Below are 56976 nucleotides of genomic sequence, written 5' to 3' on the forward strand. Positions count from 1 at the left end.
CTACCGAGAGGGCGGTTTTTAAGATTAGATACTCTTTGAATACGCCACAAGACGCTGAGACATATGATTCACTTCATCGACTGAAGCATTCACTTGCTCTGTTAAAGCAGCCTGCGTTTGTGTAAGAGCTGTCATATTCGAGATGTTTTCAAGAATTTCATCAATTTGCGTTTTCATTTCAGTTAAACTAGATTCGATATTTTCCGTCGCATTGGCACTATGAAGCGCCAGCTTACGCACTTCATCTGCAACGACAGAGAATCCGCGGCCCTGTTCACCAGCTCTAGCGGCTTCGATCGCAGCATTCAAACCAAGCAGGTTCGTTTGATTCGCCACTTCTTTGATCAAGTCAGAAATGTTTTTCGTCTCATCTGCACTGTTTTTCGCTAGATTTGCGGCAGACGTTGACTGCTCTTGAGCAACAGCAAGTTCCTGCGCTTGGTTTGTCACAGAGCTAATCCCCGATACCATCTCACTAATAGAACTTGAAAGCTGTTCTACCTGGGAAGCCATTTCATTGGCTGTTTTCTCTTTATTCTTTTCTAAAGTGATGTCACGAATGGTGCCTGCCACACGAAGAGGTACACCCTTCTCATCACGAATGGTTTCACCACCCGCATGATACCAGCGATACTCCCCATTTTTGCTCTGCAATCTATAATCAATGTCAAATGGCGTACGTCCAGAGTGGTCATTTAAATGATCCGCAAAGGCTTGAAGAGCTATTTCTTGATCCTCAGGGTGCAAACGATCGCTCCAGCTACTCAACACGTTCGGAAAATCTTTTTCATCTGTAAAACCAAGCGTTTTTCTGAACTGTGGAGACCACCAGAATTCATTGTTTGGATTGACTGGATCGCCAGCCTCTACCACCATGTCCCAAGGAGCTTCTACAAGCGCACGATTGATCAGGTCATATCTTGTCACGAATGCTTGCAGCTCTTCTTCTTTCAATTTCTGATCATGAATATCAAAAAGAGCCCCTGCCACACGAAGAGGTACACCATTTCGATCACGAATAGTCGTTCCTGTTGCTTTGAACCAGCGATAATCTCCGTTTTTTAACTTCAAACGATATTCGATATCATATGGCGTACGCCCAGAATGATCCAATAAATGCGTAGAGAACGCATTCAAGGTGTATTCCTGTTCATCTGGATGAATGCGAGATGCCCAGCTGTCTAAGACATTCGGAAAATCTTGTTCATTTTGAAAGCCGAGCATTTTGCGGAAATCATCCGTCCATGTGAATTCATTTTTTGGATTCACCGGATCTCCTGCTACGACCGTCATATCCCATAAGCCAACATGAATCGCTTTTGTCACTAAATTCATGCGCATATGAATATTTTCATGCGATTCCTGCATTTTTTGTAAAGCTTCATTTATTTGAGCCACTGCTTCTATTGCTTGACTAGAAGAAAATGCAGCAGTATCCAGTCTTGCTGAAAAATCTCCCTTCTCGATTCGCTCGATTAATTGACCGCTTTCATTTAGAAGGGTACCCGCCGATGAATCACTTGCTTTTCTCATAAACATCTTTAATAACTCCTTTCAGCTCTTTATACAATTTTGAAATATTTTACAGTTATAAACAATTCTTTATTAGGTCTTTAGTAATACAAATGATATATCGACAAAAACAGAAAATTGTTTATGTCGTAAATAAGGCAAATGTCCATTTTTCACGAGGTTTAATATTTCGGATTTAGGTAAAGGTAGGAATTTATGGAGATTAGTGTCTCATTTGATAGAATCAACCTTCTTTTTTGTCTGAAAAATCTCTTTTTTTATATTGACACTAGCGTCTTGAAAAAAGAAAATGGAACATAAGCATTTTTAAAAAAGGAGAACGACATGAGCGCGAATCAGGAACAACAAGAATTAAAAAAGCTTTTATCACCGCGTCACATTCGCATGATTGCGCTGGGCGGGGTCATTGGTACAGGAATCTTTAAGGGAAGTGCCGATACAATCGGTTTAGCAGGTCCTGGGGTCATCTTTTCCTATGTATTTGCCGGATTACTACTTCTCATTGTGATGGCAGCCTTAGCTGAAATGGCCATTGTCTATCCGGGAAATAACCTTCGCGACCTTATACAGCTTGCGCTTGGTCAACGTTTTTCATTTGTAGTCGGCTGGGTTTACTGTTTTATGTGGCTCACTGTGTGTGTCATCGAGATCATTGCAGCAGGCAGTCTGCTCCAATATTGGATGCCGAACGTGCCGCTCTGGTCACTATGTTTACTTTGCTCGCTCTTAGTCATCGGAATTAACTTAAATAATGTAAAATACTTTGGTGAAATTGAGTTTTGGTTCGCTGGAATGAAAATTTTCGTTATTATTGTCTTTATTATTCTCGGTGCAGCATTATTATTTGGGATCATTCCGAACGAACAAAGCACACCTGCTCTCACCAATTATCAAAACTTCATCCCGAACGGATGGGGTGCGATCTTTGCATCATTATTAGTGGTTATTTTCTCTTATGGGGGCTCTGAATTGATCGGGCTGACCATTACAGAAACGAAAAATGCGGAGAAAGTCTTACCAGGTGTTGTCAAAAGTATGATGTGGCGTGTTATTTTATTTTACACATTGCCAATTTTGATCATCTGCGGACTCATTCCTTGGAATCAAATCGATCCAAATAACAGTCCTTTTGTCCAAGTCTTCTCTGCTGCTGGTATGCAAGGCGCCTCTCACTTCATTAATTTCGTATTGATTACAGCCGTTCTATCAGCGGCCAATTCTGGAATTTATGGGACGACGAGAATGATTCATTCTCTATCTAAATCAGACGGCGGTCCGAAAAAGCTAGCACAGGTCAATAAAAGAGGCGTACCCATTTTAAGTTTATGGGTAACCGTTCTGTTTCTTCTCATCGGAACGTTCTTTGCTTACTTATATCCAGAACAAATTTTCAGTTATATGCTGGCTATTCCTGGTTTTGCTGTTTCCCTTATTTGGATCAGCATTTGTCTGGCACATTTAAAACTGCGTCCACAATACCCCCAAGAGCCGTATTTCAAGGTTTGGCTATTTCCGTATTTGACGCTCTTTGCAGGTCTTGTACTAAGTGTGAGTTTTGTTTTGTTCCTATTCAGACAAGAGAACTTGCCTAGCTCGATTATAAGCATCGGTTTCTTAGTCGCTGCAATTATTGCTTCATTCTTAATGAAAAAGAAGGATTAAACACCAAAACCCGCCTCAGTGGCGGGTTTTTTCATGAGCTGCTTCGACTTCAAAGTCAATTGATGCTTTTGGGATGCCGTTGATGATGATCGTTAACGTATGGGTCCCCTCATAGTGCTTTCTCGTCGTCATATTTTGAAAAGACTGTGTCCTGACGAATTCTCTATGTAACGCTGAACCTGTTTCAAACTCTGTGATTTTAAATACCTTTTGATTGCGGGTACCCCGAGCTTTGACATAGTCGATGGCATACTCTACACGCAGCTTTAATGGTCTTTTCGCCTGAAGAGTAAAATGAAAGGTCATTTTCTCGCCAATACGAATAGAATCTTGCGCTATCCGCAAATCTGTTACTTGAACGGATGGATCGTCTCCATAGCCAAACAAAGCCATGATATCTGGATCACCCTTTTTTAGTAATGTACGGGATGCATGTTTGACAATCCAGTTCGTATGTTCATTGGTTCCATACCAGCTTCTGACCGTCTCCTTCATCAGATCAGGCTGAATCGCAGAGATATCGTTTAAATGATTCGCTACACTTTTTTGCACATACCTCGCCGGATCCGACTTCAAGTTTTCCAAAATAGGTAGTGTGACCGAGGGATCCTTTTTAAGTGCAGGAACAGATAAGCCCCATGGCAAACGTGGCCTGCATCCTTCACTAGCAAGCCTGCGGATATGCTCATTTTGATCCTGAGACCACGCTAGCATTTGCGCCAGCATGCTGGCTTGATCCTGAATTAGAAAAGGCCGAACAGCAAATTCAGATGTCGAAAAAGACGTAAAGAATTCGAGCGCCTTGATCGAGATATCCCAATGTGCCAGACCGTACGTCTCGACGTAGTCTGGAAATACGAGCGCACTAAGTCCTGAGAAATGCGGTGCTGCCTGACGCAGCACCTGAATCGCCTGCTCGTAATCCCCCGGCAGACAGGCATGCATTGATTCAGTGACTCTTCTCATTCGTCCTTTTAACTCAAGCTGTGGCCAATCCTCTTGAAGCACGAGCCGCTGGAATTCAGCCGTATCAAAATTAGTGGACGCTTGTTCAAGTTTCTCCGCTAATTCTTGAATAAATAATTCATGATAAACATGTTTTAATGGTTCGATCGTGTCCGCCTCCCACATCTCAATATTCTCATTTTACCCCAATCCGAAAAAAGTGGTATCGCAACAAGCAAAAACAGCCCAATTCTTTAGAACTAGGCTGTTGCGTTCGCTATATAAACATATTAATGATCATAATAAATGCAATAGCACTAACAGAAATGATCGTCTCCATAGCAGTCCAAGTCAAGAATGTCTCTTTAATGGTCATACCAAAATACTCTTTGATCAGCCAAAAACCAGAGTCATTGACATGAGATAAAATCAACGAACCTGCTCCTGTTGCTAACACAAGGAGCTCTCTGCTCACATCCGGCATCGACGCAGCAATTGGAGCTACAATACCAGCTGCCGTCATCATGGATACCGTAGCAGATCCTGTTGCCACACGAATAACCGCAGCAATCAGCCAGCTAAGCAAAATCGGTGAGATCGGCGAGTGTTTGGCTAAATCTGCAATATAATCCCCCACACCCGAATCAATGAGCACATTATTGAAAGCTCCGCCTGCTCCAATGACAAGGAGAATAGAAGCAATTGGACCTAAACACTCGTTGCTAAATGAAAGCACCCGATCACGGCTCATCCCTTGCATAAACCCAAGGCTGAAGAAAGAATACACCGTTGCAATCAGCAGTGCTGTAATTGGATCTCCAATATACTTGAATATCTGAAACCAAATACTGTCCTCCGGTAAAATAATGTCCGCCAGTGTGGCAAGAAGCATTAAAATCACCGGTACCAAAATGGTAAACATCGTATTCGCAAAGCCAGGAAGCTTTCGATCTTCATTTCGTTCAGTGAATTGCTTTCTCAGCATCTCTGGAACTGGCTTATGTATCCGTTTGCCAATCCACTTCCCATACAGCGGCCCAGCAATAATAGCTGTCGGCAATCCAACAATAATGGAAAAGAAAATGGTTTTCCCCACATTGGCATGATAGATGCCAACTGCTGCCATGGCAGCTGGATGAGGCGGCACAAGACCATGCACAACAGACAATCCAGCGATTAATGAAATCCCAATCGTCACGAGCGATATGCCCGTTTCAATCGCAATGGTAAAGAGTAAAGGAATGAGAAGAACGAATCCCACCTGGAAAAACACAGGTATTCCCACGATAAAGGCAACAAACATCATCGCCCAGTGCACATTTTTCGTCCCAAAACGGCCGATTAAAGTTTGAGCAATCCGCTCAGCTCCCCCTGATTCAGCCATCATTTTCCCAAGCATGGTTCCAAGCGCTAGAACAATCGCCAGCAATGATAACGTATTTCCTAATCCCGTTTTAATCGATTGAATGATTTCCTGTAAATCCATCCCTGTGGCAAAACCGACAAGCATAGAGGTGATAATTAAACTCACAAACGGATTCAACTTAGCGACTGTAATGAGAATGAGTAAAAGGACAATCGCCGCAATCACAATGAATAAAAGCATACTCTCCCACCTTTCCCCTGATGTTTAACGATTTTGTTTTAATTGCAGCGCACTAATGACATCAAATTCATCCTTCAGTTTGTCATAGAGGCGCTCATATAAATAAAACAGCTCTATGTAGGTTTCATTGTTCTCCATATTTGGTTCATGACGGGCAGAGATCCGAATCCACTCTTGAACCTCTTCTATCTCTTCCATATGACCTAAACTATGAAGTGCAAGGACAGCCGCACCAAGTGCTGATGCCTCGTAGCTTTCTGGAACAAGTACTTCTCTGCCCATCGTATCTGATAAAATTTGCCGCCATAACGGAGACCTTGCAAAACCACCCGAAGCCCTGACATCCTTTGCTGAACCAGTTAAATCTCTTAAGGCAACACCAATCGAGAAAACACTCATAATGACGCCTTCTAACACGGCTCTAATAAAATGCTCGCGCTTATGCTGAAGGCCAATTCCAAAGAAAGTACCTCTCGCATTTGGATTCCAATAAGGCGCACGCTCACCTGTTAAAAATGGTAGAAACAGCAATCCCTCTGAACCGGCTGGCACCTTTTCCGCAATATCAATCATCAGATCATAAGGGTCCACACCAAGGCGCTTTGCTACCTCCACCTCGGAAGATCCAAATTCATCCTTCAGCCATCTCAGCATAATCCCGCCGTTATTAGTCGGTCCTCCGACCACCCAATGCTTGTCCGTCAGTGCATAGCAAAATGTCCTTGAGTGCTCGTCTGTTACCGGCTTGTCCACGACGGTACGGACTGCACCGCTTGTCCCAATTGTGACAGCCACCTCTCCTTTGCCAATCGCACCAACACCTAAATTCGCTAGAACCCCATCATTCGCACCAACGATAAACGGTGTATCTTCCGCTATCCCCATTCGCAGCGCAATCTCTGGCTGAAGCCCTCTCAGCTGATGCGTCGTTGGAACAAGCTCCGACAGTTGATTGGCTTCAATTCCAGCAATGCGAAGTGCCTCCGCGTCCCATTGAAGCGTTTCCAAACGAAACATTCCTGTTGCGGATGCGATTGAATAATCGACCACATACTGACCGAAGAAATGATAGAGAATATATTCCTTTATGGAAATAAATTTTGCTGCCTGCTTGAAGACATCAGGTGTCATTTCCTTGATCCATCGTATTTTTGAAAGCGGTGACATTGGATGGATCGGTGTACCGGTTCTTTTATAAATTTGAAAGCCATCCATCTCCGTTATGATTCGTTTCGCTTGCTCTGCACTTCTGTTATCAGCCCAAATGATACTGTTTGTTAATGCTTTTCCATCCTCATCCATGACGATTAAGGAATGCATCGCCGTACTAATTCCGACGCCTATCAGATTTATTGCATCAAATGCTGCTTTCGTCAATGCGCCTCTTACACTCGCAATGACAGCATCTAAAATATGTTCAGGGTCCTGCTCAACCCATGCTGGCTGGGGGTGAATGAGGTCATAAGAAACTGAATGCTTTGATATGACTTTCCCCTGTGGTCCAAACAGAACCGCCTTTGTACTAGTTGTACCAATATCCAAACCAATTACCGCCTGGTTTCCCTTCATCTGTATCACGCCCAATCATTGATTTGAAATAATTTTATAGTTTTGATGTACCTGTTAAATCCCATTATAGGAATATTTTTTTCGACATTCAACGACCGAAAAGAAAATTATTTTCACTTAAAAGCTCACAATCGTTACCACAACAGTATTTTTCGCTATTAGAAAAATTTATTTTTGAAATGATCAAACCCTTTTTTGAGAAATCGTTTCTCTCATTTGCTTTAAGTTTGTTAATGTTTCCTGCTGCCTTAAATGCGCAAGCGCAAAATATAGGACGTCAATGACAGTGAGCTGAGCAAGCCTTGCAGACATCGCTTCCGTTCGAAAAGCCGTTTCTTGTGTTGATGTATACAATGTAACATCTGCAAGCTGACTCAATGGAGAGCGCTGATAGCTTGTAATGCCAATGGTTTTGGCTCCCTTTTTCTTTGCTGTTTTCATCGCATCGAGTAAATCTTTATTTCGACCAGAATGAGATATACCGATCACTGTACTCTGATGATCAAGGAGACCGGCAGACATCGCTTGAAAATGAGAGTCTGTATGGACAATACAGTTGATGCCTGTTCTCATAAATTTGTGAAAAGCATCTGTTGCAATGAGGCCGGACCCACCGCTCCCATAAAACTCTAAACGTTCAGCTTCATGAATGATTTGGATGGCTTTTTCTACATCCTCTGGATTCAACAATTGAAAACTATCCTTTAATGCAGATATATTCGCCTGAAATACCTTTTGCATAAATACCGCCGTATCATCATCAAGACTCATCTCTTCATCGACATACTCAGGCTTTGTTTGGTCTATTTCCTGGGCAATAGCAATCTTTAAATCTTGATAGCCCTCAAATCCAAGCCTTTTACAGAGTCGAAAAATCGTTGCCTCTGAACTCGCTGTCTTTTTGGCAAGCTCTACAATAGACAAATGGATGATGTCGCGGGGCTCATTCGTAATATGTTCTGCAATTGCTTTCAGCTTTGGCGGCAATCCTCTGCTTGCTGCCCGTATCTTTTCAATACTACTTAAACTGACAGAAGCCAATCGACTTCACTCCTTCTTCATTAATGTTAACGCATACATTTCCTCATGTTCCCATCTTATAAAAAAGAAGCCTGTTTGCACAGACTTCTTTTCTAAGAATTCATGACTTGGATCAATAAGTCAAAGAATGCTTCAGCATCTACATCCATACATACTTGGACGTTACGCTCTTTCTCCCATTGATGCTGAAAATCACATATCATCTGACCATCACAAAGCTCACTCTTCGTCTCCACTTCTACATGAAAAGCCTGTGTGCTCACAAGCTGCTTCTCAATCGCCAGACTCACAGCAAGCGGATCATGCATTGCACACGCCCACACACCATTCCGCTCAAAATAGCGCTGGCGATAAATCTTTGTACTCTCTCTGATATAACTTGCCAACGTTTCATTCTGAATAGCATCAATTCTCTCATCCGTTAACAAGACCTGTCTCGTGACATCTAATCCAACTTGAGTCAATGAAGGAAAGCCAGCCTCCAGCACTACTTTTGCCGCTTCTGGATCTGCATATGTATTAAATTCCGCAACCGGTGTGACGTTCCCCTGTCCCTGCACGACCCCACCCATAAAAATGACTTCTTTCACGTGATGAATCAGCTCAGGGCATTTTTTCACCGCAAGGGCTAAATTCGTTAAAGGTCCTGTCAACACAAGCGTCACCTGCTTTGAATACTTCAGCACTTGTTCAATGATAAAGTCAGGCGCAAAACCAGCATCTGAAGTCTTCTTAGGCCGGGCATCCTTTAAAGCGCCGCCAATTCCATCCTCCCCATGCACCCGATGTTCATAATGAGGAGCTCTCAAAAGAGGAGTCGCTGCACCTTTGATGACAAGGATTTCCTCTGCCTCAACCAACTCAAGCACTTTACACGTATTCAATGTAGCCGCATCAACAGACACATTCCCGCACACCGTTGTAATCCCCAACATATCAAACCGCTTACTTTTCACTGCCAGCAAAATCCCGATGGCGTCATCTATGCCAGTGTCTACATCCAAGATCAATTTCTTTGTATTTGCCATGGCTGAATCTCCCCCTTATTTGAAAGTGTTGTTAGGGGAATGATAGCATATCCCTCTGTCATCCATTTAGGGAATAAATATCTTTTTGACGTTTGTTTTACTCTTTTTCGCCGATGTCTTTTAGATACTGTTCTCGTTCTTTTTCAGAGAGTCTATTAAGGTAGTTTTCTTTTATCTCCTGCTCATCATTTATATAACCATCAACTGTTACATATCCCATTGGAATATTTTTGGCTTCATCTTCTCTGCGAACTCTTCTGCTTTTTCTTGATCGCTTTTTTCTTGCACCGCATCATTCGATTGACTTTGCTTATTGTGCTGAACGATTAATGAAGTCACTGAGAGAAGGATGATCACACCCCATACAGATACAAGTTTTATTGTATTTTTCATCTCTACCGCCTTGTTATTAATGAAAAATAAAAAACAGGTAGGTGATACCTGCTTTACTCTTTTTCTCCAATATCCTTAAGATACTGTTCACGTTCTTTTTTAGAGAGTCTTTTAAGATAGTTTTCCTTTAGTTCAGGCTCATCTTTAAATTTATCCCAGTCTTTAAATCGATAAGATAATTCAGAAGAAAAAGTCATTGTACCTACTTCCTTAGATCGATATTCTAATGATGCAGAGAAATCATACTTTTCTGGCTTACCATTAATATACCCTCTAATTATTATATAGCCCATTGGATTAACGTTTACTCCCTTATCGAACGTAATGGTTTTAATAAAGTTGTGAATATCTATTTTATGTAAACGTTCTTCTACTTTCGGTTTCATTTCTTCTGCGAATTCTTCTGCCTTTTCTAGATCGTTCTTCTCTTGCACGATTGTTTCACCTCCTGATTCATCCGATTTTTTTTCTTTATCTTTTGGAAAAATAAGTGATATTACTAGAATAACAACGGTACTAATCAAAACAATTAGTACAACTTTAAATGTGTTTTTCACAAAAAAATACCCCACCTTTTAAAGATTTAATCGATAGGTTTTTTATACCTCTTTTTTATAGATATTTACCATACAATATCTTATAATATACATGATAATTATTACAGGAGTGTAAATGTTGACCAAAAAAACTTCAATTAATCAACTTAGCGATAAAGAATATAATGAAATATCATCAGCATCTTATGATATCTTCAACTATGAAAATTCTAAAGATATACACTTGAAAAATGGTAAAATAATATATGTCGTTGACCACCAAGAAACAAAAAAAGGTCTTAACGCACTAACCCTTGTATCGGAAGAAGATTTCGAACGCTCCGATGGAGGAAGAGACCTCACCAAAATCAAAAACGCCGTCATCGCTTACCGCGGGTCAGAACCGATTGGCGCAGGCCAATATAAAGATACCATTAAAAAACATGGAAAAAAAGAGTCAGATGATCTTCTTTCTACCATTTTGACAAAGCTGCCTCCTTTTAGTCAGTCACAGACGTCAAAGGACGTCACGACGAAGGTGACGACAGGGACAACGACCTATACAAATGAGGTTGTACAGGATTGGTTGATTTCGGATACAAAGTATTTGATTAAAAATATCCCTTTTGAACACGGCGCAGAGAATCAAATGGTGCAGGCGGATCGATATGCGAAAGAGATCCATAAGAAAATGCCGAATGCGAAGATGTATGTGACAGGGCATTCACTTGGCGGGTCGAATGCGTCCTATGTTCTTGTTAAAAATGATTTTATTAAAGGCGGGGTTACCTTTGAGAATCCGAATATTTACCCTAATCTACCGGATGGCCTACAAGCCAAAGCCTTAAAAGGTGATTACCGCAGTAGATTAACAGAATATATCAATCTCAATGACGGGCTTTCTCTTTTAAATCGACATACGACAGAAATCGGTCGTGTGAAAGTGATGTATGATGCCGCTTTACCTGAAGGCGTCGATTACTCCGAGGACTCCTCAAAAGCCGTCCAATTTATGAAAAATCTCCTCAATCGGGCAATGAGTGTGAATCCTTCACTGGATGCCAATTTATTCCTTGAAGCCCTCGCTGGCAGCCATGGCTTAGATCGGTATTCATTTTCGTCAGATGGCTCCGTTCAAACCATTGATGATATGTTGAGAAAAAATCCTTCTCTCACCACGGCCATGTTGAATCAGTTGAGTCAGTCGAATGTTCACCCGCATAGTGTGGTGGCAATTTTAATCAAGTCGCATGTCCTCATGAACACAGGGCGTAAATTCTCGACATATGCCGAGCACCATATGCAGCAAATCATTCGTAAAATTGAAAAACTCGATGACAAAGTGGAGCAATCTGTAGAGCGGGTTCGCTCGAGATACAAACAAATTGTGGGCTTTGGTTCGTATGACGAGCTGACGGCTTCAGATGTGGATGCCGTGATTCGCCATTTAAAAACAGAGGGTCTTGAGAATGAGTTCTATTCAGTCAAAAAGTATGATACAGCGATTGATAGCGCGATGAATATAAAAAGGTGGATGGATTCACTATCAGATGATATGAGCCAGCTAGGAAAACAATACCACGATGCAGATACAGCCCTAGCCAAGAATATGGGTATTTCTTAAGGAGTACGACAAATGGAATTTTCAAAAAAACAACCAACAGATGCAGATCGTTTTTTGCAAAGAATGACAGATACGCATACATCAAGCTCCATCTTCTCAAAAGCAAACTTTAACACGGAAGACATGACACCAGCAGAGCTGGCTGTTTTGAAAGCAAAGATCAAAGAAGAACAGAAAACAGCGCTGATCAGAGCCATCCGGCATCAGCTTCAAAATGAATTTGCAGAAGACCGCCAAGAAGCGGAAGAAATGTTAGATCTGATCGATGAACTTCTGGTCAACGTGTATCAACATATAAGGGAGATCCAAACCCATATGTCAGGTGAAGCCATTGACGCCTTAATAGAAAAAATCGAACAAAGACTCACATTTTTTGAGCTAAAAGAAGATGTTCAATCCGCCATCGACTCGATCGGCATTTAAATGAACCTTCCATCCGGTGAATCTTTTCCCCGTCTCACTCGTATATACTAAAAGAGTGATTGATTTGAAAGGAGATCTGTTTGTGGGATATATTTTGTTATTTTCGGTTGTGATCGGTCTTGTCTTGACCCTTTTGCTCACACCGCTCAGGTTGATCGTTAGAAAGAAAGGGACAGAACAGCAGGTTCCGCTTATATGGATTGCAGGCCTTGCTTTGCTGTTCATGATCGGTGTTTTTGTTTTCTATTACATGACCAATTTAGACCGTAACCCTTCATCCCTATGGCTGATTGGACTTGTTGTGACAGCAGCAGGGGCCTTTTTATCAGTTGGATTGGAGCGGAAGATCAAAGGCTCGTTGTTCCTTATTCTATTGCTTCTAGGTGCTTACATGGCGACAGCTTTTCTATTCAATGCGAATGAGAAATACGATGTCTCCAAAATGGAGCAAAAAGTCGAAATCAAAGCGTTTGATGAGACGGAAACACCTGCAAGTGTGCCGCCTCAATTTGCTCGCAATAAAATGAAGAAATCGTTCGGACAGGTTCCAAACACAAGCTATTATGAGCTTGGTAGCTTGCAAATTCAGAAGGTCAACGGTGAATATGTGTACATCGCACCAGTGGAATTTTCGGATTTCTTTAAATGGATTCGTTCAGGCAGCACGCCGGGTTACTTTATATTAAGTGCGACCGACTCATCTGCTAATCCAAAGTTCGTGAAAACAGAAATGGTCTATACGCCGTCCTCCTATTTCAACAAAGAAATTGAGCGGCATATCCGTCTCCAGTACCCAGATTTGATTTTCTATGGAGACACACAGCTGGAAATCAACGATGACGGCAAGCCTTATTACATTCGAACGTATGGCGACTTTATCTCTGCCCGAAACGGCTTTAAAGCTTCAGGCGTGGTCGTTGTTGATGCCAAAACTGGCGCGACGAAGAAATATACGCTAGATCAAGTACCTGCCTTTATCGATGGTGCTGTTTCACCAGAGGCAGTCAGTCTGCAAAACAGTTATTTCGGAAATTATATTCACGGTTTTTGGAACAGTATGTTTGGAAAATCAGATGTGAAACTGCCTTCTGACGAAGGAACAGAAGCCAATGTAAGTCCAGTGTTTGATTCAAAAGGAGATATGTATTACTTCACAGATTTCACCAGTCCGAAAGAGGGCGTTGATTCCATGCTCGGGTATGCCCTGACAAATGCCCGGACAGGAAAAGCGACTTATTATACCGGGAATCTTGAAGAGTCCTACATGGATTCTCAAGGAGCATTGCAAATTATTGAGAAACGATTCATCGAGAAGAAATGGAAAGGGCGCATGCCGATTCTTTATAATTTCTATGGAGAAGCCAGCTGGCTCACACCCGTTCTCGATTCAAACGGGTTCCTGCAAAACTACTTTATTGTTTCTGCAGCCAATCCCGAAATCGCTGCGTACGCTTCAACACCAAATGAAGCACTAAGAGCCTATAAGACAGCCCTTCAAAAAGGCGGCGGCACCGTTAACAGTTCATCTAAGCAGGAAAAGAAAGAAGCTGCAGGAAAAGTCAAACGAGTCTATAAAGAAAAGACCGGTGATTATACAACCGTCACCTTCTTGCTCGATGATGGGAAAAACTACACCATGTCATCTGAAAAAGAGCCTCTTATAATTTATTTAAAAGAAGGGGATCAGGTCACGATCAAATACACAGATACAGGTGAAATTTTCCTTCCAGTTGATGAAATAAAAATCAAAGGGTTATAAAAAAAGACGCTTCTCCTACTGTGGAGAAGCGCCTTTTTTCTCTTTCCTTAACAACTCAACGAGTAATTCCTTATTTTTATTCCCGCCTGTCATCGGTGACTCGACATAGGAGAATTTTCGTTTGAAATCCATACCCCTCACAGAAATAACAGCCAATTCACCGCCAATGCTGCCTCGCTGGAGGACATATTTTGATAAAATGGAAAGACCCATTCCGTGGATCACAGCTTCTTTAATGGCTTGGTTACTGCTAAATGTCACAAAGGTCCGCGCTTTCAATCCATTTGATTTTAGGACGTGCTGTAAGTATTCTCCTGTACCTGAACCCTCTTCTCTCGTGATCCATGTTTCGTTTTGCAATTGATCAATCGTGACATCCTTCTTCTTGGCAAATGGGTGATCTAACGGCGCAACGATGTAAAGCTCGTCCTCTAGAAAGGTTTCTACAGAAAGTTCTTTGTCATTGGTCTGTCCCTCGATCAAACCGATGTCGACATGAAATAAGCGGACATGCCTGGCGATTGCTTCTGTATTATCAATGACCACCTCAATATCAACATGCGGATAGAGCTGATGAAACTCCGCTAATATTTGCGGTAGCACGTATTCACCAATTGTGAAACTTGCCCCAATGGTCAGCTTCCCTCTTGCCAAATGATGATGCTCATAAATATCCTGCTTCGCCTGTTCATATAAACGAATGATTTGTTTTGATCGATGGTACAACATATCCCCAGTTGGTGTAACAGTTAATTGCTTTGGCGAACGATTGAGCAGAACGGTCTGAAATTCCTGCTCCAAGTTCTTAATATGAAGACTGACACTCGGCTGAGATATCCGCAGCTTCTGGGCCGCTTTTGTAAAATTTTTCTCTTCCACAACTGTCACAAATGTCTTCAGTGCATCGTAATACATCTGTCCCTCTCCTATCAGAAATCTTAATCCAACACCTTCATTACATATATCTTACTAATTCCTTTCATTTGCGTAAAGAACCGTCTAAACAAAAACAATTTAATAAAAATATTTACTAATTTTTTTAAAGACTCTATACTGAGAGGAGATATTTTCTATAGGAGGTGCTGATTTGGCAGCAAAAATAAAGGACATTGCTGAAAAAGCTGGATTATCCATTGCGACTGTATCTCGCGTACTGAACCAAGATCCGAACCTTTCAGTCACGGATCAAACACGCGAAAAAGTATACGCGGCGGCGGAAGCTTTGTCCTATCAAAAAAAGACATTCAAACATTCATTAAAAAAAATCGCCTTTCTCTATTGGATGACCGAAAAGGAAGAGCTTGAAGATATTTATTTTAAATCCATTCGTTTGGGCATCGAGGAACTCAGCAAAACCCGGAGTTTAAATGTCACCGCTTACAATCCAACTGATGGTCTTCACTCCATTGATCCTTCTACAGAAGGGATTATTGCCATCGGTCGTTTTAAAAAGTCAGAGCTTGACCAATTATATGCGATCACCCAGCACATCGTCTTTATTGATACGTCGCCAGATGAAGACCGTTTTGATTCTGTAAAGCCTAACCTGAGACGAATTGTTGAAAAGATCATTGATTCCTTTATCGAAAAAAAGCACAAATCCGTTGGGTTCATTGGCGGGACAGACCTTGATCTGAATACGAATGTGCATATTCCAGATATTCGTGAAACGACTTTCCGTGAGTACATGACGGCACACAATCTGATGGATGAGCGATTGATTTATATCGGTCACCATTTCTCTGTAGATGAAGGCTATTCACTAATGATGAGGGCGATTGATGAGCTTGGTGATGATCTACCAACCGCCTTTTGTGTCGCAAGTGACCCTCTTGCCATCGGCTGTTTACAGGCATTAAATGAGCGTGGTTATGCTCTGCCAAATCGCGTCAGTGTCTTTAGTATCAACGATATCCACGTTTCTCAATATGTGTCACCACCGCTCACAACCTATCACATTCATACATCTTTACTTTGTGAGACAGCGGTCGATTTACTTTTAGAAAGACTTGTTGACGGCAGAACATTGCCCAAAACCGTGCTGATTGCCTCTGAACCTGTCTTTCGGAAAAGCACCATATAATTAGCTGGAAGCCCCGCCCAATGTGGAGGGCTTCTTTTCTCTCCACATTAGTAAAAAATTTTACTTAATAAATTTAATAAAATATGTTTACTTTTTTTACTCAAGTTGATATTCTCACATTAAGAAAGCGTTTTCTTATCATCTGTGAAAAAAGTACGAGAGGGGATTACCAATGAAAAAGGGAAAATGGGCGACATTATCAGCAGTCGTTGGTGCTGCTGTACTTCTGCTTTCAGCATGCGGACCAGGAGACGTCAATTCAAGCGGAACACAGCCCGCATCTACAGGTACAAAGACCTTGCTAGTGTGGGAGGATGTCAAAAAGTCTGATGGGATTCAAGACGCTGTAAAAGAATTCGAAAAGCAAAACGATGTGAAAATCAAAGTGGTCGAAAAAGCGTATGCCGACCAAATTGAAGCTCTCCGCCTTGATGGTGCAGCCGGCACTGGTCCAGATGTGATCACCATGCCTCACGATCAAATTGGTTCATCTGTAACAGAGGGACTATTACAGGAAATTAAGCCAGATCAAAAGGTGATTGACTCCTTCACAGACGAAGCCATTCAGTCACAAACGGTGAATGGCAAGCTATATGGTCTGCCAAAGTCCGTTGAAACAACGGTGCTTTTCTATAACAAAGACCTTGTCAAAAAGGCACCCACTACACTCGATGGCTGGTATGATCTTTCGAAAAAGCTGACAAAGGACGGGAAATACGGTTTTGTCGCAAAATGGGATGAAATTTACTACGCACAAAGTGTGTTAGGCGGCTCAGGGGGCTATATTTTCAAGCAGAAAAGCGATGGTTCTTATGACGTGAAAGATATTGGCTTGAACAACGATGGCGCCATCGAAGGCGGAAAATACATTCAAAAATTCTTTAGCGAAGGACTATTTCCAAAAGGCATTATTGGTGAACAAGGAATCAATGTCCTCAACTCCTTATTCACAGAGAAAAAGGCGGCGGCTGTGATTTCTGGTCCGTGGTCATTTGGTCCATATAAAGAAGCTGGTATTGACTATGGTGTAGCCGAACTGCCAACACTCCCTAATGGAAAACATATGAGCTCATTCCTAGGTGTAAAGAGCTATAACATTTCCTCTTATTCTAAAAATAAAGAACTTGCTGAGAAATTTGTTGAGTTTATCACGAACGAAAAAAATTCGAAAAAGCGCTTTGAAGTAACAGAGGAAATTCCACCAGTGAAAAAGCTGATGAAGGATCCAATCATTACAGAAAACGCAAATGCGGATGCTGTTTCCAAACAAACGAAATATGCCACGCTGACACCAAATAACCCAGAAATGGCGGAGGTGTGGAAGCCGATTGACAGCGCATTAGGTCTCATCGCAACCGGCCGTACAGATGTGAAAAAGGCATTTGATGATGCGGTCAATCAAATCGATTCTCAAATTAAAGCAAATCACTCAAAGTAAATATCAAGCGCGGGTAGCCTTGCGTCTATTAAGCTGCCCGCTCTTTGATCTAATTTCATATGAAGTAGGTGTTAGACGTGACGGGTAACCTTGAACTAGACCGCACACACACAGTGGAATCAAAGACACACCGGAGACGGGCGCTAATGTTCTCTCTTATACCCGGGATGGGGCAAATATACAACAAACAGTACGGCAAAGGGGCACTTTTTTTCTTTTTCGGCGTCTCTTTTTTGATTGTATTTTATGATTTATTCAATATTGGCTTTTGGGGATTGTTCACACTTGGTACGATGCTGCCTCGTGACAACTCTGTTTTTCTTTTAGCAAAGGGGATTATTGCGCTTTTAACAGCTGGTTTTGGTATCGGCTTTTACGTTCTCATGATGCGTGATGCCTTTATGAACGGAAAGAAACGTGATCAAGGAGTTCCGCTTCATTCCATCCGTGCTCAATATCATCAGCTCATCGACCAAGGCTTTCCTTACTTAATGAGCACTCCTGCTTTCTTTTTACTTCTCTTTTCTGTTGTCTTTCCTATTATGTTCAGCTTTGCGCTGGCCTTTACAAACTATGATTTATACCACTCGCCTCCTGCCAATCTCATTGATTGGGTAGGCATCAAAAACTTTCAAAATATCTTTTCAATTGATATTTGGAGAGATACCTTTATTGATGTACTTGGCTGGACTGTCGTATGGACATTGGCTGCTTCGACCCTTCAATGTGCCCTTGGCATCTTTCTCGCTGTTTTGCTTCATCAGAAGGATTTAAAAGGAAAGCGGTTTTTTAGAACGATTTTGATTCTGCCTTGGGCTGTTCCGGGCTTTGTGACCATTTTGGTATTTGCCGGACTGTTCAATGACACGTTTGGTGCCATCAACAATACGCTTTTTGCATCCATTGGGATTGATCCAAAGCCGTGGCTGACAGATCCATTTTGGAGCAAAATTGCCCTCATTGCGATGCAGACTTGGCTTGGTTTTCCTTTTGTTTTCATTATGACAACCGGTGTTTTGCAGGCCATTCCTGAAGATTTATATGAGGCTGCGACCATTGATGGGGCAAACATCTTTCAGAAATTTCGGTCCATCACATTACCGCTTGTCCTCTATTCAATTGCACCTATATTAATCACGCAATATACCTTTAACTTTAACAACTTTAATATTATCTACTTATTTAATGGCGGTGGACCGCCTGTGGCCGGGTCAACAGCTGGGGGTACGGATATATTGGTTTCTTGGATTTACAAACTCACGATGCAGTCATCTCAATATGCACTCGCTGCCGCTGTCACGATCTTACTGTCGATCTTTGTGATCGCCATTGCACTCTGGCAGTTTAAGAGAACGAATTCATTCAAAGAGGAGGACATGATGTGATATGGGATCAAAACAAAACAAGCTCATTCGCCTGAGCATCACTTATTTTATCCTTTTCATTGCCTCCACTTGTATTCTATATCCACTGCTTTGGACGATCGGTGCTTCCTTTAATCCTGGGAACAGCCTCATGAGTACAAGCATGTTTCCGAAGAACCCAACGATTAGCCACTTCACCGAGCTATTCTTTGGTCAGGGGGCACTTTATGCAAAATGGTATTGGAACTCCATGAAGATCAGTATTGCCACAATGGTGTTAACGCTGATTCTTGTCAGTTTTACAGGCTATGCCTTTTCCAGATTCCGTTTCAAAGGGCGGAAAAATGGGCTGATGCTCTTTTTGCTGCTGCAAATGATTCCTCAATTTTCAGCGCTGATTGCGATTTTTGTTCTAGCTCAAATGCTTGGACTGATTAACAGCCACCTTGCACTGATTTTGATTTATGCAGGCGGACAAATTCCGATGAATACGTATTTAATGAAGGGCTATCTTGATGCGATTCCGAAGGATCTCGATGAATCAGCCAGAATGGACGGCGCAGGGCATTTCCGGATTTTCATCCAAATTATTATGCCGCTTGCCAAGCCGATTTTAGCCGTTGTTGCCATCAACTCATTTACAGGACCGCTGGGTGATTTCATCATTTCCAGTGTCATTGTCCGTTCACCCGAAATGTATACGCTCCCAATTGGTCTATACAATCTTGTATCAGACAAAATGGGTGCCAGCTACACGACCTTTGCAGCCGGGGCTTTACTCATTGCGATTCCAGTTGCTTTATTGTTTCTTGTTTTACAAAAACAATTTGTATCCGGCCTCACACAAGGCGGGACAAAAGGATAAGGGGAGATTTGATGAAGAAATGGTTACTCGTCACTGTTGTCGTTTTCTTTCTGATGGGGTTAGGTATTCTGCCTGAAGCAAAGGCTGATACGATTTCGGTGAAACCGATCAATGGATTGCAAGGTGATTTCATCAAAGGAGCCGATATCTCCATGCTCGCAGAAGTGGAGCGAAGTGGCGGCAAATACTACAACCAAGACTGGCAGCAGGTTGATCCTCTCAAGCTATTAAAAGATAAAGGTGTCAACTATGTGCGCATCAGACTCTGGAACAATCCATACGACAACCAAGGCCGTGCCTATAACGGCGGGACAAACGATTTAAACACCGCCATTGCTTTATCGAAACGTGCAAAAGCACAAAATATGAAAGTGCTGCTTGATTTTCATTACAGTGATTTCTGGACTGATCCTGGTAAACAGTTCAAACCGAAAGCATGGGCTTCTCTCTCACAAAGCGATTTAGAAAAAGCTGTCGGCACTTACACAGGTGATGTGCTCAAAGCGATGAGAACGCAAAATGCCCTGCCAAATATGGTACAGGTCGGGAATGAATTGAATTCAGGTATGCTGTGGCCAAACGGCAAAAGCTGGGGTGAAGGTGGCGGTGAATTTGACCGGCTCGCTGCTTTGCTAAAGGCTGGTACAAATGCAGTCCGCTCTGTCGATTCAAATATCAAGATCATGCTTCACCTTGCACATGGAGGGGACAATGGCGCCTCCCGCTGGTGGTTTGATGAAATCACCAAACGAGGTGTCTCATTCGATACGATCGGTTTATCTTACTACCCGTATTGGGACGGGGGATTTAGCGGTCTTACTAACAATATGAATGATATTAGTGCCCGCTATAACAAAGACGTGATCGTGGTAGAAACCGCCTATGGCTTTACAACAGCAAATGGTGACAACCTAGATAACTCATTTAACCAAGATTCAGTCAATACGGCCGGTTATCCAGCATCACCACAAGGGCAGGCATCTTTTATACGAGATCTATCAGAAAAAATTTCACAAGTAAAAAATAACCGGGGAAAAGGGTTCTTTTATTGGGAGCCGCTTTGGATTCCAGCGAAAGGCGCTCCGTGGTCTAGTCAATACGGGCTCGCTTATATCCAAACAACCGGTACTGTCGGAAATGCTTGGGAAAATCAGGCGATGTTTGATTTCAACGGAAAAGCACTGCCTTCTCTTGATGTATTTAAACAAATGACACCGTAATTATAAGGATAGGACGTGACAAAATGGGAAAGCGTTACCCACTCGTTCACCCAAATGTGAAAGGCTTTTTGCATGGTGGCGACTATAATCCTGATCAATGGCTCCATATGCCGGAGATCATTGACGAAGATTTTCGATTAATGAAGCTTGCACACTGTCAAACATTTTCTATCAATATTTTCGCATGGAGTAAGCTAGAGCCAGTAGAAGGTCAGTATGAATTTGCTTGGCTAGATGACATCATGAACCGCTTGGCAGCGCAGGGGGCACACGCCATTCTCGCCACGCCAAGCGGAGCAAGACCTGCTTGGCTCTCGCAAACATATCCAGAAGTATTACGCGTTGAAGCAAATCGCCAGCGCAACTTACATGGGCTTCGCCATAATCATTGCTTCACCTCACCGGTTTATCGAGAAAAAACGAATACACTCAATCGTTTGCTCGCTGAACGCTACAAGGACCATCCAGCGCTGATCATGTGGCACATTTCAAATGAATACGGCGGCGAATGTCATTGTGATCTTTGCCAAGAGGCATTTAGAGACTATTTGAAAGACAAATACAGCCACGACCTTGAAGCTTTGAACCAAGCATGGTGGACGGGGTTTTGGAGCCACACATATAGTGATTGGTCACAAATCGAGTCACCTGCACCGCACGGGGAGCACATGATTCATGGCATGAACCTAGATTGGAAGCGTTTTGTCACAGCGCAAACGATCAATTTTTATCAAAATGAGATTGAGCCACTGCGAGAATTGACGCCTCATATCCCAGTGACCACCAACTTTATGGGCGACTATCCGCATATGCGTCCATTCCTTGGACTGGATTATCATCAATTCGCAAAAGAGGTCGATGTGATCTCTTGGGATAGCTATCCGGCATGGCATAGCGGCAGAGAAACTACTGCAGAATTAGCGTCAAACGTCGCCTTCGTTCACGATTTATATCGGTCATTAAAGGACGGTCAGCCGTTTCTTGTGATGGAAAGCACACCAAGCCTCGTGAACTGGCATGAAGTGAATAAGGTGAAGCATAAAGGAATGGCACACCTCTCTGCCATGCAGGCGATTGCCCACGGGTCCGACTCCGTCCTTTATTTCCAGTGGAGACAAGGTCGAGGAGCCTCTGAAAAATTTCACGGCGCCGTTGTCGATCATTCAGGACATGAACATACACGTGTATTCCAAGAGGTGGCTGATCTAGGGAAACAATTAGAACAGCTGCAGCCGATTGCGGGTACATCCGTTCAACCAGAAGTCGCCATCATATATGATTGGGAAAACCATTGGGCGATTGATGATGCGCAAGGCTTAAATAATACCAACAAACGCTACGTGGAGGCTTGTCAAACTCACTATCGCAGCTTCTGGAAAAAGGGCATCCCTGTTGATATTGTCGGAATGGAAAAGGATTTCTCATCCTATCGAGTGCTTGTGGGGCCAATGCTCTACATGATCAAACCAGGCGTCGCAGAAAAGATTGAAGCCTTTGTTAAAGAGGGCGGTATTTTTGTCGCAACATACTGGAGCGGCATGGTCGACGAAAATGACCTCTGTTTCCTCGGTGGTTTCCCTGGCCCTCTCCGCCATGTACTTGGCATTTGGGCAGAGGAAATCAACACATTGATGCCAAATGAACACGTTTTAATGACCACAGGGAATGGACGCACTTATCATGTCGGTCAATATTGCGAATCCATTCACCCTGAATCAGCCTCTGTGTTAGGGCATTTTGAGAATGGTTGCTACGAAGGACAGCCCGCCCTTACTGTCCGTCCATTTGGCAAAGGGAAGGCATACTATATGGCTTCTGAAAATGAGCAAGCTTTTTATGATGATTTTTACGAAGATCTCATCACAGGAATAGGCATACAACCGATCCTATCCTCTTCGATTCCAGAAGGAGTCAGTGTCCAGAAACGAACAGATGGGTCGCAGGACTATGTGTTTATGATGAATTTTACAGATAGTCAAAAGGTAATTTTGTTAGAAGATCAAATCACTTATGAAGATGCATTCCACTCTTCAAATTTAACAGGAAAAATAATGCTAGATGCCTATGAATATTCTATATTAAAAAGAAAAAAAGAATGCCTTTAAAGACATTCTTTTTTTTATGCAAGAACCAACCTTAAATTCAGCTTATAAACAAAATTCTAACTTGAAATAATATGGTAAAAAATGATACATTATTTGTGAGAATTAGTAAAAAAACACTTTTTGAATCAAGGAGCATTTATGGATATAAACACAACTTTATTACTCTAATACATCATTTCGTCTTTTTTCCTAAGAACTTTCTCTTAATCAAGTACTTTAGTGAAAAAAATTATCGTCATTCTTGGTTTGTTTTCCTGGCTGTGTTAAGTCTGTTTTTAGGGTTTTATTTAGCTATTTTCCCCACAATCTCTACATTAATTAATCATTCTTTTAAGACAGATGGAATTGATTATACTGCTGATATGAGCATACTCATTATGATGATTACACTAGCATTAGGGATTGTTCAATTTACAGCAATGGTTCTTGTAAGCTTCTTTATAATACATATCATTGGGATATTATTTGGTGGTGTTGCTACTGCTAAAGAGTTTTTCCCAAGTTTTATTTATTCTATCATACCGGTTGCTATCAAATTTATAATTCTCATTATCTTTTCTTTCTTTTTAGGTAGTGATTTTGCATTTTCAGTTATTTATCCAAATTCTCAAAAGCCAATTGATATTATATTGAATATTATCATCGACCCTTTTTTGGTGGTCTACCATTCTAGGGTGTATTGCAATTAAAGAAATACACAAAATTTCCTATATGAAAACTGTCATAATCGTTTGTATAACAATGTCTTTAGGTATTATTTCTCTTTTTGCCATCGCTACTTTCCTTATGGGTTCTTCAGAAGGTATTGCAAGTTTAGCTTCTATTGATTTCAATTCAGGTAATCAATTTGCATTAGACCTTGCAACAAACTTAGGAATTAGTCGCAAAACCGCTTATGCTGCTATAGGTGTTATCATGACTACTGGCGATGTCCTAACAATACTTAGTCTATTAGCTGTTGTTTTGGGTGGAACTGGCCTTGTCACTGCTGCTATGGTAGCTACTGCGAAAAAATTGGCTACAAAACACGGCAAAAAATACGCTGCAGAATGGTAAAATCCAAAGTGAAGAAATTGAGGAGTATAATTATACTCCTCCTTCTTTTCGTCTAGGAGGAATATAATGCTCAACAAAAAAGTTTTTATGGCAAACTTTAAACTTACATATAGACGTACTTTAAACCGTTTGATTTACTTTTTCCCATCAAGCGAAAATTTACTAAAATCAAATAGACTTATTTTTGTATTTACACCCTTTTTTTTAGTCTACCTTTTTATTCTATATAAGGCTTCAACTACTCTTTTGCCTAATGTATCAGGCCATATTTTATCATTAGGTACGAATTTTATTATTCTTTTTTTTGTTTTGAATATTTTAAAATCATCAACTGATATTTTACATCGATATGTATACCCTGAAGATTTCCTTCTTTTACATACTTTAAAGACAGATCCAAAAAAAGTTCTATTATCGAGATTTTTCACAACAATTTTTCTAAATGTTTTATTCAAATTAACAATAATAGTATTCCCTATACTTTTTTTCATAAATTTTTATACAAGTAATAAATTATACCTTTTTTTATCATTTGCACCACTATTTATATTTATATTTGGCCTTACATGCATTTATTCATTACTCACATATATCGCTTATTCTAAATTTTTACACAAAATCTTGAATTCTAGGTTGATTAGTCTGTTATCTTTTATAGGAATTGCACTCTTATCTGCTATTTCAACTACTTTTTTTGGTTGGATCGGACTTAATTACTTTTATGAAAAAGATCTTCTTGAAGCTATTGAAAATTTCATATCTGTATTTAGATTAGAGACGATATTAACAAACACATGGCTTCCTACTAACTGGTACTTACTTTCAACAAAAAGTGATATCTATTTATTTATCATATGTTCTTTAGGTTTAATTGCACTAGGATTTCTTTTACTCTCTATTGCCTATCTAATAGTTTTGAAAGTGTTGCTTATAAAGGAAGCAACACCTAATAATCTTTTGCCGAGAATAAAACCAATCAAATTACCTTTTTTAAATTATTTAATAAATTTCTTTCCCCGGCAAAATATCGCCATTTTAAAAAAGGATCTTACTGCTCTATTGAGAGCTAATTTTACTATCAAGAGACGCTTAGTACTATCTGTAAATATGATTGCAATAGAATTAGGTGTATTGGTAGGCATTAGTTTAAATCAAAAGTGGTTTGACTTCTCGGAACTTTTTGTTATTTATCCAATTTTATTTGCCGTAACTTACAACACTTCTTTATTAGGAGAAGGCTTGCTTGGCATAACTTCAGCAGATGCAGAGCGCGAAAATCTGTATATTTATAAGAATTCAGGCGCTTCTATCTTCAAGTTGATTGCAGGAAAATCCATACTGCATTTATCTATAATTCTTATTATAATGAATACATTATTTTTAGTTATATTATTATTATTCAACTTAGATACTATGACTCAAATTATTTTGTATATCATGATTAATTCAATTAGTCTTATTATAGGTTCTGGCCAAGTGATAGGTACTTTCCTCTATCCCCGTTTAGACTGGGAAAATTTAGAGGATATTGGTTCGTCTGTTAAAGCCTCATTTTTTGAACATACTATTCTTGGGGTACTACTAGCATTTTACCTTCAATTGTATGGGGTCTCAGGTGCTCTCGTTACTTTTGACATTATTGATAGGAGTATATTCTTTTTACTTATTGTGACTGGAACATGTCTATTTTTCATTGGCATTTCTCTATTTTATTATTTTTGGATTAAAAGAATAGGAACGAAACATTGGGAGATGAAAATATGAAAATTGAGAATCTATCTTTCAAATATAAAGATAAACAAATTTTAAAATCTATAAATTTAAAAATAGAGCCAGGTAAGGTATATGGATTACTAGGACCGAATGGTGCTGGAAAATCAACACTTTTAAAATGTATTCTCGGGATTATGAAACCATACGAAGGTAATATTACTATCAAGGAGAAAACTATATATTCTGAGAGATCTTCCTATCTTAAGTATATAGGTTATGTTCCTGATGCTCCTTTTATCTATCATTATTTAACCCCTAGAGAGTACTTGGAATTTATTGCTGACTTACAAGACGTACCCTCTGAAATGAAGGATGATAGAATTGAAGTTTTGTTAGATCAATTTAACTTAAAACAAAATGAGAATGATATGATTTCTACATTTTCTTTTGGTATGAAACATAAATTATCTGTTGCTGGAGCCATAATTCATGAACCTGAAGTTTTAATATTAGACGAACCATTAGGTGCGTTCGATCCTCCCACTACAAAGATGATGAAAAACTTTCTTAAACGTTATGCTGAACAAGGTAATACTGTCATCATGTCTACACACCTTGTTAATATCGCTCAACAACTATGTGATAGAGTTGGTATTTTAATTAACGGTGCTCTTGTTAAAGAATATGATCACCTTACAAACATTCAGCACTTTGAAGATTTAATTATAAAAGATATGGATACTTTACTAAAATGACAGGAATAATAAACAGAAATAAACGTATACTTTATATAGCAAGTATTTTATACATAGCAGGTATAGTTCTTGGGGTTATTTTTAACAATATTCTCCCTAGTCTTAGTCCAGAAACTGTTGATGAAGTTACAGTTCTGGGATATTTCAAACATAACTTTGCTGCAAATTTATTTCTCATTTTCTCAATGTTTACATTTGGTATTTTGACATCTATCTTATTATTATTAAATGGATTTTTAGTAGGCTTATCCTCTTTACAAAGTATTACCGATCATGGTAACAATTTGTTATATATATTAACTGCTTTAATTCCTCATGGTATCTTTGAAATTCCTGCCATGATATTATCAGGTTCACTTGGTTTCAAATTGTTAGACTTCGTCTATTTAAAAATAAGAGGGCTATATTCCCCCAAGAAACATTTCTTTTCGGATATTTTATTTTTTACTATGGTGATATGTCTGTTGACATTACTTGCTGCTTTAACAGAAGCATTATTAACGCCCTTTTTACTAAAAAAATTGCAATAGGAGGTCCTTATGTTTATTAATAAAAAAAAGATAGATAAATTACTAGATGATCATTTAGAGAAAAACAAGGGAGATTCTAAAAACACAATTAATAGTTCTTTTATCATTGTATTTTATTTTTCAATACTCTTATCAATCTGTACTTTCTTTTTTGATTATAGATTCTTTTTAATCACTTTGTTTGGTCCAACCATTTTAGTGACTTTTATATCCCCTCCCCTACAATTTAATAAAGGAATTTATAGAGGTTGCTCTGCATTATATTTATTACTATTAATTATAGTGACATTTTTCTGGATCAAGTAAATTATCAACTGTTAATAAAAAACGTCCGAAACAGACGTTTTTTATTTTACCATTTTAAGTGGATTTTTTTCTAAATTTTTTGACATGTTGAACCCCGCACCACGACTGGATTCACCATTCTTTTTTACCATTGTATAGGTATGAAAGCGGTTGCCTAATACTCATATTTTTGATACTCTTTTTTTCAATGCAAATGTGGGATTGCATTGGTAAAAAAACAAACAAATGTAAACGGTTGATTGTAGGGGGAGGGGCTTATGTTAACGTTTGTTGGATTGTTGATTATTTTAACGATTGTTGTATTGCTGATTTGGGGGAAAGCAAGTCCAATTGTCGCGATGGTCATGGTACCTTTAATAGGGGCACTCATTGCGGGATTTGGGATCAATGACATTCAAACCTTCTTTGAACAAGGGATTATCAAAGTATTGCCAGTGGCGACCATGTTTATCTTCGCCATTTTATTTTTTGGCATTTTACAAGATACAGGGTTTTTTGAACCTGTAATTAAAACATTAATCAAGCTGACAAAAGGGAATGTTGTCACAGTTGCGATGGGAACTGCCTTGATTGGAGTTATCGCACACTTAGACGGAGCAGGAGCTACAACCTTTTTATTAACTGTACCTGCACTGCTTCCGCTTTATAAAAAATTACATATGAGTCCTTACTTACTGCTATTGTTAATTGGGACGAGTGCCGGATTAACCAATATGATTCCATGGGCCGGACCCACAGGACGAGCAGCAAGTGTGCTAAATATGGACCCATCTGAACTGTGGGTACCGCTTATTCCAATTCAGCTGATAGGGGTCGTGCTCGTATTAGGAATGGCATTCATTTTAGGAAAAAGAGAAGAAAAACGAATTCGGGTGAAAATCGCCGCAAATGAAGTAGCCGCTGTTCAGTTAGAAGGCGCTGATTGGGATCGTGCCATTCAATCGATCAGCGAAACAGGTGATGCGTCTTTAAAGCGTTATCACTTAATGTGGGTAAACCTCATTCTATTTTTAGCTGTTGTTGTCATTCTTGTCCTTAACGTCATTCCTGCTAGTTATATGTTTATGATTGGTCTTTCACTAGCACTTTTGGTGAACTATCCGAATGTGAATGTACAAATGGAGAGAATTAAGGCACATGCTCCGAGTGCACTGATGATGGCGGCTGTTATTTTCTCCGCAGGTTCTTTTTTAGGGATTCTTGAAGGAACAGGTATGCTGAAAGCCATTGCAGTTGACAGTATTCACATTTTGCCAGCCTTCTTACTGCCATTTTTACATATCATTGTAGGGATGTTTGGGGTACCGCTAGATATGCTGACAAGCACAGACGCCTATTATTATGCGCTTCTGCCAATTGTCGAATCGATCACATCTGAGGTTGGCGTGCCTGGCACTTCCGCAGCGTATGCCATGATGATTGGAAATATCATCGGCACCTTTGTTAGTCCACTCGCTCCAGCCGTTTGGCTTGCTATAGGTCTTGCAGGGGTCGATATGGGGAAACATATCCGCTATTCCTTCTTTTGGATGTGGGGATTCAGTATCATCTTGCTGCTGATTGCAATGCTGATAGGCATCATTTAATAAAAAGAAAGACATGCGCCCATATACGCATGTCTTTTTCTTTGATTATGAAGGATATTCACTCGTGTGCACTTCTGTTTTCGGTTTTTTAATCAGTGACATCAACCCAACGATCAGCAACAAGATCATCGGAACGAAGGCAAGACCAACGGTTCCAATTAAAAGAGTCACAGCTGAAACCAAGAAAAGAACACCAGAAAGCACGGCACGGCGGTCTGTTTTCAAGACAATCACACCAACAAGTGCTAAGACAGCCGCAATTGCGGAAACGACCATGAACTGAATACCAAAGGCATGAACCGAAGCCTCAAGTGTTTCAACTGGCAATGCACTGCCTTCCTCTTTCAAGATGTCATTCATTTCTTCATAAAATGCTGGGTCCACAGAGAGCATGAATGCCCCAAAACCAACACCAATCACGTTGAGGACAATACTGATAATCCCCATAATTTTTTCACCTTTACGTTTAATCATCTGTAAACCTCCTAAAAAGTTAAATTAACCTGTTTTTACTTCTCTCTTTTGGAAGACAACCAAGGCAACGACCAAGAAAATAGCCCAATAGATAACTAGGACTGTTAATGAGAATCCTAGAGACATGCCTTCGATAAAAGTAACCTCTTCCATAAAATATTGAGATGGATCATTTGCAAATAACAAATATTTTGCCCAATCAAAGAAGAACATTAAAATACTTGTAATCGTTCCACCCACAATATAAGCTAACACACTAATGGCAATGGAGATAGCTTCACTTCTAAATATTGTTGAAATTGCGAACGAAAGTGTTCCCAGCACAACAAACATTGCACAATGAGCAAGATAATAAAAGACCATATGTGCAACCTGCGAACGTTCAATCACTTCACCATTCTGATACACTAAATTCACATAGTCAGTGTTGAGTCCGAAGAAAATGGCACCCAATATGAAAGACAAGATAAACAGCACCACAACAAGTAAAAGAGCATACAGCTGGACCGTAATATATTTAGACATTAGGATCTTTAGCCTTGATGGTGGTCGAATCAATAATAATTTAATTGTACCATGCTTGTATTCAGCCGAAACAATGGTCGAAGCAATAATAATCACAAACACACCTACAAGCTGAAGTAAATTGGCATTTGTTTTCACATAATCCCATACACTGTCGCTAAACTGATCGGCTGGAGGCAAATCATGCTTGATTCGATACTCATTGATCGCTATATCCTTTTCAAGGGATCTCTTATAAAATCCTATATTATCGTCTTTCAATTCTTGCTTCTTTGCTTTATTGATTTCTTGCAGCTCAGTCTTCCAATCACCTGATGCTTGATCTCCGTCATTTGTCTTAACAGCAAAGATCAACGTTGCAATCATGCCTAACACAAGAAGCCCAACCATAATCCAAGTACCAACACGATAACTGATCTTCATCCACTCGTTTTGAATGAGGCGAATCATACGTCTGCCTCCTTTTTACCAGTTAAGCTTAAGAACTTATCTTCTAGGGTTTGTTTTTCTATTTTGATTTCGTACAAATGAATAGACGCACCGCTCAAATGACGAATCAATTCAGGCATTTTCTCTTCTGGCATGGAGAAGAATAAATACTGCTCCTCTTCCCTGACAGTGATGCCTTCCTCGAATGCACCAATGAGCTTCTGCGCTTCTTCAAGCTCGCCGGCTGCTACCTTCATTCGATAATTGGCCAAATCATCCTGCTTCGTCTCCGCACGCTGATCCTCAATCGCAATCAGCTTTCCTTTTTGGATAATCGCAAAACGATCACACATCAATTCCATTTCTGACATGAGATGACTTGATACAATGACAGCCAGCCCTTCTTCCTTAGCAAGCCTTCTCAAGTAATCTCGTATCATTCGAATCCCCTCTGGATCAAGTCCATTGGTCGGCTCATCTAAGATCAGCAGCTTTGGTCTATGTATAAGTGCCTGCGCAATGCCCAAACGCTGTTTCATCCCTAATGAAAACGTACGGACACGCTTATGCTTCACATGCTGCAAACTGACTAGCTCTAGCAGCTCATCAATTCGACCTTCATCCACTTTTCCATTCATTCTGGCAAAATGAACAAGATTTTGTCTTGCTGTTAAATGATTATACATTTCTGGATTTTCAATAATCGCACCAACATCTTGGATGGCATGCTGATATGAGGTTTGAATACTATGACCATTAATCAGAATGTCACCAGATGTAATGGGAGAAAGACCGACCATCATACGAATAGTCGTTGTTTTCCCTGCACCATTCGGTCCTAAGAAGCCAAAGACTTCACCCGCTTGGACAGAAAAGCTCAAGTCTTGAACAATCTTTTTCCCGCGAATATGCCTAGATACATTATGCAGTTCTAAAACGTTCGCCACGTTACCTCTCCTTCTTTGTCTAAATATGATCTATCATCTATTTCCTGATAAACACCATGATCCGTCAAAAATAGAAGAACACTTCCATATGGTACAGCAATGCCCAAAAGTTGTGAAGGGGATTAGCCGAAATTTAGCGAATCATTTGCCTTTTTTAAGGTAGGGTTAAGAAAACTGCGGATTTTTATGTGAAAAGAGGCTTGATTTTTTAAAAAATGGATCTTTTTCAACAGGTATATATGTATGGAGTTCTGTTTAAGATTATTCCTTTCACCTATAAATCATGATACGAAAAAGAGGCCGCTTATCGACAGCCTCTTTTTATTGATTATACCTTTTTCACAAACTCTGATTTTAATTTCATCGCTCCAAAGCTAGGAATTTTACAATCAATGTTATGATCGCCTTCAACTAAACGAATGCCTTTGACCTTCGTCCCTATTTTTAAAACCGAGGAAGAACCTTTCACTTTTAAATCTTTAATGACAGTGATCGTGTCCCCATCACTTAACAGATTCCCATTCGCATCTTTAACAACAAGCTGCTCCTCTGCCGCTTGTTCTTGTTCTAATGACCATTCATGCGCACATTCAGGGCATATAAGGAGACTGCCGTCCTCGTATGTATAGGATGAACTGCACGAAGGACAATTCGGTAGATTAGACATTTGTATTTCCTCCACATTTCTATTTCATTTATCACTATTTTACCACATTTCTATAGAAATGAATGTGATAGAAAAGGAAACATTTTTCAGCATTTACTTCTCTTTTCCAAATGTCATCACAGCCGCAATATTCCGCGCAGTTCTCTCTACATGAAGAGCCGCATCCCGCATTGCCTCAGAAAGAGAGGTCACACCTGGAACGATGCTAAAAAGTGCATCAATTCCATGATCATGTACGACTGTACTGTCTGTTGAGAGTGATCCTGCAATACCAATCACAGGGAGACCATACTGTTTTGCTGCTTTGGCTACACCGATTGGCGTTTTTCCATATATGGTCTGTCGATCAATCCTGCCCTCCCCAGTAATGACGAGGTCTGCCTCTTCGATGACGTCATTAAAATGAACAGCCTTCAGTACAATATCGATCCCTTTTTGCAGATCGGCCTGTAAAAAGCCTAATAAACTCGCACCAAGTCCTCCTGCCGCTCCTGCACCTGCTGCATCAGCAAAAGATACATTAAGCTGCTTTTCTGCTACTTGTGCAAAATGAGCTAGGTTTTTGTCTAACACTTGAACCATTTCCTCATCCGCTCCCTTTTGAGGGCCGAATATAGCAGACGCTCCCCTTTCGCCCGTTAAAGGATTATCCACATCACAAGCCGCCTCCAGCCGGACGGATTGCAATCTTTTATCAAGTCCAGATAGATCAATGGAAGCTAATTGATGAAGGCTCCCACCGCCTGGCGTCAGGTCCTGCCCTCTTTTATCAAGAAAAACTGCACCTAATCCTTGCATCATCCCAACGCCGCCATCATTTGTTGCACTCCCGCCTAGCCCAATGATGATATGCCTTGCCCCTTTATCCAGCGCTGCAAGCATTAATTCACCTGTTCCTCTAGATGTTGTAAATAGCGGATTGCGTTTTTCTCGCGGGACAAGGTGTAGCCCAGAGGCTGCGGCCATCTCTATAACGGCGGTCTGACCATCCCCTAACATACCAAAAAAAGCATTCACAGGTTCACCAAGCGGACCTGTAACCACTTGATTGACAATATGCCCGCCCGTCGCATCCACCAACGATTGAACCGTGCCCTCTCCTCCATCTGCCATCGGAAGTTTGATATACTCTGCGTTTGGAAGAATAGACCGAAAGCCTCGTTCAATGGCACATGCTGTCTCATAAGCAGATAAACTTTCTTTAAATGAATCTGGTGCGATCACAATTTTCATCCTAAAGCCCCTCGTTTCTTATCATCCTCAGCCAAACAGCTGGAAAACGCCAAAAATAATGGTCGATACAACGGTTAACGTCAAACCGATTAACGATTCAAAAGGCATGAGCTTCAACCGCTCTTTGATGTCCATTTGAACACTTCCTGCTGTTGCGTGGAAAAAGCTCCCGTGCGGCATATGATCAAGTACAGTTGCGCCAGCATGAATCATGGCTGCCCCTGAAAGAGCAGAGACGCCAAGCCCAATCAGTGTACCGCTAAATACGCCACTCGCTACCGCCGTTCCTGCTGTTGTCGAAGCGGTGGCTGCTGACATAAAAATTCCTGATGTTGGTGCAAGCAAATAAGGCGGCAATCCCGATGCATCAAGCGCATGAATAAACACATCTTTTAAGGAAGAGTTAGATACGATTCCTGCTAGTGTGCCTGTCCCTAATAACATAATCGCTACACCTGACATTTTATGAAGTCCCGATATCGCATAATCATTGATATACTTTCCTTTTTTCATCAAAAGAGCGCCTACAATGCCTCCAATCGGTAAGGCAACCATTGGATCTATATTGATTTGAAACAGCGGCCTTAGAGCCAACAATAAAATGGTGACAAGCGGACCTGCCAGTGCTTGGAAAAAAGCAGGCACTTGAACCATGCTTTGGCCCGTTTCCTCTTCAAGAATGGGTGTCCCTTTATTTGCAAGCTTTTTGGCTAACACATATGTAACAGCTAATCCAAACACAGCCGGAATAACACCTGCAGCCATCATTGAAGTAAGAGGTACACCAAATGCGTCAGAGGCTGCAATCGCATTCGGGTTCGGCGACATGATATTTCCTGCCTTCCCGCCTCCAATCATGGCAAGTAAAATACCCGTTTTTGAAAGCTTTGCTCGTTTGGCAATGGCAAGTGCGATTGGCGCAACCGTGATGACTGCTACATCCACAAAAACGCCTACTGTTGTTAAAATCATCGTTGCAAGTGCCAGTGCTAATAGTGCCCTCGCCTCACCAAGCTTTTTCACGATGGCCTCAGCGATAGACAGCGCTGCACCCGATTCAATCAGGACGCCCGCAAGTACCCCCGCAGCCATAATTCTAAGGACAGCCGGAATCATGTCCTTAGCTCCTTCCATCATCACGTTGACAGTCTGAACAATATCAACACCCCCAACTAAACCGCCTATGAATGCACCTGCCAGCATGCCGTATGCAGGTGATACTTTTTTTAGAATGAGAACAATCGCAATGACAAGCGCTGTCATAGCTCCCAGTGTACTGATCGTCACATCTCCATTCATTCTCGATCCCCCCAATTGTCTTTCTTTAATTGTAAGCGTTTACCTACAGGGATCGGATTGTGAATCTAGATGAATTTTTTCATTCATCACATCATTCAATTGTGCATATGCACAATCAAGGTAGTTGACTCATCAACTGCGCCATATAAAGCTCCATCAACTGTTTCACATGGCGAGGGTCCTTTCCAGTGATTGCTTGGATTTTATCTAATCGATATCGCAGTGTATTGCGATGAATATATAAACGGTCAACGATTTTTTGCAAATCCCCGCCCTCTTCAATGTAAACCTTTAACGTATGGACGAGCTCCGTTTCTTGTGTAAGCGGCTTGTAAAAATCAGTCCATCTATTTTCCTCTTTGGCGGTTCCTGCTCTCATAAATAAGCTTTCCAGCTGATAAGTTTCAAAGAAAAATAAGCTTTCATCTGAATCAAGAACCTTCCCCAACCGCAGAGCATCTCTCGCTTGCTGAAAAGAAAGAGGCAATCGGCTCATGTCGTCAGCGACAGTCCCTACACCCACAAGCACTTGTCCACCCACTGCTTGCACCATCGTTCTTTGTAGCTGCCCAATCACATGCTTCAGGCCATGTTCTGGAATCGGTTGCCTTAAAAGAATCAATTCATGAAGGAAGGTCATGCCTAGTAAATCATCCGCATTCTTATCGTATTGAATCGCATGCATCATTTTGTGTACAGTGTCCTCGGAGGATGGAACTGGCTGAAAAATAACCGCCATTCGGCGCTTGTCTAAATCCATTCCGAGCCAGGCCGCTCGGTTCTTTAGCTGATGATCACCCACGTCAGAATCAGAAATCAACTGATTGACAATTTCACTTTCTATTCGCTGCCGCCACTGAACTCGTTCAAGCAGAAAAGATTGTTCTAACACCAGCTCAGCTGCCATTTTCACGAGCTTTGCATGATGCCGAATGTCCTCTGGCTCACCAGTTATCCCAATTACACCAACTACTTGTTCATGAAAGCAAATGGGCAAATTGATTCCAGGCCTTACTCCTTTTAATCGAAGGGATGTCTCTTGGTCAATTTCCACACTGTTCCCACTCGTCAGCACAAGTCGCGCACCATCATGTTTTTGACCAATCCTTTTTCGTTCACCAGAACCAATAATCACACCATCTGCATTCATCACATTGATGTTTTTATGTAAAATATGCATCGTACGTTCAACCATTTCTTGAGCCAATTCACTGGTTAAAAATTGCATGCAGCATCTCTCCTGAAGGTGTTTTCATTCAATGTATCATAGTGTCATTGCACAATAAATGCAAAGTTCTCAAAAAACAGCCATTGACAAAGAGACATTGAAAAGTGTTTAATCAAATCAAAGGACCGACCGACAGTCTAGTTAAAAGAAAGGATGGCTTTATGAGAACCGTTAAACATCCTGAAGAACGCAAAAATGACATCTTAAACGCAGCAGAGGTGCTTTTTTCAACCAAAGGCTACCAGCAAACAACGATTATTGACATATTAAAAGCCGTTGGCATTGCAAAGGGCACATTCTATTATTACTTTACATCCAAAGAAGAAGTGATGGATGCCATTATTGACAGGATCATCAAAGCAGATATCATCGTGGCAAAGCGTATTGCAGCAGATCCAGACCTTCCAGTAATAGATAAACTATTTCGTATCATCATGGCACAATCGCCTCAGCAAGGAAGCAATAAACAGGTCATGATCGACCAATTTCATCAACCTTCTAATGCAGAAATGCATCAAAAAAGCCTGATCAAAGCCATTAAAGAACTTTCACCAGTTTTGGCAGATGTCATTCAGCAAGGTGTAGAGGAAGGAACGTTCCAAACGAAGTACCCGCAAGAGACGGTTGAATTTCTTCTTGCTTCTGCCCAGGTCATTTTTGATGAGGGTCTTTTTCAATGGACCACAGAAGAAAGTATACAAAGAGCTCTAGCTTTTATCGATCTCCTCGAATCCTCACTACATGCAGAAAAGGGAAGCTTCTCCTTCCTTTTCAAGCGATTAACTGGAGAGGGAGATGACAATAATCAGTGATTGGTCACTTCAATACCAATCCTGCATACACTATAGACTGACGGTCGGTCTAGAAGGAGAGTGATATTCATGTCTTTGTTATCCAAAAGAGGTTCCACCCATTTTATATACCTAGTTCTCGGACAGATCATTTCCGTTTTCGGGTCTTCCTTGATTCGGTTTGTTTTATCTTTACACGTACTGGATATGACACAGCGTGTTGACTTATATGCCTTACTTTTCGCTTTATCCAATGTCCCACTCCTCCTTTCCCCATTAGCAGGGGCAATCGCGGATCGGTTTAACAGAAGAAACTTGATGATTTTATTTGATGTCCTCACTGGCATCATGATTCTGGCCTTTTATTTCTGGTTACTCTCAGGAAATGATTCACTCTATATGATTGGAGCCGTCATGGTACTGCTTGGCGTGATGAGTACGTTCTATGCTCCCGCTGTGATGTCCAGCATTCCGCAGTTAGTGAAACAAGAGCAATTAGAACAGGCAAACGGCATCGTCAATGGTGTGCAGGCTCTTTCAGGTGTTCTCGCTCCTATTATCGGTGGAGTTCTGTACGGACTGATCGGGAGTCAATCGATCATAGGAGCTAGTGCCATCATATTTTTTCTATCCGCATGCATGCTGCTACGGTTAAATATTTCTTTCTCACCTATCCCACTAACGGAGTCCATGAGTAAAGTGCTGGTGAAAGACATAAAGCAGGGATTTTCCTATATAGGCAGCCAGCCATTTTTAAAAAGAGCCATGCTGCTTGCAGCGATGTTAAATTTCATCCTCACACCATTTTTTATCGTTGGTGGTCCCATCATTTTAAGGGTCATCATGAAAAGCAGTGACGTCATGTATGGGCTGGGAATGGGCTTGATTGAGTTTGCTGTCATCGCCGGAGCCCTGCTAGTTGGATTCGCAGCGAAGCATTGGCGCATTCCTACTTTATATAGATGGCTACTTGTCATCGCCATCATTTTACTGCCTGTAGCTTTTTCAACGACAAAAACGGCTCTTCAATTTGGCACATATCCAGCCTATTTTCTCTTTTTAGCAGGATGTCTTCCAATTGCTATGCTGCTCACAATGATTTCAATCGTTGTGATCTCACATGTACAAAAGAAAACACCCAATACCCAATTAGGGAAAGTGATGGCCAATCTGACAATGGTTTCTCAATGTGCTGCTCCACTTGGTCAAATGATGTATGGATTCTTATTCAACACCTTTTCAACCAACATGTATGTGACCGTGCTAATAGTCAGTATCTTCATGTTTGCACTGGCCTTCTTAACAAAAAATATGCTTCAACATGAAGGAGGATCAGCCTCATGAGATTGACGTTTATAAAGAAAGACTTAACCCGCCACCGGCTCATTTCAGTCGGCTTAACCATTTGCATCATGATGACAGCGTTTCTAGCAACAAGCGCCGCTCAAATGACGACCCAGCTGAATGGTTCCATTTCTGACCTACTCCAGTCAGCCAAAGCGCCAGACTTTGTCCAAATGCACGACGGCACCCTAGATGAAAAAGACATTCACACATTTTCAAGCAGGCACCCCATGGTAAAAGCACTTCAAATTGTCCCAATGATTCCAATTGAACATGTCAGCATCAAGTTCGGACATGAGCCTGCCAAAGCTGGTGTGATGGATCATTTATTTGTGAAACAAAACCGTTTTTTTGATTTTCTTTTAAACGAACGAAATGAAAAACTAACTTTAAATAAAGGTGAAGTGGCTGTCCCCATCTACTTCCAACAAAAGTATCATCTGAAGATAGGTGAAACGTTAATGATTGAAAAGGGGGCTAATCAATTCTCTTTTCAAATCAAAGCGTTCTTACGAGATGCGCAAATGAACCCCAGCCTTGTCAGTTCCAAGAGATTTCTCCTCCATGATGAAGACTGGGAGACACTAAATCAAGTGTTTCAAAAGAAGGAGTACTTAATCGAGTTTTTACTGCATGATGCTGATCAGGCAGACGCTTTTCAGTCTATTTATCAGTCATCTGAGCTGCCACAGCAAGGTCCAGCTGTTACTTTACCCCTGCTTCGTATGCTGAATGCATTGACAGATGGAATGGTGATTGCCATCCTCCTACTTGTGTGCATGCTGCTCATTAGTATAGCCCTTCTCTCTCTCCATCTTGCTATGACAGCTGCTATAGAAGAGGATGAACGCGAGATTGGAATACTGAAGGTGCTAGGGATTCCCTTATCAAAAATCAAGCAATTATACGTTGGAAAGTATGCTGTAATTGCCTGTGCAGGGTGTATAGCAGGCTATGTGTTAACGCTTATATTGGGAGATATGTTTACGGCCAATATTCAAAGGTACATGGGGAATCAGCCTTCTTTTACTTATTGGTTAATCCCGCTTTTAGTTTGTATTGTGACGGCAATGATCGTCATCTCTTTCAGCTATACTGTCTTAAGAAAGTTTGGTCAAATATCAGCCGCTCAAGCACTTCAAGGTCGCATTTCACCGAATCAGAAAAAACAAATACCCATGCACCTCAAGAAAAACAGGTTCATGCCGGTCAATATTTGGCTTGGTTTGAAAGATCTTTTATCACGGAAGAAGTTGTACACAACGATTACTTGTATTATCGCACTTTGTACATTTTTAATGCTGATGCCTATTCAGCTATGGCATACCTTACAATCACCCGATTTCATCACATATCTTGGCTCTGGCAAAAGTGACCTTCGAATCGACATTCGGCAAGGAACTCAGTTAGAGGAAAGTACAAATAAAATAGAGTCAATGATTCGGGAAGATCGGGACATTCAAACATCTTCCATATATGAAACGACTGCTCTCCAGTCTAAAACAAAGGAAAATACATTAGAAGTGCTCTATTTAGAAACCGGTGATCTCTCAGCATTCCCTCTCACCTATTTACAAGGGCGAGAACCTTTAGAGGATGAAGAAATTGCCTTATCAGTGCTAAGTGCAGACTCACTTCAGAAAAAGGTAGGAGAAAGAATGACTCTCGTAACAAATGGGCATGAAATACAAAGAATGGTGACTGGCATTTATCAGGACGTCACCAACGGAGGCAAAACAGCAAAAGCAATATCACAGCCTTTTCCTCAATCAGCTCTTTGGAAAACCATTCAAATCCAACTAAAACAGGGAATAGATCTTTCAGAGAAAAAGGCAGCATTTGAAAAAAGGATATCTCCTGCAAAAGTGACAGATATGAAAGAATACGTTCATCAAACCATCGGCAGCACAGCATCTTTAGTAAAAGCCGTTGCATTTTTTTCTACAATAGCTGCTTTTGGAACCGCTAGTTTGATGCTATTCATGTTTCTGCATATGTTAAAAGCGAAAGATTCAAGTCGAAACCACATGTTAAGAACGATTGGATTTTCTATAAAAGATGTAACAGCTCAATATATAACAAGTTTTATTGTCGTTCTCTCTTTTGGCGCCTTTATTGGAACAATCGCTGTCAATACCATTGGTCCTGCTTTGATGAGTGTAGGCGGAGCATCCTTAGGGGCATCAAGCCTGCAGTGGCTGGCACCACACTGGGTGTCAGTCGTGTACCCGCTCTCACTGTTTATTGTCAATTTAGCTTTAACCGCCTGGTTATTAAAAACGTTTTTTTCTAGTCAAACTACACGGCATACACTTTTATAAGGAGATGTTTCACATGGAACATTTGATTGAAACGAAGCGATTGTCTTTACAAATCGATTCACTAAAAGGACAGACACAAACCATTCTTAAGAATATCCATTTATCGATAAAAACTGGGGAATTCGTGACCATTATGGGGCCTTCCGGGTGCGGGAAAACTTCCTTGCTTTATCAGCTTAGCGGTATAGAAACAGCCTCAACGGGAGAGATCAAATATAAAGGCCAATTACTATCACAAATGACAGACAAACAGTTAACTGCTCTCCGCTTAACAGAGATGGGGTTTGTCTTTCAACACAGCCATTTACTAAAAAATCTTAATCTATTTGACAACATTATTGCCGCAGCTTACTTAACGAAAAAAAAGCCGAGAAAAGAAGTGAATGAACGAGCTAAATATTTAATGGAGAAACTTGATATTGATCATTTAGCAGATAGATATTTGTCAGAAGTATCAGGTGGCCAGCTTCAAAGAGCCTCTATCTGCCGAGCTCTTATGAATGAACCAAACATACTTTTCGCGGATGAACCAACAGGTGCTCTTAATTCCAGTACAACAAAGGAAGTCATGAATATTTTTTCAGAAATTCATTCTGAAGGAGCCACACTACTGCTTGTCACGCATGATCCTAAGGTTGCTCTTCGTTCTGAAAGAATCATGTTTATGAATGATGGAGAAATTGCAGCCAGTTTATATCTAGGGAAATATGAGCACTCAACTGCCGAGCAACGAGAAAACAGATTAAATCAATGGCTGCAAGATTTAGGATTTTAATTGGAGTAAAACAGGCAGAAAGCTGCCTGTTTTACTTTTCCTGGCACTCAAACGAATAATCCATAGACAAACTATTTGTTTCTAATATGATTTTGCCGCCTACTTCTTGACAAAATTCTGTCAGCAACTCAATCTCTTTGCTATAAAAGTATCTTTTTGACAGATAAAGAGTCATTAAAACGATTAAAAGCGTCGTAATAACCACTGTGATGTGCCAGTTTAAGATTTGAAAACTTTTTTTCATTTCGACATCCTTTCTTAAAGGCTAGAGTTGGTGTTTGTTATTCACCTTAGTCTGCATCTATCAGTTTCTTTTCCAACGTGATCTAGCAACATCATAACTGATTTTCTTTCATAGATCGACCTTCCATTTTCCCTCTACGATACCTAAAATTGCTTTATTTCAAATATACGGATGATATTTTCGTACATCATCTTAAAATCAATTGTAAGTATCCATTTTTTAGACCTCCAAAAAAAAATTTTATTCATTTGTACAAACAATCAATCACAATTACAATTTTGTACATCACATGACCTTAGGTCCCTTTTATTACCTCTTGTCAATCGCCTCGCAGAAACGATTATATTTTACCAAAAATTGTGATATCGTTTTTTAGTGAAACAGGTGAAAGGATCTTAAAGAGGTGAAATTTTGATGACTATCATTTCAGCTGAACAGGTGGGGAACCGTTTAAATGATTGGCGAATTGCGATTCGTAAGCATGATGTACACAGTGCAAAGGCCATGTACACAGAATTAAAGGCATTACTTCAAGAAATGGAAGAGAATCAGGAGGTCTTGACTTATTATTCATTGCTCGAAGGCAAGTATAAACTCATGTTATATGAACGAAGAGGTAAAAAACTGAATGAACAGACAGAGCTAGATTGCCCCTCTAAAACAAACGACTTAATTGAATACTATTTTTACCTATACAAAGCCCTCTACGCTTCGTATAAAAGAGACTATGCATCAGCGATTGGACTATTTAAAATTGCCGAGAAAAAACTACAAAATATTCCTGATGAAATAGAAGTAGCAGAATTCCATACGAAGGTCGCAAACTTATATATGCTGCTTCGTCAAAGCCTGATTTCTCTTCACTATATTCAGAATGCAATTGATATTTTCAAAAGCCATGAAGGATATGAAAGAAGACTGGCGGCAGCCTTTGTCATCGCCGCTGCTAATTTTATGGACATTGGTGACTTTATAAGAGCAGAAAACTACTACAAAAAAGCATTACACATTGCAGACAGTCTAAACGATCATTTTCTAACTTCACAGCTTTATCATAATATCAGCATTCTGTATGCCGAAACTGGAGAATCGAAAAAATGTATCGATGCCCTGGAAAAGGCTCTTAGTGATGATGACTATCTCTCATCGTGTTATTTCCATCACTCCATGTTTATGCTAATAAAAGAGCTGCTCTCTATTGATGAAAGAACACAAGCTCTCTATTATTTTGAATTGGTCAAACAAAAACATACAGCCGAGACATGCCCCATCTATACAGCAAAAATGAATTTGCTCTACCATCTCTATTTCACTGAAGATATGGCTCAAAAAACCCAAGCCTGTTTTGATGAAATTAGCATTCTAAAAGAATTAAAGGATGCTGAAGGTGCCCGAGAATTAAGTGCACTAGCTGCAAAGCACTTTGAAGAGTTGGGTGCAATTCATCAAGCCTATCTCTTCTTAAAGGGAGCCTATCATATGAAACATTCTATACTTGACTGGAGGAATTCTGATGAAAAAAATGACTTTATTGATTTTCGCTTTAACCATCGTTGTGTTCGGACAAACAGTGTCTTTCAATTCATTAAATGATACGAACCCTGGTACAACAGAACGGCCTATCGGAACATAATATAAAAACGAGTCATACAAAGAACCACTCGCCTGATGACAAGGCAAGTGGTTCCACATTTATTTTAATTGTTGATAAGACATAAGACGGTGTATATGTACCGCAAGATAAGTAAGCTCATCATTAGGGATGACGATACTATGCACCTGTTTAATATAATCTTTGATTTTAAAAGCAACATCCATCGCTTGAGGATACAAGTGTGCAATTTGTTCAAACAACTCATTTTCTTGATCTGATAATAATTTATTGGCATAAAATCTTTCTACAAAGAATTTCACATGTGTAATGAACCGACTATAATGAATATTCTCTTGATCCATTTTCATATTCAACGTATATCGCACAAGATTGACAACACTACCAATCAACTTGGCATATTTCATGCCATCTGTTGAATCGGATTCTTCACCTAATGCATTAATTAAGTGAAAGGCGATATTGGCGGCTTCTTCTTTTGGTAATTGTATGCCCAATGTATCATTGACTAACTCAAGTGCGTAATTCCCTACTTCAAATTCTTCAGTATAGTAATTTTTGATTTCCCAGTACACGCGATTCGTAATATTAATATTCTTTTTATGTCGTTCGACTGCAAAATTCAAATGATCCATTAGGGTAAAATAAACACCTGAATTTAGTTTTGAGTTTAAACGTTTTTCTGCATATTGGACGATGCGCTGTGTTACATCTATAAACTCATGAGGCATTAAATCTAACAGTTGAAGAAATTCTTTTGCCCTCATGTTATCAACTGACATAAAGACTTGGTCTGCTTTCTTCTCTTCTATCATTTGACCCGGTTTCTGTCCATAGCCAATTCCTCTGCCGAACAAAACCATCTCCTGTTGGTTCTGATCTTCAGCCAGAACCACACTCGAGTTTAAAACTTTTTTGATTTTAAACATCGTCATCACCTGTTTTCATGATTGTGGTGTTCAATCAAGCGATTCACCATTTGTCTCAATGACTTTTTGGTACCAATAAAACGAGTCTTTTCTGGATCGTTTTAATGTCCCGTTCCCATCATCATCTTGATCTACATGAATGAAGCCATAGCGTTTTGACATTTGTGATGTACCTGCACTAATAATATCAATTGAGCCCCAGCTCGTATATCCAAAGAGATCGACGCCTTCTTCTATCGCTTCTCTCATTTGACGGAAATGCTCTTTAAAATAGTTGATTCGATAGTCGTCATGGATAGATCCATCACTTTCAACTACATCCTTTGCACCCATGCCGTTCTCGACAATGATTAGAGGTTTTTGATAACGATCATACAATTCTATCAAAGATATTTTCAAACCAACGGGATCAATTTGCCAGCCCCAGTCAGTTGATGGTAAGTAAGGATTTTTGACCCCACGAATCGTATTTCCTTCAGTCTTTTCTAATCCTTCTTGGGCTGATTCAGTTAAAGACATATAGTAACTAAACGAGATAAAATCTACTGTGTTTTCTTTTAAAATGGCAAGGTCATCTGCTTCCATTTTGATATGAATATCTTTTCTCTCAAGCGTGCGCTTGATCAGTGGTGGGTATTCACCAAATACCTGAACATCTGCATAGAAATAGTTTTCTAAGTTTTGTTTCAAAGCTCGTTCCACATCATTCGGATGACACGTATGCGGATATGTTGTCAATTTTGTCAGCATACACCCTACCTGACTGCCTGGTATGATGCGATGACAATCTGCTGTTACGAGAGCAGATGCGACAAATTGATGATGCAATGCTTGGTAAACCGTCTCTTCCTCTTTCCCATCTGGACAACGATCAGGAATAATTCCTGCTGTAATGAAAGAATGGCGGTGAATACTATCAATTTCATTAAAGGTGAGCCAATATTTCACATCGTTTTTATAGCGTTCAAAACACACATTGGCAAATTTCACAAAGAGATCAATCACCTTTCTTTCAACCCAGCCGTTATATTTCACACTAAGTGCTAATGGCATTTCATAATGAGACAGCGTCACGATTGGTTCTATGTTGTGTTTTTTCATTTCTGCAAATACCTGATCATAAAATTGCAGCCCTTTTTCATTCGGTTCAGTCTCTTCGCCAGTTGGGAAAATACGACTCCAGGCAATTGAGATACGAAGTGTTTTAAAGCCCAATTCAGCAAAGAGAGCCAGATCCTCTTTATAGCGATGATAGAAATCAACACCTCTTCGTTTTGGGTATTTTTTATCGTCTGAATCTTGAATGGCACGGTCTATATTTTCAGAAGTAACAGCTAGGTGTCCTTCATAGTCTTCTACACTCAAATTTGAACGGTACATCGCAATATCAGCAACAGATGGGCCCTTTCCGTCTACATTCCAGGCACCTTCTGCTTGGTTGGCGGCTATTGCGCCGCCCCATAAAAATCCTTTTGGAAAACCTTTAATTGTTGTCATATGATTAGCCTCCTAATTGTGTGACAACCATCAATGTATCTTGACGATTGACCTCTTGTAATGGCTGTACTTGAATATCATATTGATCTGTATTTGTGATCACAGCAAGTGTAACTGGATCATATCCTGCTTCCACGATTTGTTCCAGATCAAACTCAATCAGTAAATCTCCTGCTTGAACGCGCTCTCCTGCCTGCACTTTTGGATGGAAATACTGACCTTCCAGTTGAACTGTATCAATTCCGATGTGGAAAAGCACTTCCACTCCTTGATCCGTTTTCATGCCCAGCGCATGATTTGTTTCAAACAGCAGAGTGACCTCACCGTCTACTGGTGCATAAAGCGCTCCTTTTGAAGGAACAATGGCAAGTCCATCGCCCATGACCTTTGAAGAGAAAATATCATCTTTCACTTCCGATAGAGATATCATTTGACCAATGACAGGACTTTTGAATGTTTCACCTGCTCCAATTTGTTCAGCAAATGCTCCTTGATTGGTTGTTTTTGCTTCTACTGTTCGATCCTTACCTAAAATAAAGGCAGCGACAAAAGCAACAACAAATGATATGACGAACCCAATAATAGCAAACATTAGATTTCGAGGAAGCTCATTTGAGATAAACATCGACATACTCGCTAGACCAGGCCCCACTAATACAAAGGCTTGTAACCCAACTAAACCAATGAATATCCCACCGACAAAGGAACCAATCATTACACTGCCAAGCACTCTTTTATTTTGAAGAGTTACACCATATAATGCCGGCTCTGTGATTCCGAAAAACGCTGAGATTCCAGCCGAGATTGCTGTAGACCTGAGTACCTTATCTTTTGTCCGCAATGCCACTGCGAAACATGCTCCGCTTTCCGCAATATTATGCGCAAGTGATGCTGGTAGATATAGCGCTTCTTTCCCTAGGGTACCCATCGTTGTGACAGCATAAGGAACCATTGCTTTGTGCATTCCGGATGCGACCATGAATGGCAGAACCGCTGCTAAAATTGCGACAGCTACCCAGCCTACTGTATGAAACATTGCAAGAATGAGAGATGAAAACCCTTGTCCTGCTGTAAAACCAATCGGCCCTAACAGAAGTAACGTAATTGGTACTGTAATCACCAATGACATCATTGGGACAAAGAAAATCCGAATTGGTTTTGGTGAAAAACGAGTAAAGAATTTTTCCATCTGTGCGTAGAGCAATACAGAAAGGATTGCTGGAAATACTTGATACGCATAGGCGATGTTTTTTACGTCAAACGACAGTAGTTGCGCACCCTCTGTGAGCATCGTTGTCATATTCGGAAGAATAAGAGCACCGACTGCCGATAATGCGACGAGAGGATTTACTTTTAATTTATTTGCAGTCGTGACAGCAACTAGTAAAGGCAGGAAGTAAAGAGGTGCGTCACCCACCATATTAAGGATTTGATAGGTTTGACCATTTGCATCCATCCAGCCTAATAAAGAGAAAAGGAGAAGAAATGATTTTAAAATCCCTCCGCCTGCGATAGCTGGAACAAGTGGCTGGAAGACGCCGACTATGAAATCTAGCAAAACTGTGCCGACTTTCCTTTTTTCTTTTGGCTGATTGGAATTCACTTCTTGTCCTGATGAACTGCCGCCCATTAGACTTGTTACTTTTTGATACACTTCGATGACGTCATTCCCAATGACCACTTGGCACTGACCTGACATTCTGACAGCTATGACACCTGGTGTTTTTTCTAAAGCCGATATATCAGCCTTTTTCTGATCAATCAACGTAAAGCGAAGTCTTGTTGAACAGTGTTCAAGGTGCGCAATGTTTTCTTTACCACCTACATGCTGTAAGACGTCTTTGGCAACCTGAGTATAATTCATCTTTTCTCCCCCTTTTCTCATACATGAGACCTATATTTTGGCAATAAAAAAAGGACCTAAAACGACAAATTAAAGAAATTCATCGTTTTTAGATCCTGCCTGCATGACCAGTCACATGTCTAATTTATTCATATTGGATTTGTTTTTAGTATATATTGATTATATGAAAGCGTCAACATTTATTTTTCTAAAAATTATTAAGGTCTATATACCCAAAATATTTTTCTCTATTTACTTAAAGTAACCTTCTACTCTTTAGTTCCTTCTATCATGAATCAACAATATTTTTCTCCATAAAAACCAGATAAATTGATTCACTCATCTGGTTTAAGATCACCTATTTTTTCTTCCGCCTGCTTTTTGAATGCTTCCGCTTGTTCTTGATATTCCTCTTTCGTGACCGCTTTAAATTCTATTGTCCCGCCTGCCATTTTAAAAGGAAATTTAATTGATGTTGCGTCTCGGTCAGTTTCCCCTAAAATAAAACCCTTTTCAATTGCAGGATAAGTACTCAAATCAAACATCATCCCATCTGAAATACCACCGGCTGTATGTCTCGTTTCTTTATAAGGTTCACCACCATCTCCTGGGACCTTTCTCATCAGAAAAGAACCTGCCCATTCAGACTGCATATACATTCGTTTTACTTTTAGAAATAGTTGGTATGAGCCATCCTCCGCCGTATACAGATAACCATAAGCGCCTGTTACTTTCTTAATGAAGTTTCTTACATAATCATGAAATCTATTTTCCGTGTCATCCATCAGTTCCTCATATCGAACATGAATGTCCTGTTGAACAGCACGTAGTTTTTGTTGATCAATTGCGTTGTATGTGATGCTTTGCTTTTCACCTTGTTTTTTCACAGAAAGATCCTTTTCAGCTAGGTGAACTTCATATGTGACTGTATCTTTCCCTTGTTTCACTTGAAATTCGTAACCGTTCTCAATTGCTTTTCCAGTTAATTTATATTTGTTTATTAATAAATTGGGGTCAAAATGCCTTTTCGGGTTTTCCTCCAAAATGGTTTCATTCAGATGACCCGTTACCTTCCCTTTCTTCTCCGTTAACTTGAACCAGCTCACGCGATCTTTTGTCTTATACGCAAAGGCATAGGAGTGATTCAATGAACTCTTTTTCGTGATTGCTTGATATGCTGTCCAGCCGACTGCACCAATGACTAGTACCGCCAGGAGAGCCGCGATCCAAATGTTCGATTTACTCATACGCACCTTCTCCCATCTATGATCTGACAAATGATTCTTAATATATATGGTTGATTCATCTCCTGAATGAACAAAATCAGTTGTCTTTTCACCTCCTTTATAGAATTGATATTTTCTAAAAATTCTTGTATCTGTCACTAAACATGGTTTATTATATATCTAAATGATATATCTTTTAGATAGGTGTGTTGACGTAATGAAAAAATACAATGATACGACGTATGCGATTTTAGGGATTTTAACGACAGATTGTAAGTCAGGGTACGAAGTGAAGCAATTAATTGATAAGAGCCTGCATCACTTTTGGAAAATTAGTTATGGACAAATTTATCCAGCTTTAAAGTTAATAGTCGAGGAAGGGCTTGCTGAGGTTTCACCGGCTTCTACATCTGGCCGTTCAGACAAGCGGGAATATCACCTGACTGAAAAAGGACTAGACACGTTGAGGCAATGGCTGGCGCAGCCGCTCGATCAGTTACCAGCAGAACGAAATGAAGTGTTATTAAAGCTATTCTTCGGACAATATCTTTCGTTTGAGAAAAAGCTGACACTTCTTCAGGATTATGAAAGGCAACTTCGTATCCGTTATGAGACATATGTTTCGATTGAACAAAACATTAGAGAGCTTTATCCAGTTGAAGCGGATGCGAAGTATTGGCTGTTTACTTTAGATTATGGAAAAAGAGTGGCTCAAGCAGGAATTGATTGGTGCGTGGAAACATCCCATTTGATGAAGAAAGAAGGATAAACGAATGAAAAAAGACAAACGTGCTGGCAGGTTTACAACGGACAATTCTGACTCGATTGTTGTGTTCATCATCGGAATGAGAATCAATAAACGCTGGGCTGTCCATCAATGGCTTCCAGTATTTATGGCGATGCCTGGGATGATCAAAGAGCTGTATACGCATCAAGAGGAACTTGGTTTTCTGGGTACAGAAAATCACTTCGGTTTACGCACCACCACCATGATCCAATATTGGAAGTCAACAGAGGACCTCCTTGCCTACGCCAAGATGGAGAAGCATTTGGCTGCTTGGAAAGGATTTAACCAAAGAGCACGGAACAATGATGCAGTCGGGATTTATCATGAAACGTATCAAGTTCAAGCCGGCTCATATGAATCTGTCTATGTGAACATGCCAGCCTATGGATTGAGCCAGGCAAGATCTCCTATTCCAATTGGGCAAGGAAAACAAACAGCGCAGGAACGTCTAGATACAACAAATTCCTAGAGAGCGATTCTCTAGGAATTTCTTTTCACAACGGTCACAAAATGCTTTAATATGCGGGCTGTTAATCCCCAAATGGTGTAGTTGTCATAATCATAAAACCATTCCTCCATCGAACGACTTCCCCAGCGGTATTTCTCACCATTCATGATTTTTTCATAAGGGAAATCCTCAGCTGGTGTTGGCTGAACGGACACATGATGCAAGTACGGCTCATATTGGCTGAGCCATGATAAAGGTACGGTAAAGGTCTCTTCTACTTCTTCTTGATTGAAGGAGTGCTTCACCTTTTGCTCATCAATGATACCGACATATGGGTATACCACAAAGGAGGGAGAAGCAATGTAGGGGCTGAGCTGTCCAAGAATCTCGACTGATTCAGGCGGAATGCCTAGTTCTTCATATGTTTCTCGCAGTGCAGCTTCCTGTGCTGTTTCGCCGCCGTCGAGTTTCCCCCCAGGGAAGCTAATATCACCAGGCTGTTTTCTCATCGTCAGCGATCGCACCTCAAATAATACATGCCATTCCCCGTTTACTTGCACCAAAGGGACAAGGACTGCCGCCTTGAACGCTCTCTCTTCTCCAATAAACAACGGCTGTGATTGATGTAAGTCATTTTTTAATTGGTCAATGAACACGGACATCACCTGTTTTCTGTTTCTCTTTCCTTTAGCGTATCATTGTTCACATTTCGAATAAAGATGATCTTTCTGACAATTATTTTTATCATTTTGACAATTATTATTGTCAAATTGAATACAATACTTTACAATCAAGATAAGATTTCAATCAAAATTGAGGTGACAGAATGAAAAATCGGCTAAAAGAGCTGCGTGCGCGTGATGGTTTCAATCAAACGGAGCTTGCAAAGCGTGCAAAGGTTTCTCGCCAGACCATCAGCTTAATGGAACGAGATGAATTAATGCCGTCTCTCTTACTCGCTGTTAAGCTTTCACGCATTTTTCAGGAACCCATTGAACGTATTTTTTTATTCGAGGAGGATGAACTCATATGAAAACTGTATACAAAATGCTCTTAGGTGCTCTCCTTGGCTTTCTCGGTGCTTACTGTTTGCTGGCAGCCGAATTTGAGATGACACTTTTGCAAGCTGCATTTGAAGCAACTCTTGTCATCACTGGCTTGACGTTTCTATTCATCATTTATTGTTTTTCAGGCATTTCACGCATGAAGAAAAGAGTCTCTCTTTCAGTATCTGGTGATGAGGAGGATGAACTAGAGGTAAAACAGTACCGAACCTTTACTGATGTAACGTTAGCTAATACGGTGAGCACCATTTTATCGATTATTGCAATTGGTATTTCCATCGTAACCGAGCAGCCACTCTGGCTTATTCTCGTAAATGCTGCCTTATTTTTGATCACCGTCATTCTTTCTTATGCGTCGATCTCTGTCCTAAAGCTCGTCTATCCTAATCGTCACCTACCTAGTCCTTCCGATAAAGATTATGGCAAAAAACTGCTCGCCATTTCTGATGAAGGTGAAAAGCATGTGATGCTCGATGGGCTTTTTCACACTTATCAAATGATGAATATTTTATTGACCGGTGCCATGTTTATTTTGATTGTCTATTCTCTTGGCGCCAATCACTCTCAGCTCTTCTCCATCATCGTCGTTGGACTTATTCTAATCATTCTTAATGCATACTATATGTTGAAAATTAGAAATCGTTAAATAAGCAAAAGCACAGCGCTGTAAAAAGGCTGTGCTTTTTTCTGTCCGTTAAGTCACGCGACGTTTCTTTCGTGCATAAATCAAAAATAGGAACCCAAACCATACCGGTGTCAATAACAGCGCTGGACGTGTTGCATCAGCGAAGAGCATGATGACGAGAATGGCAGCAAAGAGCACAAGAACACAAATATTCACAAAAGGTGTGAACGGTGCTTTAAAGGTAGACGCCGCATGTAGTTCAGGTCGTGTTTTTTTATATTTCAAATGGCAAATTAAAATAATACTCCATACCCAAATGAAGCAAATGGCACTAATTGTTGTGACAATGCCAAAGGCTTGTTCGGGAATCAGCTTGCTTAAAAGAGCACCGACCGATACCACAATCGTTGAAACGAATAGTGCATTACTTGGAACAGCATGCTTATTCAGACGGCCAAAGGACGATGGCCCTTGTTTTTGATGACTGAGATTATACAAAATCCGGCTCGTTGAGAACATACCGCTATTACAAGCAGAAGCGGCAGACGTTAGGACAACAAAATTAATGAGTCCCGCTGCAACTGGTATCCCAATCAGTCCAAAGGTTTTCACAAAAGGGCTTTCTGATGCATTGAGCTCGGTCCATGGGTTGATACATAGTAAAACAAAGATGGCACCCACATAGAAAAATAGAATTCTTAATGGAATTTTATTAATCGCAGATGGGATGTTCTTTTGAGGATTCGCTGTTTCTGCAGCGGAAACACCGACAAGTTCCACACCCACATACGCAAAAATCACCATCTGGAAAGACAATAAGAAGCCTGTGACACCATTTGGAAATAATCCTCCGTGTGACCAAAGGTTTGTTACTGTCACCGGTCCGGCATCTGTTTGAAAACCAATGATCAAAAAGGCAATCCCAACGCCAATTAACAGTAATATCGTAATCACTTTAATCAGCGCAAACCAAAATTCCATTTCTCCAAAAAGCTTCACTGTTAATAAATTAAACCCTAGTAAAATCAACAAACAAATGATGGCAGGAATCCATTGCGGAATGTCAAACCAATACTGCACATATACCCCGACCGCAATGACATCAGCCATCGCTGTCATAATCCAGCAAAACCAATACGTCCATCCCGTCACAAAGGAAGCCCATGGGCCAAGATAGTCCTCTGCTATATCGGTTAAAGACTGATAGCCCGCCTTAGATAAGAGCAATTCTCCAAGTGCCCTCATGACAAAAAAGATGGCCATACCGACAATTAAATAAGCAAAAATGATCGACGGACCCGCCAATTGAATGGCTTTTCCAGAGCCTAAAAACAGCCCTGTCCCGATGGTTCCGCCAATTGCAATCAATTGAACATGGCGGTTTGATAAATCTCGTTTTAATTCTTGTTGTACCAATTTCAACGCCCTCCTACGACACGATCCTATACTGGAATAATGAACTCTCAAAAAGTCCATAAAAAAAGAGATTGGATGCGCTCCAATCTCATGGTCATAAAAGAATAGCAAAATAGAGAAAAGCAATACACGGCATCATCCATGCATCACAAATACAATATTTCGTACTCTTCTGTCCTTTTGCCTGAGATTGTGAACCCTTCGGCGCCGCACATACATGCGGTCTCTCCAGAAGCTGCTCCTGCCATAGTGTGACCCACAGCAATCATAGCCTTCGTTATTTAATTAAAATGTTGTTATTTCTGAATAATTTTATATTTTACGCCTCAAGAAGAAGGCTGTCAATGGTAATCTTTTAAGATTTATGTATCCTTTACCTGATGCGATATGACTTCACTTCATCAACACCTATGATTAAGGTATAATATATCAAAAGATGTTCGGCTCGTTTGATAGGGAAATCCATCTTGATCATGAACCAAAGTTAAGCAATCCATTGAAGTTGGTGAAAACAAATGAAAAAAATGAACAAGCAGCGTGTCACATTACAGGAAGTCGCCCGTCATGCCGGTGTCTCGACCTCAACGGCCTCACTCGTTGTTCGAAACAATCCTAGAATCTCTGAAGCCACTCGAAAAAAAGTCCTGCAATCCATGGAAGCTTTAGGTTACGTATACGACCGCGTCGCTGCCAACATGCGGTCAAAAAGCTCCAATATTGTAGGTGTGATCGTCACAGATATTTCAAACACCTTTATTTCTGAATTTCTAATCGGCGTGCAAACTACACTTGAATCACTTGGCTATACCGTTTTACTTGGTACAACCTTTGATAGTGTCGATAAACAGGAACAGCTCATTTCCACAATGGTAGAACACCGGGTTGGAGGGATAATTTTAAACCCAGCTTCGAAAAGCTCTACTCGAACGGTCAAACAGTTAAATCAAATTCGCACCCCAAAAGTACTGGCAAACCGTGAGTTAGCGGATGTGCATTGTGACTATGTGGGCGTTGATTATGAACAAGGCACTTGGATGGCGGTTCATCACCTTCTTCAAAAAGGACATCAACGCGTTGCCTTTTTAGGCGGCATTAAGTCCTCATCGACTTGGATTGAACGCATGAAAGGTTTCAAAAGAGCCCATGACGAGGCAAACCTGACGATTAATGAGTCACTTATCATTGATATAGAACCTACTCGCGAAGGCGGGAAACAAGCACTCGCCCAAGTCATCGACCAGCCCAAGCCTCCTACGGCTATTTTTTGCTTTAGTGACTTAGTTGCGTTTGGAGTCATTCAGGAACTGACAGCTCGTGACATCAAGCCTGGTGAAGACATCGATGTTGTTGGATTCGATAATATTCCTGAAGCGGAAATGTATCACCCGCCGCTCACCACTGTCTCATCATTCCCACGCTCCATCGGGGTAAAAGCTGCGAACCTTTTATATCATAAAATGAACGAACAGGATGAAGAGCTGCAGCGATTGATCTTAAAGCCTCAGCTTCATATTAGAGACACCTCTACCTCATCATGAAAAGGAGAATTGTGTACAGCAATTCTCCTTTTTTTATTGATCAAGTCAACCATTTCTTTGTTTCATTTTTCTTTTTTTAAATCACAAAGTCATAAACTTGACACATTTAACAGGCAGGAGTATATTTATCTCGTTGCTTCTTTTAGTATATCGTTATACCTTTCTTATCATATCATTATTTTGATTCAACAACAGATGAAATTGGTATCTTCTGATTCTGATCAAATCATGGAGATATACCTTCTAATCAAGACTGTTATAATTTTTTGCATTCTAGTAGAACGATGTACTTAATGGAAGAACAGATGAATATTCATTATTTTTTCATCAACCACATAAGGGGTGTTGTGATGGGTTTCATATTATTTAATTTTAAGGAAATAACAAAGGGTATACAAAGAATTTGACCCTAAAGGGGTTTCAAATATAGGAGTGGGAACATGAAAAATCCTTATATTAAATCGTCACTTGGCATGTATTTAAACTATTTCATGCTTGGCATGATCAATATTATTGTGGCATCCAACATGGAAAGCTTATCTGAACGCTACCATGTAGATATTCCGAAAATCAGCTTGCTTGTATCGGCAATCGGAATCGGTAAATTAATTGCTCTCTTTTTCTCTGGACGGCTGGCAGACAGCTGGGGGCGTAAACCTGTCATTATTACAGGAAACTTTTTATACTTATTATTCTTAATTGGGATTCCAACGACGACCAATTATACACTTGCTTTTATCTTTGCGATTTCCGCAGGGATTGCAAACTCACTGCTTGATTCAGGGACATATCCTGCTTTGACAGAATCATTTCCTAAAAAAGCAAGTTCAGCTTCTGTATTAGTGAAGGCATCCGTATCAATCGGTGCGACTGTTCTTCCATTTATCTTGGCATTCTTTATTGCACATGACATTTTCTGGGGCTGGGCATTCTTTGGATTAGGACTTCTTTATTTACTTGTAGGCATTTACTTGATCTTTATGCCGTTTCCAAATCATAAGCAAGCGGCTTCACAAAACGATATTCCAGTTCAAGAGCAAATGAAGGAAGAACCGAAAATGTTTGGTGAAGGCTTAGCTGTAGTGCTCATGGGGTTCACGTCTACTGCGCTGTTTGTCGTATGGCAGACATGGCTTCCGCAGCTCGGGTTAAAATTGATTGGACTTGGCACAGGACAAGCCACACAGCTTCTTTCTTATTTTAGTATTGGTGCTCTTGTGTCTGTTCTATTGCTATCAATCGTATTAGATAAATTCATTTCACCAATTATGGTGGCTATCATTTATCCAATTGGGGCATTCCTTGCCATGCTTTCACTATTTCAAATCGAAACATACGGCATTGTCATTGTCAGCACCTTTTTCTTAGGGTTATTCACAGCAGGAATCTTCCAGCTGGCGATGAGTATTATGATGAAATTATTCCCTACAAACAAAGCAACGGCTTCATCATATGTCAACATTGCGGCAAGCTCAGCGTTTATCCTTGTTCCACTTATTACAAGCGGACTCGTCAGCACGTACGATATTAAAATGACGTTATTTTTCGATATGATCATTGCGGTGATTAGTGTAGTCTTAGCGGTCTTTGTTCTTGGACGCATGAAAAAATTGTTTAGATAATTAAAGGAGATGTCAATCATGACAAACATACATGAACGTAATATTGATGGAAAAACAAAATTAGTCGGTCTTCTTGCGACACCAATCGGGCACAGCCTGTCACCACGGATGCACAACCTTGGCTATACACTAACAGGAATCAACTATGCTTACCTAGCTTTTGAGGTAGGAAATGATGAACTAGAAGCAGCAGTAAACGGCATGAAAGCGATGGGCGCAGCTGGATTTAACGTATCCATGCCGAACAAAATGAAAGTACTCGATTACTTAGATGAACTAGACGATTCTGCAAAATATACACGCGCAAGCAACACGGTTGTGAACAAAGATGGCAAGCTGGTTGGCTACAACACAGATGGTCTTGGTTACGTAAGAAACTTAATTGAACATGGCGTTGAACTAGCTGGACAAAAGGTCACACTCGTTGGATCTGGCGGCGCTGCGACACCGATTGCGATTCAGCTTGCACAATCAGGTATTCGTGAAATTAGTATTTTTGCTCGTAATGATCAATACTTTATTCAAGCAGAAGAAAATGTAAATTACATCAACAACGAAATGAAATCATTCGGTGTCAAAGCGAATATTTTCCCACTTGAAGACAAAGACGCTTTCCGTCGTGAAGTAGCTGAAAGTGCGATCCTAGCAAACGGGACAAGCCTTGGCATGAAACCATTAGATGAGCTCAGCATTATTGACGATACCCTTGATGTATTACGCAAAGACTTAATCGTGACAGATGTTGTCTACAACCCGCAAAAAACAAAACTTCTTGCGCAAGCACAAGAAGCTGGCGCCAAAACGATTAACGGTCTTGGCATGATGCTATGGCAAGGTGCCCTTGCATACAAACTCTTTACTGGCGAGGATATGCCAGTTGATCAAGTGAAACAGATTCTTTTTGAAAACGACCGTTTCTAAACGAAACACATCAAAAAAGACGACCTCCGCT

General features: G+C 40.5%; 51 protein-coding genes and 1 riboswitch. Of the genes, 29 read left to right on the forward strand and 22 right to left on the reverse strand.

Annotated elements, in window-relative coordinates:
• Positions 1 to 24: 24 nt before the first annotated feature.
• Positions 25 to 1539, reverse strand: coding sequence for a methyl-accepting chemotaxis protein (locus IEE86_RS17060; protein ID WP_191098244.1), 1515 nt, complete (start codon positions 1537 to 1539; stop codon positions 25 to 27).
• Positions 1540 to 1857: 318 nt separating this feature from the next.
• Between IEE86_RS17060 and IEE86_RS17065 the strand changes: the two genes are divergently transcribed.
• A complete protein-coding gene (locus tag IEE86_RS17065) occupies positions 1858 to 3195 on the forward strand; it encodes an amino acid permease (protein WP_191098245.1) in 1338 nt (445 codons plus the stop codon).
• Between the two features lie 15 nt (positions 3196 to 3210).
• On the opposite strand, the gene IEE86_RS17070 is transcribed toward IEE86_RS17065, so the two are convergent.
• From IEE86_RS17070 to IEE86_RS17100, 7 genes are all read right to left on the reverse strand, one after another.
• Positions 3211 to 4326 (reverse strand): DNA alkylation repair protein, encoded by a 1116-nt coding sequence (locus IEE86_RS17070; RefSeq protein WP_191098246.1) that lies wholly within the window; start codon positions 4324 to 4326, stop codon positions 3211 to 3213.
• Between the two features lie 91 nt (positions 4327 to 4417).
• Positions 4418 to 5746, reverse strand: coding sequence for a GntP family permease (locus tag IEE86_RS17075; protein ID WP_191098247.1), 1329 nt, complete (start codon positions 5744 to 5746; stop codon positions 4418 to 4420).
• Between the two features lie 24 nt (positions 5747 to 5770).
• Positions 5771 to 7315 (reverse strand): gluconokinase, encoded by a 1545-nt coding sequence (gntK, locus tag IEE86_RS17080; protein WP_191098248.1) that lies wholly within the window; start codon positions 7313 to 7315, stop codon positions 5771 to 5773.
• 183 nt (positions 7316 to 7498) lie between these two features.
• Positions 7499 to 8356 (reverse strand): MurR/RpiR family transcriptional regulator, encoded by an 858-nt coding sequence (locus IEE86_RS17085; protein ID WP_191098249.1) that lies wholly within the window; start codon positions 8354 to 8356, stop codon positions 7499 to 7501.
• 92 nt (positions 8357 to 8448) lie between these two features.
• The gene (locus IEE86_RS17090; RefSeq protein ID WP_191098250.1) at positions 8449 to 9384 is read right to left on the reverse strand and encodes a nucleoside hydrolase; all 936 of its coding nucleotides are present in this window, start codon (positions 9382 to 9384) and stop codon (positions 8449 to 8451) included.
• 207 nt (positions 9385 to 9591) lie between these two features.
• Entirely contained in the window at positions 9592 to 9777 is a 186-nt protein-coding gene (locus IEE86_RS19720) for a hypothetical protein (protein WP_411955708.1), read from the reverse strand.
• 53 nt (positions 9778 to 9830) lie between these two features.
• A complete protein-coding gene (locus IEE86_RS17100; RefSeq protein WP_191098251.1) occupies positions 9831 to 10334 on the reverse strand; it encodes a DUF1433 domain-containing protein in 504 nt (167 codons plus the stop codon).
• A 115-nt stretch (positions 10335 to 10449) separates the two neighbouring features.
• On the opposite strand from IEE86_RS17100, the gene IEE86_RS17105 reads away from it, so the two are divergent.
• From IEE86_RS17105 to IEE86_RS17115, 3 genes are all read left to right on the forward strand, one after another.
• On the forward strand, positions 10450 to 11937 hold the full coding sequence (locus IEE86_RS17105; protein ID WP_224741059.1) for a lipase family protein: 1488 nt from the start codon (positions 10450 to 10452) through the stop codon (positions 11935 to 11937).
• A gap of 12 nt (positions 11938 to 11949) precedes the next feature.
• Complete coding sequence (locus IEE86_RS17110) at positions 11950 to 12360, forward strand: hypothetical protein (RefSeq protein ID WP_191098253.1); 411 nt, start codon at positions 11950 to 11952, stop codon at positions 12358 to 12360.
• Positions 12361 to 12442: 82 nt separating this feature from the next.
• Positions 12443 to 14119 (forward strand): hypothetical protein, encoded by a 1677-nt coding sequence (locus IEE86_RS17115; RefSeq protein ID WP_191098254.1) that lies wholly within the window; start codon positions 12443 to 12445, stop codon positions 14117 to 14119.
• 15 nt (positions 14120 to 14134) lie between these two features.
• Here the strand turns inward: IEE86_RS17115 and IEE86_RS17120 are convergent, their stop codons facing one another.
• Positions 14135 to 15034 carry a LysR family transcriptional regulator gene (locus tag IEE86_RS17120; protein WP_191098255.1) on the reverse strand — a complete coding sequence of 300 codons (900 nt, stop codon included), beginning with the start codon at positions 15032 to 15034 and terminating at the stop codon, positions 14135 to 14137.
• Between the two features lie 172 nt (positions 15035 to 15206).
• Here IEE86_RS17120 and IEE86_RS17125 point away from each other — a divergent pair, with 172 nt between their 5' ends.
• From IEE86_RS17125 to IEE86_RS17185, 13 genes are all read left to right on the forward strand, one after another.
• Complete coding sequence (locus tag IEE86_RS17125) at positions 15207 to 16202, forward strand: LacI family DNA-binding transcriptional regulator (RefSeq protein WP_191098256.1); 996 nt, start codon at positions 15207 to 15209, stop codon at positions 16200 to 16202.
• 172 nt (positions 16203 to 16374) lie between these two features.
• Positions 16375 to 17640 (forward strand): galactooligosaccharide ABC transporter substrate-binding protein GanS, encoded by a 1266-nt coding sequence (locus IEE86_RS17130; protein ID WP_191098257.1) that lies wholly within the window; start codon positions 16375 to 16377, stop codon positions 17638 to 17640.
• 146 nt (positions 17641 to 17786) lie between these two features.
• Positions 17787 to 19025, forward strand: coding sequence for a galactooligosaccharide ABC transporter permease GanP (locus IEE86_RS17135; RefSeq protein WP_191098291.1), 1239 nt, complete (start codon positions 17787 to 17789; stop codon positions 19023 to 19025).
• A 1-nt stretch (position 19026) separates the two neighbouring features.
• Positions 19027 to 19869, forward strand: a complete 843-nt coding sequence (locus IEE86_RS17140) for a sugar ABC transporter permease (RefSeq protein WP_191098258.1) — start codon at positions 19027 to 19029, stop codon at positions 19867 to 19869.
• Between the two features lie 11 nt (positions 19870 to 19880).
• Entirely contained in the window at positions 19881 to 21089 is a 1209-nt protein-coding gene (locus tag IEE86_RS17145; RefSeq protein WP_191098259.1) for a glycoside hydrolase family 53 protein, read from the forward strand.
• Positions 21090 to 21112: 23 nt separating this feature from the next.
• Positions 21113 to 23194, forward strand: a complete 2082-nt coding sequence (locus tag IEE86_RS17150; RefSeq protein WP_191098260.1) for a beta-galactosidase — start codon at positions 21113 to 21115, stop codon at positions 23192 to 23194.
• A 95-nt stretch (positions 23195 to 23289) separates the two neighbouring features.
• Positions 23290 to 23883 carry a YIP1 family protein gene (locus IEE86_RS17155; protein WP_191098261.1) on the forward strand — a complete coding sequence of 198 codons (594 nt, stop codon included), beginning with the start codon at positions 23290 to 23292 and terminating at the stop codon, positions 23881 to 23883.
• Positions 23884 to 23905: 22 nt separating this feature from the next.
• Entirely contained in the window at positions 23906 to 24250 is a 345-nt protein-coding gene (locus IEE86_RS17160; RefSeq protein WP_191098262.1) for a circular bacteriocin, circularin A/uberolysin family, read from the forward strand.
• A gap of 66 nt (positions 24251 to 24316) precedes the next feature.
• Positions 24317 to 26014: a hypothetical protein gene (locus IEE86_RS17165; RefSeq protein ID WP_191098263.1), complete on the forward strand. Its 1698-nt coding sequence runs from the start codon at positions 24317 to 24319 to the stop codon at positions 26012 to 26014.
• Positions 26011 to 26718 (forward strand): ABC transporter ATP-binding protein, encoded by a 708-nt coding sequence (locus tag IEE86_RS17170; RefSeq protein ID WP_191098264.1) that lies wholly within the window; start codon positions 26011 to 26013, stop codon positions 26716 to 26718. The genes IEE86_RS17165 and IEE86_RS17170 overlap by 4 nt, the downstream gene beginning before the upstream one ends.
• Positions 26715 to 27248: a stage II sporulation protein M gene (locus IEE86_RS17175; protein ID WP_065099204.1), complete on the forward strand. Its 534-nt coding sequence runs from the start codon at positions 26715 to 26717 to the stop codon at positions 27246 to 27248. The genes IEE86_RS17170 and IEE86_RS17175 overlap by 4 nt, the downstream gene beginning before the upstream one ends.
• Positions 27249 to 27257: 9 nt before the next feature.
• Positions 27258 to 27554, forward strand: coding sequence for a methyltransferase (locus IEE86_RS17180; protein WP_191098265.1), 297 nt, complete (start codon positions 27258 to 27260; stop codon positions 27552 to 27554).
• A 257-nt stretch (positions 27555 to 27811) separates the two neighbouring features.
• The gene (locus IEE86_RS17185; RefSeq protein ID WP_191098266.1) at positions 27812 to 29140 is read left to right on the forward strand and encodes a CitMHS family transporter; all 1329 of its coding nucleotides are present in this window, start codon (positions 27812 to 27814) and stop codon (positions 29138 to 29140) included.
• A gap of 45 nt (positions 29141 to 29185) precedes the next feature.
• Here IEE86_RS17185 and IEE86_RS17190 read toward each other — a convergent pair whose 3' ends face one another.
• The 7 genes from IEE86_RS17190 to IEE86_RS17220 form a co-directional block, all read right to left on the reverse strand.
• Entirely contained in the window at positions 29186 to 29614 is a 429-nt protein-coding gene (locus tag IEE86_RS17190) for a DUF4064 domain-containing protein (protein WP_191098267.1), read from the reverse strand.
• 24 nt (positions 29615 to 29638) lie between these two features.
• Complete coding sequence (locus IEE86_RS17195) at positions 29639 to 30589, reverse strand: ABC transporter permease (protein ID WP_191098268.1); 951 nt, start codon at positions 30587 to 30589, stop codon at positions 29639 to 29641.
• Positions 30586 to 31515 carry an ABC transporter ATP-binding protein gene (locus tag IEE86_RS17200; protein WP_191098269.1) on the reverse strand — a complete coding sequence of 310 codons (930 nt, stop codon included), beginning with the start codon at positions 31513 to 31515 and terminating at the stop codon, positions 30586 to 30588. The genes IEE86_RS17195 and IEE86_RS17200 overlap by 4 nt, the downstream gene beginning before the upstream one ends.
• 328 nt (positions 31516 to 31843) lie before the next feature.
• Complete coding sequence (locus tag IEE86_RS17205; protein WP_191098270.1) at positions 31844 to 32182, reverse strand: zinc ribbon domain-containing protein YjdM; 339 nt, start codon at positions 32180 to 32182, stop codon at positions 31844 to 31846.
• A 93-nt stretch (positions 32183 to 32275) separates the two neighbouring features.
• On the reverse strand, positions 32276 to 33415 hold the full coding sequence (locus IEE86_RS17210) for a glycerate kinase (protein WP_191098271.1): 1140 nt from the start codon (positions 33413 to 33415) through the stop codon (positions 32276 to 32278).
• Between the two features lie 27 nt (positions 33416 to 33442).
• The gene (locus IEE86_RS17215; RefSeq protein ID WP_191098272.1) at positions 33443 to 34714 is read right to left on the reverse strand and encodes a GntP family permease; all 1272 of its coding nucleotides are present in this window, start codon (positions 34712 to 34714) and stop codon (positions 33443 to 33445) included.
• Positions 34715 to 34829: 115 nt separating this feature from the next.
• Positions 34830 to 35942 carry a CdaR family transcriptional regulator gene (locus tag IEE86_RS17220; protein WP_191098273.1) on the reverse strand — a complete coding sequence of 371 codons (1113 nt, stop codon included), beginning with the start codon at positions 35940 to 35942 and terminating at the stop codon, positions 34830 to 34832.
• A gap of 161 nt (positions 35943 to 36103) precedes the next feature.
• Here IEE86_RS17220 and IEE86_RS17225 point away from each other — a divergent pair, with 161 nt between their 5' ends.
• The 5 genes from IEE86_RS17225 (at position 36104) to IEE86_RS17245 (ending at position 43010) form a co-directional block, all read left to right on the forward strand.
• Positions 36104 to 36754 carry a TetR/AcrR family transcriptional regulator gene (locus tag IEE86_RS17225; protein WP_191098292.1) on the forward strand — a complete coding sequence of 217 codons (651 nt, stop codon included), beginning with the start codon at positions 36104 to 36106 and terminating at the stop codon, positions 36752 to 36754.
• Positions 36755 to 36823: 69 nt separating this feature from the next.
• Positions 36824 to 38077, forward strand: coding sequence for an MFS transporter (locus IEE86_RS17230; protein WP_191098274.1), 1254 nt, complete (start codon positions 36824 to 36826; stop codon positions 38075 to 38077).
• Positions 38074 to 40398, forward strand: a complete 2325-nt coding sequence (locus tag IEE86_RS17235) for an FtsX-like permease family protein (protein WP_191098275.1) — start codon at positions 38074 to 38076, stop codon at positions 40396 to 40398. Before IEE86_RS17230 ends, IEE86_RS17235 begins: the two co-directional genes overlap by 4 nt.
• A gap of 13 nt (positions 40399 to 40411) precedes the next feature.
• Positions 40412 to 41173, forward strand: a complete 762-nt coding sequence (locus IEE86_RS17240; protein WP_191098276.1) for an ABC transporter ATP-binding protein — start codon at positions 40412 to 40414, stop codon at positions 41171 to 41173.
• A 658-nt stretch (positions 41174 to 41831) separates the two neighbouring features.
• Positions 41832 to 43010 carry a response regulator aspartate phosphatase gene (locus IEE86_RS17245; RefSeq protein ID WP_191098277.1) on the forward strand — a complete coding sequence of 393 codons (1179 nt, stop codon included), beginning with the start codon at positions 41832 to 41834 and terminating at the stop codon, positions 43008 to 43010.
• Positions 43011 to 43109: 99 nt separating this feature from the next.
• Here IEE86_RS17245 and IEE86_RS17250 read toward each other — a convergent pair whose 3' ends face one another.
• The 4 genes from IEE86_RS17250 to IEE86_RS17265 form a co-directional block, all read right to left on the reverse strand.
• Positions 43110 to 43958: a PRD domain-containing protein gene (locus tag IEE86_RS17250; protein WP_191098278.1), complete on the reverse strand. Its 849-nt coding sequence runs from the start codon at positions 43956 to 43958 to the stop codon at positions 43110 to 43112.
• A 30-nt stretch (positions 43959 to 43988) separates the two neighbouring features.
• The gene (locus IEE86_RS17255) at positions 43989 to 45455 is read right to left on the reverse strand and encodes a glycoside hydrolase family 1 protein (RefSeq protein ID WP_191098279.1); all 1467 of its coding nucleotides are present in this window, start codon (positions 45453 to 45455) and stop codon (positions 43989 to 43991) included.
• A 4-nt stretch (positions 45456 to 45459) separates the two neighbouring features.
• Positions 45460 to 47319, reverse strand: coding sequence for a beta-glucoside-specific PTS transporter subunit IIABC (locus tag IEE86_RS17260; protein ID WP_191098280.1), 1860 nt, complete (start codon positions 47317 to 47319; stop codon positions 45460 to 45462).
• Positions 47320 to 47633: 314 nt separating this feature from the next.
• Positions 47634 to 48545, reverse strand: coding sequence for a Ger(x)C family spore germination protein (locus tag IEE86_RS17265; RefSeq protein ID WP_191098281.1), 912 nt, complete (start codon positions 48543 to 48545; stop codon positions 47634 to 47636).
• Between the two features lie 196 nt (positions 48546 to 48741).
• Between IEE86_RS17265 and IEE86_RS17270 the strand changes: the two genes are divergently transcribed.
• A complete protein-coding gene (locus IEE86_RS17270) occupies positions 48742 to 49293 on the forward strand; it encodes a PadR family transcriptional regulator (RefSeq protein ID WP_191098282.1) in 552 nt (183 codons plus the stop codon).
• A 4-nt stretch (positions 49294 to 49297) separates the two neighbouring features.
• The gene (locus IEE86_RS17275; RefSeq protein WP_191098283.1) at positions 49298 to 49780 is read left to right on the forward strand and encodes a DUF4188 domain-containing protein; all 483 of its coding nucleotides are present in this window, start codon (positions 49298 to 49300) and stop codon (positions 49778 to 49780) included.
• A gap of 11 nt (positions 49781 to 49791) precedes the next feature.
• Here IEE86_RS17275 and IEE86_RS17280 read toward each other — a convergent pair whose 3' ends face one another.
• Positions 49792 to 50415, reverse strand: coding sequence for an NUDIX hydrolase (locus IEE86_RS17280; protein ID WP_191098284.1), 624 nt, complete (start codon positions 50413 to 50415; stop codon positions 49792 to 49794).
• 170 nt (positions 50416 to 50585) lie between these two features.
• On the opposite strand from IEE86_RS17280, the gene IEE86_RS17285 reads away from it, so the two are divergent.
• Together IEE86_RS17285 and IEE86_RS17290 are read left to right on the forward strand one after the other, a co-directional pair.
• Positions 50586 to 50792: a helix-turn-helix transcriptional regulator gene (locus tag IEE86_RS17285; RefSeq protein WP_191098285.1), complete on the forward strand. Its 207-nt coding sequence runs from the start codon at positions 50586 to 50588 to the stop codon at positions 50790 to 50792.
• A complete protein-coding gene (locus tag IEE86_RS17290) occupies positions 50789 to 51469 on the forward strand; it encodes a DUF3169 family protein (protein WP_191098286.1) in 681 nt (226 codons plus the stop codon). Before IEE86_RS17285 ends, IEE86_RS17290 begins: the two co-directional genes overlap by 4 nt.
• 48 nt (positions 51470 to 51517) lie before the next feature.
• Here the strand turns inward: IEE86_RS17290 and IEE86_RS17295 are convergent, their stop codons facing one another.
• Positions 51518 to 52864, reverse strand: coding sequence for an amino acid permease (locus IEE86_RS17295; protein ID WP_191098287.1), 1347 nt, complete (start codon positions 52862 to 52864; stop codon positions 51518 to 51520).
• 162 nt (positions 52865 to 53026) lie between these two features.
• A riboswitch (glycine riboswitch) is annotated at positions 53027 to 53106 on the reverse strand.
• Between the two features lie 273 nt (positions 53107 to 53379).
• On the opposite strand from IEE86_RS17295, the gene IEE86_RS17300 reads away from it, so the two are divergent.
• The 3 genes from IEE86_RS17300 to IEE86_RS17310 all read left to right on the forward strand — a co-directional run bounded on the left by IEE86_RS17300 (position 53380) and on the right by IEE86_RS17310 (position 56945).
• Positions 53380 to 54402 (forward strand): LacI family DNA-binding transcriptional regulator, encoded by a 1023-nt coding sequence (locus IEE86_RS17300; RefSeq protein WP_191098288.1) that lies wholly within the window; start codon positions 53380 to 53382, stop codon positions 54400 to 54402.
• A gap of 440 nt (positions 54403 to 54842) precedes the next feature.
• The gene (locus IEE86_RS17305) at positions 54843 to 56024 is read left to right on the forward strand and encodes an MFS transporter (protein WP_191098289.1); all 1182 of its coding nucleotides are present in this window, start codon (positions 54843 to 54845) and stop codon (positions 56022 to 56024) included.
• A gap of 18 nt (positions 56025 to 56042) precedes the next feature.
• On the forward strand, positions 56043 to 56945 hold the full coding sequence (locus tag IEE86_RS17310) for a quinate/shikimate dehydrogenase (protein ID WP_191098290.1): 903 nt from the start codon (positions 56043 to 56045) through the stop codon (positions 56943 to 56945).
• Positions 56946 to 56976: the final 31 nt, after the last annotated feature.

The organism is Bacillus crepusculi (assembly GCF_014764715.1).
GTDB lineage: Bacteria > Bacillota > Bacilli > Bacillales > Bacillaceae > Bacillus.

Excerpts from the sequence above, each read along its gene's own strand:
- IEE86_RS17190 (WP_191098267.1), bottom strand. The coding sequence starts at position 29,614 with ATGATTAAACGTAAAGGTGAAAAAATTATGGGGATTATCAGTATTGTC.
- IEE86_RS17300 (WP_191098288.1), top strand. The coding sequence starts at position 53,380 with ATGAAAAAAATGAACAAGCAGCGTGTCACATTACAGGAAGTCGCCCGT.
- IEE86_RS17290 (WP_191098286.1), top strand. The coding sequence starts at position 50,789 with ATGAAAACTGTATACAAAATGCTCTTAGGTGCTCTCCTTGGCTTTCTC.
- IEE86_RS17210 (WP_191098271.1), bottom strand. The coding sequence starts at position 33,415 with ATGAAAATTGTGATCGCACCAGATTCATTTAAAGAAAGTTTATCTGCT.
- IEE86_RS17310 (WP_191098290.1), top strand. The coding sequence starts at position 56,043 with ATGACAAACATACATGAACGTAATATTGATGGAAAAACAAAATTAGTC.
- IEE86_RS17230 (WP_191098274.1), top strand. The coding sequence starts at position 36,824 with ATGTCTTTGTTATCCAAAAGAGGTTCCACCCATTTTATATACCTAGTT.
- IEE86_RS17075 (WP_191098247.1), bottom strand. The coding sequence starts at position 5,746 with ATGCTTTTATTCATTGTGATTGCGGCGATTGTCCTTTTACTCATTCTC.
- IEE86_RS17090 (WP_191098250.1), bottom strand. The coding sequence starts at position 9,384 with ATGGCAAATACAAAGAAATTGATCTTGGATGTAGACACTGGCATAGAT.
- IEE86_RS17285 (WP_191098285.1), top strand. The coding sequence starts at position 50,586 with ATGAAAAATCGGCTAAAAGAGCTGCGTGCGCGTGATGGTTTCAATCAA.
- IEE86_RS17170 (WP_191098264.1), top strand. The coding sequence starts at position 26,011 with ATGAAAATTGAGAATCTATCTTTCAAATATAAAGATAAACAAATTTTA.
- IEE86_RS17065 (WP_191098245.1), top strand. The coding sequence starts at position 1,858 with ATGAGCGCGAATCAGGAACAACAAGAATTAAAAAAGCTTTTATCACCG.
- IEE86_RS17130 (WP_191098257.1), top strand. The coding sequence starts at position 16,375 with ATGAAAAAGGGAAAATGGGCGACATTATCAGCAGTCGTTGGTGCTGCT.
- IEE86_RS17165 (WP_191098263.1), top strand. The coding sequence starts at position 24,317 with ATGCTCAACAAAAAAGTTTTTATGGCAAACTTTAAACTTACATATAGA.
- IEE86_RS17255 (WP_191098279.1), bottom strand. The coding sequence starts at position 45,455 with ATGACAACAATTAAAGGTTTTCCAAAAGGATTTTTATGGGGCGGCGCA.
- IEE86_RS17070 (WP_191098246.1), bottom strand. The coding sequence starts at position 4,326 with ATGTGGGAGGCGGACACGATCGAACCATTAAAACATGTTTATCATGAA.
- IEE86_RS19720 (WP_411955708.1), bottom strand. The coding sequence starts at position 9,777 with ATGAAAAATACAATAAAACTTGTATCTGTATGGGGTGTGATCATCCTT.
- IEE86_RS17305 (WP_191098289.1), top strand. The coding sequence starts at position 54,843 with ATGAAAAATCCTTATATTAAATCGTCACTTGGCATGTATTTAAACTAT.
- IEE86_RS17110 (WP_191098253.1), top strand. The coding sequence starts at position 11,950 with ATGGAATTTTCAAAAAAACAACCAACAGATGCAGATCGTTTTTTGCAA.
- IEE86_RS17245 (WP_191098277.1), top strand. The coding sequence starts at position 41,832 with ATGACTATCATTTCAGCTGAACAGGTGGGGAACCGTTTAAATGATTGG.
- IEE86_RS17060 (WP_191098244.1), bottom strand. The coding sequence starts at position 1,539 with ATGTTTATGAGAAAAGCAAGTGATTCATCGGCGGGTACCCTTCTAAAT.
- gntK (WP_191098248.1), bottom strand. The coding sequence starts at position 7,315 with ATGAAGGGAAACCAGGCGGTAATTGGTTTGGATATTGGTACAACTAGT.
- IEE86_RS17140 (WP_191098258.1), top strand. The coding sequence starts at position 19,027 with ATGGGATCAAAACAAAACAAGCTCATTCGCCTGAGCATCACTTATTTT.
- IEE86_RS17145 (WP_191098259.1), top strand. The coding sequence starts at position 19,881 with ATGAAGAAATGGTTACTCGTCACTGTTGTCGTTTTCTTTCTGATGGGG.
- IEE86_RS17215 (WP_191098272.1), bottom strand. The coding sequence starts at position 34,714 with ATGAATGGAGATGTGACGATCAGTACACTGGGAGCTATGACAGCGCTT.
- IEE86_RS17135 (WP_191098291.1), top strand. The coding sequence starts at position 17,787 with ATGTTCTCTCTTATACCCGGGATGGGGCAAATATACAACAAACAGTAC.
- IEE86_RS17185 (WP_191098266.1), top strand. The coding sequence starts at position 27,812 with ATGTTAACGTTTGTTGGATTGTTGATTATTTTAACGATTGTTGTATTG.
- IEE86_RS17195 (WP_191098268.1), bottom strand. The coding sequence starts at position 30,589 with ATGATTCGCCTCATTCAAAACGAGTGGATGAAGATCAGTTATCGTGTT.
- IEE86_RS17150 (WP_191098260.1), top strand. The coding sequence starts at position 21,113 with ATGGGAAAGCGTTACCCACTCGTTCACCCAAATGTGAAAGGCTTTTTG.
- IEE86_RS17250 (WP_191098278.1), bottom strand. The coding sequence starts at position 43,958 with ATGTTTAAAATCAAAAAAGTTTTAAACTCGAGTGTGGTTCTGGCTGAA.
- IEE86_RS17205 (WP_191098270.1), bottom strand. The coding sequence starts at position 32,182 with ATGTCTAATCTACCGAATTGTCCTTCGTGCAGTTCATCCTATACATAC.
- IEE86_RS17225 (WP_191098292.1), top strand. The coding sequence starts at position 36,104 with ATGAGAACCGTTAAACATCCTGAAGAACGCAAAAATGACATCTTAAAC.
- IEE86_RS17175 (WP_065099204.1), top strand. The coding sequence starts at position 26,715 with ATGACAGGAATAATAAACAGAAATAAACGTATACTTTATATAGCAAGT.
- IEE86_RS17105 (WP_224741059.1), top strand. The coding sequence starts at position 10,450 with ATGTTGACCAAAAAAACTTCAATTAATCAACTTAGCGATAAAGAATAT.
- IEE86_RS17260 (WP_191098280.1), bottom strand. The coding sequence starts at position 47,319 with ATGAATTATACTCAGGTTGCCAAAGACGTCTTACAGCATGTAGGTGGT.
- IEE86_RS17265 (WP_191098281.1), bottom strand. The coding sequence starts at position 48,545 with ATGAGTAAATCGAACATTTGGATCGCGGCTCTCCTGGCGGTACTAGTC.
- IEE86_RS17120 (WP_191098255.1), bottom strand. The coding sequence starts at position 15,034 with ATGTATTACGATGCACTGAAGACATTTGTGACAGTTGTGGAAGAGAAA.
- IEE86_RS17235 (WP_191098275.1), top strand. The coding sequence starts at position 38,074 with ATGAGATTGACGTTTATAAAGAAAGACTTAACCCGCCACCGGCTCATT.
- IEE86_RS17160 (WP_191098262.1), top strand. The coding sequence starts at position 23,906 with ATGAAAACTGTCATAATCGTTTGTATAACAATGTCTTTAGGTATTATT.
- IEE86_RS17270 (WP_191098282.1), top strand. The coding sequence starts at position 48,742 with ATGAAAAAATACAATGATACGACGTATGCGATTTTAGGGATTTTAACG.
- IEE86_RS17275 (WP_191098283.1), top strand. The coding sequence starts at position 49,298 with ATGAAAAAAGACAAACGTGCTGGCAGGTTTACAACGGACAATTCTGAC.
- IEE86_RS17240 (WP_191098276.1), top strand. The coding sequence starts at position 40,412 with ATGGAACATTTGATTGAAACGAAGCGATTGTCTTTACAAATCGATTCA.
- IEE86_RS17180 (WP_191098265.1), top strand. The coding sequence starts at position 27,258 with ATGTTTATTAATAAAAAAAAGATAGATAAATTACTAGATGATCATTTA.
- IEE86_RS17220 (WP_191098273.1), bottom strand. The coding sequence starts at position 35,942 with ATGCAATTTTTAACCAGTGAATTGGCTCAAGAAATGGTTGAACGTACG.